General features: G+C 43.8%; 45 protein-coding genes. 16 read left to right on the plus strand and 29 right to left on the minus strand.

From position 1 onward, the window contains the following. Positions 1-795 precede the first annotated feature (795 nt). The 4 genes from ahcY (at position 796) to MiAbW_RS13170 (ending at position 4,519) form a co-directional block, all read left to right on the plus strand. Positions 796-2,073, plus strand: a complete 1,278-nt coding sequence (gene ahcY, locus MiAbW_RS13155; protein WP_151696473.1) for an adenosylhomocysteinase — start codon at positions 796-798, stop codon at positions 2,071-2,073. 119 nt (positions 2,074-2,192) lie between these two features. Further along, complete coding sequence (locus tag MiAbW_RS13160) at positions 2,193-2,798, plus strand: DedA family protein (RefSeq protein ID WP_151696474.1); 606 nt, start codon at positions 2,193-2,195, stop codon at positions 2,796-2,798. Between the two features lie 135 nt (positions 2,799-2,933). Further along, a protein-coding gene (locus tag MiAbW_RS13165) for an IS630-like element ISMae25 family transposase (RefSeq protein WP_151696475.1) occupies positions 2,934-4,111 on the plus strand; the annotation gives its coding sequence in 2 pieces (ribosomal slippage) (positions 2,934-3,375 and positions 3,375-4,111; 1,179 coding nt in all). Between the two features lie 30 nt (positions 4,112-4,141). Continuing rightward, positions 4,142-4,519 carry a type I restriction enzyme HsdR N-terminal domain-containing protein gene (locus MiAbW_RS13170; RefSeq protein WP_238707283.1) on the plus strand — a complete coding sequence of 126 codons (378 nt, stop codon included), beginning with the start codon at positions 4,142-4,144 and terminating at the stop codon, positions 4,517-4,519. A 306-nt stretch (positions 4,520-4,825) separates the two neighbouring features. Here the strand turns inward: MiAbW_RS13170 and MiAbW_RS13175 are convergent, their stop codons facing one another. From MiAbW_RS13175 to MiAbW_RS13200, 5 genes are all read right to left on the minus strand, one after another. Continuing rightward, positions 4,826-5,461 (minus strand): IS982 family transposase, encoded by a 636-nt coding sequence (locus MiAbW_RS13175; protein WP_202981357.1) that lies wholly within the window; start codon positions 5,459-5,461, stop codon positions 4,826-4,828. Between the two features lie 152 nt (positions 5,462-5,613). Then, a complete protein-coding gene (locus MiAbW_RS13180; RefSeq protein ID WP_151696477.1) occupies positions 5,614-6,285 on the minus strand; it encodes a riboflavin synthase in 672 nt (223 codons plus the stop codon). Positions 6,286-6,300: 15 nt separating this feature from the next. Next, positions 6,301-7,596: a glutamate-5-semialdehyde dehydrogenase gene (gene proA / locus MiAbW_RS13185; RefSeq protein ID WP_151696478.1), complete on the minus strand. Its 1,296-nt coding sequence runs from the start codon at positions 7,594-7,596 to the stop codon at positions 6,301-6,303. A 203-nt stretch (positions 7,597-7,799) separates the two neighbouring features. Next, positions 7,800-8,972 (minus strand): 1-deoxy-D-xylulose-5-phosphate reductoisomerase, encoded by a 1,173-nt coding sequence (dxr, locus tag MiAbW_RS13190; protein ID WP_151696479.1) that lies wholly within the window; start codon positions 8,970-8,972, stop codon positions 7,800-7,802. Positions 8,973-9,455: 483 nt separating this feature from the next. Further along, entirely contained in the window at positions 9,456-10,289 is an 834-nt protein-coding gene (locus MiAbW_RS13200; protein ID WP_002748596.1) for an acyl-CoA desaturase, read from the minus strand. A 119-nt stretch (positions 10,290-10,408) separates the two neighbouring features. Between MiAbW_RS13200 and MiAbW_RS13205 the strand changes: the two genes are divergently transcribed. The 4 genes from MiAbW_RS13205 to MiAbW_RS13220 all read left to right on the plus strand — a co-directional run bounded on the left by MiAbW_RS13205 (position 10,409) and on the right by MiAbW_RS13220 (position 14,990). Continuing rightward, a complete protein-coding gene (locus tag MiAbW_RS13205) occupies positions 10,409-11,632 on the plus strand; it encodes a methionine gamma-lyase family protein (RefSeq protein ID WP_151696481.1) in 1,224 nt (407 codons plus the stop codon). Between the two features lie 155 nt (positions 11,633-11,787). Next, positions 11,788-12,603 carry a prohibitin family protein gene (locus tag MiAbW_RS13210; RefSeq protein ID WP_151696482.1) on the plus strand — a complete coding sequence of 272 codons (816 nt, stop codon included), beginning with the start codon at positions 11,788-11,790 and terminating at the stop codon, positions 12,601-12,603. 318 nt (positions 12,604-12,921) lie between these two features. Further along, on the plus strand, positions 12,922-14,184 hold the full coding sequence (locus tag MiAbW_RS13215; RefSeq protein WP_151696483.1) for a vWA domain-containing protein: 1,263 nt from the start codon (positions 12,922-12,924) through the stop codon (positions 14,182-14,184). Between the two features lie 35 nt (positions 14,185-14,219). Beyond that, positions 14,220-14,990: a TPM domain-containing protein gene (locus MiAbW_RS13220; RefSeq protein ID WP_238707284.1), complete on the plus strand. Its 771-nt coding sequence runs from the start codon at positions 14,220-14,222 to the stop codon at positions 14,988-14,990. An 8-nt stretch (positions 14,991-14,998) separates the two neighbouring features. On the opposite strand, the gene MiAbW_RS13225 is transcribed toward MiAbW_RS13220, so the two are convergent. Beyond that, positions 14,999-15,901, minus strand: a complete 903-nt coding sequence (locus MiAbW_RS13225; RefSeq protein ID WP_151696513.1) for a DMT family transporter — start codon at positions 15,899-15,901, stop codon at positions 14,999-15,001. A gap of 351 nt (positions 15,902-16,252) precedes the next feature. Between MiAbW_RS13225 and MiAbW_RS13230 the strand changes: the two genes are divergently transcribed. Continuing rightward, positions 16,253-17,743 (plus strand): ATP-binding protein, encoded by a 1,491-nt coding sequence (locus MiAbW_RS13230; RefSeq protein ID WP_151696485.1) that lies wholly within the window; start codon positions 16,253-16,255, stop codon positions 17,741-17,743. Positions 17,744-18,044: 301 nt separating this feature from the next. Here MiAbW_RS13230 and MiAbW_RS13240 read toward each other — a convergent pair whose 3' ends face one another. The 5 genes from MiAbW_RS13240 to MiAbW_RS13260 form a co-directional block, all read right to left on the minus strand. Continuing rightward, a complete protein-coding gene (locus MiAbW_RS13240; protein ID WP_151696486.1) occupies positions 18,045-20,423 on the minus strand; it encodes a hypothetical protein in 2,379 nt (792 codons plus the stop codon). After that, entirely contained in the window at positions 20,416-22,098 is a 1,683-nt protein-coding gene (locus MiAbW_RS13245; protein WP_238707285.1) for a phospholipase D family protein, read from the minus strand. Before MiAbW_RS13245 ends, MiAbW_RS13240 begins: the two co-directional genes overlap by 8 nt. A 3-nt stretch (positions 22,099-22,101) precedes the next feature. Continuing rightward, positions 22,102-23,418, minus strand: coding sequence for a hypothetical protein (locus tag MiAbW_RS13250; protein WP_238707286.1), 1,317 nt, complete (start codon positions 23,416-23,418; stop codon positions 22,102-22,104). Between the two features lie 86 nt (positions 23,419-23,504). Beyond that, a complete protein-coding gene (locus tag MiAbW_RS13255; RefSeq protein WP_238707287.1) occupies positions 23,505-25,043 on the minus strand; it encodes a DUF2357 domain-containing protein in 1,539 nt (512 codons plus the stop codon). Positions 25,044-25,090: 47 nt separating this feature from the next. Next, complete coding sequence (locus MiAbW_RS13260; protein WP_202981358.1) at positions 25,091-27,166, minus strand: McrB family protein; 2,076 nt, start codon at positions 27,164-27,166, stop codon at positions 25,091-25,093. A 130-nt stretch (positions 27,167-27,296) separates the two neighbouring features. Here MiAbW_RS13260 and MiAbW_RS13265 point away from each other — a divergent pair, with 130 nt between their 5' ends. Next, complete coding sequence (locus MiAbW_RS13265) at positions 27,297-28,811, plus strand: NAD(P)H-hydrate dehydratase (protein ID WP_151696491.1); 1,515 nt, start codon at positions 27,297-27,299, stop codon at positions 28,809-28,811. A 244-nt stretch (positions 28,812-29,055) separates the two neighbouring features. Here MiAbW_RS13265 and tkt read toward each other — a convergent pair whose 3' ends face one another. The 4 genes from tkt to MiAbW_RS13290 all read right to left on the minus strand — a co-directional run bounded on the left by tkt (position 29,056) and on the right by MiAbW_RS13290 (position 33,819). Continuing rightward, entirely contained in the window at positions 29,056-31,062 is a 2,007-nt protein-coding gene (gene tkt, locus MiAbW_RS13270; protein WP_151696492.1) for a transketolase, read from the minus strand. 82 nt (positions 31,063-31,144) lie between these two features. Further along, positions 31,145-32,395 carry a beta-ketoacyl-ACP synthase II gene (gene fabF, locus MiAbW_RS13275; RefSeq protein ID WP_151696493.1) on the minus strand — a complete coding sequence of 417 codons (1,251 nt, stop codon included), beginning with the start codon at positions 32,393-32,395 and terminating at the stop codon, positions 31,145-31,147. Positions 32,396-32,464: 69 nt separating this feature from the next. Then, positions 32,465-32,713: an acyl carrier protein gene (locus tag MiAbW_RS13280; RefSeq protein ID WP_151696494.1), complete on the minus strand. Its 249-nt coding sequence runs from the start codon at positions 32,711-32,713 to the stop codon at positions 32,465-32,467. Between the two features lie 386 nt (positions 32,714-33,099). Further along, positions 33,100-33,819, minus strand: a complete 720-nt coding sequence (locus MiAbW_RS13290) for a biliverdin-producing heme oxygenase (RefSeq protein WP_151696496.1) — start codon at positions 33,817-33,819, stop codon at positions 33,100-33,102. 510 nt (positions 33,820-34,329) lie between these two features. Here MiAbW_RS13290 and MiAbW_RS13300 point away from each other — a divergent pair. Beyond that, a complete protein-coding gene (locus tag MiAbW_RS13300; RefSeq protein ID WP_151696497.1) occupies positions 34,330-35,070 on the plus strand; it encodes a response regulator transcription factor in 741 nt (246 codons plus the stop codon). 180 nt (positions 35,071-35,250) lie between these two features. On the opposite strand, the gene MiAbW_RS13305 is transcribed toward MiAbW_RS13300, so the two are convergent. Beyond that, positions 35,251-36,735 carry a glutamate synthase subunit beta gene (locus MiAbW_RS13305; RefSeq protein ID WP_151696498.1) on the minus strand — a complete coding sequence of 495 codons (1,485 nt, stop codon included), beginning with the start codon at positions 36,733-36,735 and terminating at the stop codon, positions 35,251-35,253. A gap of 161 nt (positions 36,736-36,896) precedes the next feature. Further along, entirely contained in the window at positions 36,897-37,736 is an 840-nt protein-coding gene (gene ylqF / locus MiAbW_RS13310) for a ribosome biogenesis GTPase YlqF (protein ID WP_151696499.1), read from the minus strand. A 232-nt stretch (positions 37,737-37,968) separates the two neighbouring features. Here ylqF and MiAbW_RS13315 point away from each other — a divergent pair, with 232 nt between their 5' ends. Then, entirely contained in the window at positions 37,969-38,511 is a 543-nt protein-coding gene (locus tag MiAbW_RS13315; RefSeq protein ID WP_151696500.1) for an NUDIX hydrolase, read from the plus strand. Between the two features lie 316 nt (positions 38,512-38,827). Beyond that, the gene (locus tag MiAbW_RS13320) at positions 38,828-39,769 is read left to right on the plus strand and encodes a hypothetical protein (RefSeq protein ID WP_151696514.1); all 942 of its coding nucleotides are present in this window, start codon (positions 38,828-38,830) and stop codon (positions 39,767-39,769) included. 25 nt (positions 39,770-39,794) lie between these two features. Here the strand turns inward: MiAbW_RS13320 and MiAbW_RS13325 are convergent, their stop codons facing one another. After that, a complete protein-coding gene (locus MiAbW_RS13325) occupies positions 39,795-40,736 on the minus strand; it encodes a TIGR04168 family protein (RefSeq protein ID WP_151696501.1) in 942 nt (313 codons plus the stop codon). 185 nt (positions 40,737-40,921) lie between these two features. On the opposite strand from MiAbW_RS13325, the gene MiAbW_RS13330 reads away from it, so the two are divergent. After that, positions 40,922-41,119: a hypothetical protein gene (locus MiAbW_RS13330; RefSeq protein ID WP_151696502.1), complete on the plus strand. Its 198-nt coding sequence runs from the start codon at positions 40,922-40,924 to the stop codon at positions 41,117-41,119. Between the two features lies 1 nt (position 41,120). On the opposite strand, the gene MiAbW_RS13335 is transcribed toward MiAbW_RS13330, so the two are convergent. The 4 genes from MiAbW_RS13335 to MiAbW_RS13350 all read right to left on the minus strand — a co-directional run bounded on the left by MiAbW_RS13335 (position 41,121) and on the right by MiAbW_RS13350 (position 43,671). Continuing rightward, positions 41,121-42,287 carry a cysteine desulfurase family protein gene (locus tag MiAbW_RS13335; protein ID WP_151696503.1) on the minus strand — a complete coding sequence of 389 codons (1,167 nt, stop codon included), beginning with the start codon at positions 42,285-42,287 and terminating at the stop codon, positions 41,121-41,123. 125 nt (positions 42,288-42,412) lie between these two features. Beyond that, on the minus strand, positions 42,413-42,640 hold the full coding sequence (locus tag MiAbW_RS13340; protein WP_238707288.1) for a hypothetical protein: 228 nt from the start codon (positions 42,638-42,640) through the stop codon (positions 42,413-42,415). 11 nt (positions 42,641-42,651) lie between these two features. Further along, positions 42,652-42,963: a type II toxin-antitoxin system TacA family antitoxin gene (locus MiAbW_RS13345; RefSeq protein ID WP_151696504.1), complete on the minus strand. Its 312-nt coding sequence runs from the start codon at positions 42,961-42,963 to the stop codon at positions 42,652-42,654. A 138-nt stretch (positions 42,964-43,101) separates the two neighbouring features. Next, the gene (locus MiAbW_RS13350; RefSeq protein WP_151696505.1) at positions 43,102-43,671 is read right to left on the minus strand and encodes an REP-associated tyrosine transposase; all 570 of its coding nucleotides are present in this window, start codon (positions 43,669-43,671) and stop codon (positions 43,102-43,104) included. Between the two features lie 444 nt (positions 43,672-44,115). Here MiAbW_RS13350 and MiAbW_RS13355 point away from each other — a divergent pair, with 444 nt between their 5' ends. Together MiAbW_RS13355 and MiAbW_RS13360 are read left to right on the plus strand one after the other, a co-directional pair. Next, positions 44,116-45,132 (plus strand): PEP-CTERM sorting domain-containing protein, encoded by a 1,017-nt coding sequence (locus MiAbW_RS13355; protein ID WP_151696506.1) that lies wholly within the window; start codon positions 44,116-44,118, stop codon positions 45,130-45,132. A 121-nt stretch (positions 45,133-45,253) separates the two neighbouring features. Further along, on the plus strand, positions 45,254-47,476 hold the full coding sequence (locus tag MiAbW_RS13360; RefSeq protein ID WP_151696507.1) for a tetratricopeptide repeat-containing sulfotransferase family protein: 2,223 nt from the start codon (positions 45,254-45,256) through the stop codon (positions 47,474-47,476). Positions 47,477-47,794: 318 nt separating this feature from the next. Here the strand turns inward: MiAbW_RS13360 and MiAbW_RS13365 are convergent, their stop codons facing one another. The 7 genes from MiAbW_RS13365 to MiAbW_RS19610 form a co-directional block, all read right to left on the minus strand. Continuing rightward, on the minus strand, positions 47,795-47,977 hold the full coding sequence (locus MiAbW_RS13365) for a type II toxin-antitoxin system RelE family toxin (protein WP_238707289.1): 183 nt from the start codon (positions 47,975-47,977) through the stop codon (positions 47,795-47,797). A gap of 1 nt (position 47,978) precedes the next feature. After that, on the minus strand, positions 47,979-48,260 hold the full coding sequence (locus MiAbW_RS13370; protein ID WP_151696508.1) for a hypothetical protein: 282 nt from the start codon (positions 48,258-48,260) through the stop codon (positions 47,979-47,981). 219 nt (positions 48,261-48,479) lie between these two features. Beyond that, positions 48,480-49,724 carry a M23 family metallopeptidase gene (locus tag MiAbW_RS13380; RefSeq protein ID WP_151696510.1) on the minus strand — a complete coding sequence of 415 codons (1,245 nt, stop codon included), beginning with the start codon at positions 49,722-49,724 and terminating at the stop codon, positions 48,480-48,482. 39 nt (positions 49,725-49,763) lie between these two features. Beyond that, positions 49,764-50,483 (minus strand): biotin--[acetyl-CoA-carboxylase] ligase, encoded by a 720-nt coding sequence (locus MiAbW_RS13385; RefSeq protein ID WP_151696511.1) that lies wholly within the window; start codon positions 50,481-50,483, stop codon positions 49,764-49,766. Positions 50,484-50,732: 249 nt separating this feature from the next. Then, positions 50,733-51,377: a histidine phosphatase family protein gene (locus MiAbW_RS13390; RefSeq protein ID WP_002759710.1), complete on the minus strand. Its 645-nt coding sequence runs from the start codon at positions 51,375-51,377 to the stop codon at positions 50,733-50,735. A 49-nt stretch (positions 51,378-51,426) separates the two neighbouring features. Beyond that, positions 51,427-52,065, minus strand: coding sequence for a histidine phosphatase family protein (locus MiAbW_RS13395; protein ID WP_151696512.1), 639 nt, complete (start codon positions 52,063-52,065; stop codon positions 51,427-51,429). A gap of 129 nt (positions 52,066-52,194) precedes the next feature. Next, entirely contained in the window at positions 52,195-52,356 is a 162-nt protein-coding gene (locus tag MiAbW_RS19610) for a hypothetical protein (protein WP_172967375.1), read from the minus strand. Positions 52,357-52,441: the final 85 nt, after the last annotated feature.

Here is a 52,441-nt window from a genome sequence, read left to right on the forward strand (position 1 = left end):
TTCTCTACATAATCAATTACTTTTTTTCTCAAGTCTAGGCTATAGGACATTTTTCTGTATGGGTTGCTTGTTTTTCCTTATTTTACCCTATTTTTTACTTGTATCATACTTATTTGAAATGACTATATCTCATTTAGTTGAACATTACCTTTAATTCGCGGGTATCCCCTAACCGGTTCCTTGATACTTTTCGAGTATTGCAGGGGGGAAACCGTCGGAAATTCACACAACAAAACCACGATAGCCCAATTACGGCTAACGTCTATTCCTAGTATTTTCATTGGTTTCTAGGGGAGGTTCTGGGAAAAAGAATAAAGCTAGAGGACGTTTATATATTTCTGCTAACTTTTCCGGCTCTCCTAGACTGGTTATAGCAAATTAGTAGTTTAAATGAGCCTAAACCTTTAAATAGCCTGGAATCCAATCATCACGATATAAAGATATCGGCTCTTCTCGACTTTGTGTGATAATTTTTGCTTATAGAACGCAAAATGCTTACCGGACAAGACTTTTAAGACTATTTTGCGGAAGAAACTATTAGTATAGATTTCGTTTCCACACAGAAACCAGAAGAGCCAGATATCTAGCTTAAATTGATATCCTGCAGTAGTTTCATTGTACTAAATAATCGCTCAAAGTAGAGATAATGTACTGATTTCTGGATAGGTCAGCAAGGGATTGATAACTTTTTCCTATATAAAAAACCAGTGGAAAGCTTGACATTAGCCAAAATACCCAGACAATGTTAAGTTAAATTAACCAATAGCCGAGGCTTGTATTTAAGGAAAACCCCTTATGGTAGCAACACCAGTTCAACAGAAATACGACATCAAAGATATTAGTTTAGCCCCCATCGGCAAACAGCGCATCGAATGGGCCGGTCGGGAAATGCCAGTTTTGCGTCAATTAGCCGAACGTTACGCCATCGAAAAACCCTTTGCTGGACTGCGTTTAGTTGCTTGCTGTCACGTTACCACCGAAACCGCTAATTTAGCCATCGCACTAAAAGCTGGTGGCGCTGATGCGTTACTAATTGCCAGTAATCCCCTTTCCACCCAAGATGATGTGGCCGCTTGTTTAGTCGCTGATTACGGTATCCCCGTTTATGCAATCAAAGGGGAAGATAACGACACCTATCACCGTCACGTTCAAATCGCCCTTGATCATAAACCCCAGATTATCATCGATGATGGTTGTGATGTAGTGGCCACCCTAGTTAAAGAAAGAAGTCACCAATTACCCGACATTATCGGTACCACCGAAGAAACTACCACCGGTATCGTCCGTTTGCAAGCCATGCTCAAAGCCGGGGTGTTATCCTTCCCCGCAATGAACGTTAACGACGCAGAAACCAAGCATTTCTTTGATAATCGCTACGGTACAGGTCAATCTACCCTTGATGGTATCATTCGCGCCACCAATATCCTCCTTGCCGGTAAAACCGTGGTTGTGGCTGGTTATGGTTGGTGTGGTAAAGGTGTGGCTATGCGGGCCAAAGGTTTAGGCTCTAATGTAATTGTCACCGAAATTAACGCCGTGCGCGCCATTGAAGCGGCGATGGACGGTTTCCGGGTTATGCCCATGGATGAAGCCGCTAAGGAAGGCGATATCTTCATCACCGTTACCGGCAACAAGCACGTTATCCGGTCCGAACATTTTGACCTGATGAAAGATGGGGCGATTGTTTCCAACTCTGGTCACTTTGATATTGAAATCGACCTGCAAGCTTTAGGCGCAAAAGCCGATAATGTTAAGGAAGTTCGCAACTTTACCCAACAATATAGGCTAAAAAGCGGTAAATCCGTCGTTGTTATCGGTGAAGGTCGCCTAGTTAACCTCGCAGCCGCCGAAGGTCATCCTAGCGCCGTTATGGATATGAGTTTCGCTAACCAGGCGCTCGGTGTAGAATACTTGGTTAAAAATCAAGGTAAATTGGCACCTGGCATCTATTCAATTCCCTACGAATCAGACCAAGAAATCGCCCGCTTGAAACTGCAAGCCATGGGGATTGAAATCGATACTCTCACCGAAGCCCAATTAGAATATATCAACTCCTGGACTTCCGGAACCTAATATCAGTTATCAGTTATCAGTTATCAGTTTTCAGTTTTCAGTTTTCAGATGTGAGTTATCATTTCACTGTTTGCTGAAAATACTTCACTTTAAAACTGTTTTCTAAATCCTAAAAAAACATGACTGAATGGATTACAGATACAATGACTTCTATGGGCTATTTAGGCATAGCCCTATTAATGTTTTTAGAGAATCTTTTTCCTCCCATTCCCTCGGAATTAATTATGCCCCTGGCGGGTTTTACCGTCCATGAGGGACAAATGGAATTTATTCCAGCAGTGGTAGCGGGGATTGTCGGAACCGTAGTCGGAGCGCTACCTTGGTATTATCTCGGTCGGGTTGTGGATGAGGAAAAAATCGAAAAACTAGCCGATAAATACGGTAAATGGATTACCGTTTCCGCTAAGGATATTCAAAAAGCTAATCAATGGTTTAACCGTCACGGTAGCAAAGCGGTTTTACTCTGTCGTTTAGTCCCTGGAGTACGAACTTTGATTTCCCTTCCTGCTGGGATGAATCACATGGCGATGATTCCCTTTTTAGTTTACTCCACCATCGGCACGACCCTCTGGGTCGTTTTTTTAACGGCAGCAGGTTACTTTTTAGGGAAAAATTACCCCCTTGTGGAAGAATATCTGGCTCCCGTGTCGAAAATAGCCCTACTTGTCCTAGTTATCTGGTTTATCCTCTGGATTATCCGCAAACGTAACCGCCGGTATGAGTAAATGTTGATGAGAGGTGGTGCGTTACGACGGATTGTCACTTTCCAGTCAAAGCAGCAATTTTTGCCGTCTAACGCACCCTACTGGACTGTTTCAGCTAAAATAGTGCAATAGCTCGAACAAGCAGAGGACATTTTAATGGGAAGAGGTCGGCGAGATAAAGTCAATCTAACAGGGGAACAAAGAGAAAACCTCGAACAAATCAGTCGTAATGGCTATGCACCAGCTAAAAAAATTCTCCACGCTCGGATTTTGCTGATGTGTGACGAGGGAGAACAGGCGAAAAGAAAATGGACAGATGAAGAAATAGCCGAAGCTTTAGAGGTCCATAGAAACACAGTGGGACGTATTCGTCAAAGATTTCTTCAAAAAGGCGAAAAACCAGCATTAGAACCGAAATCGAGAAAAACTCCCCCCACTCCGGCAAAAGTTGATGGAGCCGCCGCCGCCCAAATCATTGCCCTGTGCTGTTCGGAGCCACCATCTGGCCGAGCCGAGTGGACAATCCGACTATTAACCTCGGAACTCAAACAAAGACAAATTATCACCGAGATTTCCAGTCCAACGGTGTGGCGTACTCTAAAAAAAACCAATTACGCCCTTGGAAAACCCAAAGATACTGTATTCCGGAACAGGATTTAGCCCGATTTGTTGCCCAGATGGAAGTTGTCCTTGACCTGTATGGCACTCAGCCATCGGAAGAAGAACCGTTAATCGCGATGGATGAGGCATCAAAGCAACTACTTGGAGAAGTTTACCCCCCGATACCCATGCAACCTGGACAAGATAAAAAAGAAGACTATCACTATAGTCGTGAAGGGGTTCAAGCCTTGTTCCTGTTTTTTGACCCCCATCGAGGATGGAGACGGGTGAGTAACCGAGATAGTCGAACCCGAATAGATTGGGCAGAAGAAATTCGTCAATTATTGGATGTGGACTATCCAAAGGCTCGAAAAGTCAAGCTCGTCTGTGATAATCTGAACACTCATAACATAGCCTCGCTTTATGAAGCATTTCCAGCACCCGTTGCTCATCGTTTAGCTAGAAGACTGGAAATTTATCACACACCTCGTAATGGTAGCTGGTTAAATGTAGCCGAAACTGAACTAAGCGTCTTATCGAGGCAATGTTTAGATAGAAGGATTTCTAGCAAGGAAGAACTGAAAAGGGAGATAGAAACATGGCAAAAAGAACGTAATCAGACTGCATCTACAGTCATATGGACGTTTACGACCAGCGATGCTAGGGTCAAGCTGAAACATCTTTATCCTGTGTTTGAGGAGGAGGAATCGGGAGAATCTATTGCACCAAATTAGCTGAAACAGTCCACTACGTTTTACTTGACGGTGGGAGTATATCAATGTCTTGAGAGAACCATGGGATTAGGAGAAGCAGACAGCAGAGCCAAATTAATTGACCCCGTCCTGCATCAACGAGGATGGACAGAGGATTGTCTCAAGCGAGAAGAAACCCCGAGGGCAATTCAAATTATCGATGGGGAAGCCGAACGCGCCAGGGGAAGGATCGATTATACCCTGCGAGTTGCCGTCAGTAGCGACAGCCAACCCGTAGCCGTCGCCCTAATAGAAGCAAAAAAGGAAGATGCGCCCCCCACTGAAGGCTTAGAACAGGTCAAACGCTATGCCAAAGGGTTAAATGTACCGTTTGTGTACTCCTGTAACGGTCATCTTTTTGTCGAACATGATCGCACAACGGATATATAGTCATTTCAGATAAGTCTGATACAGTCTGGGCTGACAAAACCCTTATGAAATCTGGGATTGATATTCTCAATCTTAATTGAAATGACTATAACTTCACCCCCTCAACCCCTCAGCCAATTTCCCACCCCGGCCGAACTGAGGGGGAGATACGAGCATTATGTAACCTAAGTTGCCACCCATAGATTAACACTAAAAGCAAGAACAAAAAGCATTACTTTAAGCTCAAACCCTTTAGCAGTAACAGCATGAATAGATTTGGGTAAAAGCTGGGATAGCAAGCTACCACTCGTTTCAATTACCTTGCGTTTATAGTGCAACAAGAAATTGGACATAGCCAGCTACAGGTCTCTTAGAATTGTGCTTACGCATAGCCGAGAGTTGGATATGTTCCGCTTCAAGCAACAAGTCTTCAGTCTCATAGTCGTTGTCAGCTTTATCTGCATAAACAACGCTACCGACCGGTAAATCGAAGGAAAATACTCTCAAACCTCTAACATGAGCAAATGAACCAGTCGAGAGAAAAAATTCCACAGGCTCTCCTGTTTCTGTAACCATCAGATGAATTTTAATGCCATAGAAATACCGCTTCTTACTGGCTTGATAACCTCGATAAGCCTCGTCACCACCATAGATTTTTGACCTTGGGATACGGATATTGTCACAAACTGGGATGGGAAAGCTATCAATACTGTAAACAGACTCGCTGTTCAGATGCTTCCAAGCTTGTCCCAAGGCTTCAAATAAAACCAATAGCATCGGCTCAACTCTGTGTAATCGGCGATTGAAGCGACTACGACTAATCATATTCGGAATATACTGTGGTTGTGACATCGCTTTTCTCCCTTTCTCAAAATTGCCACTGTAATACAGGGGGGCAACTATAGCTGTGGTCATCACTTCCCCATCGCTGATCTGTTGCTGTGAATCCTCTTGATGATTCATGGCTTTGAGACACAAAGGCAATAAATCGCTATAATCTCGTCATTCATTTTTTTGGCTGCTACTCGTCTTTTATCTTTTGTAGCAGCTTTTTTTGCTTAATCCCATAGGTAGCAACTTAGGTTTCTATAGTTGAAAAGGCTTTTTCTGGAAAACTAATAACCATGTTCAGCCAGAAATTCTAGGCTAATCTCGCTAGGAGGGTGATAAGAGCGTATTCCTAGCAATTTTTCCACATATTTGCCTAAAATATCCCCTTCTAGATTCACCCAATCGCCTAATTTTAAATGGGAAAGATTGGTTTCAGCGTAGGTGTGGGGGATGACAGCCACTTTAAACCAGCTGCCGGATGCATCGCAATCGGCCACGGTTAAACTAATGCCATTAACAGCTATACTGCCCTTACCGACGATATAACGAGCTATGTAGTTATTCCAGTGGTCTTCTAGGGAACTAGGGGCAGCAAAGGTCATTTCCCAAGAATTAGCCACGATTATCGATTCGACTAAACAGCCAATTCCATCCACATGACCAGTGACAAAATGACCGCCGATTTTACTACCCACCCGCAAAGAGGTTTCTAGGTTAACGTTGGTTTCTTTGTGAATCCTTCGTCCTAAAGTAGTGCGCTGTAGGGTTTCCGTGGAAGCGGTGGCCAGAAAACCCTCTGGGAGAATTTCCTCGACTGTCAAACAAACCCCATCCACAGCCACACTATCACCAATCATTAAATCTCGGAGAATTGTATTAGAGGATACAGACAAATAAAGTCTATCGGTATCCACGACCCGAATCGTTGCCAAGGCCTGAATTAATCCTGTAAACATCGGCTTTTTTCTCGACTATAAGTCCTTGTGAATAAAAGATTGGGCATTTTCCCCAGAATAATCGGCGACAATATGACCATCTCCGGCTAATTGATATTTGTAGGTCACTAATCCCTCTAATCCCACCGGACCCCGGGGAGGCATTTTTTGGGTACTGATACCCACTTCGGCCCCAAAACCGTAACGGAAACCATCGGCAAATCGGGTGGAACAATTATGAAAAACTCCAGCGGCATCGACTCGATCGCTAAAGGTTTTGGCCGTGTTAAAATTTTCGCTGACAATGGCTTCCGTGTGTCGAGAACCGTAATAATTAATATGTTCGATTGCCGATTCTAGACTATCGACAATTTTAATTGACAGGATTAAATCACTATATTCGGTTTGCCAGTCTTCTTCTGTGGCCAATGGTACGTTAATAATCTGACGAGTTGCTTCATCTCCCAATAATTTAACCTTTTTTTCCTCTAATGCCTGGGCTACTGCAGGTAAAAATTGTCTAGCGATGTCTTGATGAACCAATAAAGTTTCAATGGCATTACAAGCGGCAGGATATTGGGTTTTGCCATCGACGGTAATCCTAATTGCTTTGCTTAAATCTGCTTCTTTGTCGATGTAAAGATGACAGATACCATCGGCATGACCGAGGACGGGAATGCGGGTATTATTTTGGATATAACGCACAAATTCGTTAGAACCTCTAGGAATTATTAAATCGATGTATTGATCAAGTTTTAATAGTTCCTGAATTTCTTCTCTTGTTGTTAACAATTGCACCGCCGCCGAATTAACTTTAGTTTCACTCAATGCCTGATGAATAATTGTTACTAAAGCTTGACAAGAACGGAGCGCCTCTTTTCCCCCTTTTAAAATAACGCCATTGCCGGATTTTATCGCTAAACTGGTAATTTGAATTAAAGCATCGGGACGAGCTTCAAAAATAACGCCTAAAACCCCTAAAGGACAGCTTATTCTCCGAAGAGTTAAACCTTGATCTAATTCCCGATTAATTTGTATAGTAGCTAAAGGATCTGCTAATTTAGCCAGATCTCGCACCCCAGCAATGGCGGCTTTTAATTTGCCAGGACTTAACTCTAATCGCGCACATAAAGCCGGAGATAATTCCATCGCCTTGGCTGTTTGAACATCGGCGATATTAGATGCTAGTATCTTATCAGAATTGGCAGTTAAAGCCTCAGCAATAGCCTCTAAAGCTTCATTCCTTTCTTCGTTAGTCAGAATAGCCAGTTGACGACTCGCTTGACGGGTTTCTCTGGCGATTTCGGGGAGGGATAGAGAAGTTGTAACCATAGAAAATTAAAAGTAATAACCGCTATCTTGTTTATTTTATTTTATCTTATTTTTGAGAAAGCTACAGGGTCATTTAATGTTATCAACTCTTGCCATGATCATTGTAAATCTGGTTAACTAGAAAAAATATCCGAAATTAGTGATTTTTCTATCCTAGACCTGTAGAGACATTATAGTTAACATCCCTACAGAATCTAGACTATCTAGACCAGATTGGCAATCAGACAGTTAGATACTTCTTGACGCGCCCAATTATCGGCGGCTAAAATATCATCTAGGCTAGGGGTAGAACTGTTATGAATGGCAAAGCGATCGCAAACTTTTTCGATCACCCGGGGAATATCTAAGAAGCTAATCTTTTCTTCTAAAAATAATGCTACCGCTTGTTCATTGGCCGCGTTTAATACTGCTGGCATTGCCCCACCCGCACGGCCAGCAGCGTAGGCTAATCCCATACAGGGATATTTTTGATGATCGGGTTCTTTGAAGGTTAAACTGCCGGCTTTAACTAAATTTAAAGGTTCCCAATCGGTATAAATTCTTTCAGGCCAAGACAAGGCATATAACAGGGGTAAACGCATATCAGGCCAGCCTAATTGAGCTAAAACCGAGGTATCCTGTAACTCAATTAAAGAGTGAATAATACTTTGGGGATGAATAACAATATCGATCGCATTATAATCTACACCAAACAGATAATGAGCTTCGATAACTTCTAGACCTTTATTCATTAAGGTAGCCGAATCGATGGTGATTTTTCTGCCCATGGACCAGTTAGGATGTTTCAGGGCATCAGCTACGGTTACTTGCGGCAATTTTTCCACCGGTAAATCGCGAAAAGCACCCCCAGAAGCGGTGAGAATAATCTTTTTTAATCCCCCAGTGGGAACTCCCTGTAAACATTGAAAAATAGCTGAATGTTCCGAATCGGCAGGTAATAATTTAACTCCGTGTTTTGCCACTAAAGGCAGCACCACCGGACCGCCAGCAATCAGGGTTTCCTTATTAGCGAGGGCGATATCTTTACCAGCAGTAATAGCGGCAATTGTCGGCAGCAATCCCGCACAACCGACAATTCCCGTGACGACGCTTTCGGAATCGCCATAACGGGCCACTTCGATTACTCCTTCCTTTCCTGCTAGGATAATCGGGGTATAGTCAAGGTCGGAAATTAGGCTTTTCAGGTCTTCTAGTTGACTTTCGTTATTAATCGCCACGATTTGCGGGCGAAATTGCCGAATTTGCTCCGATAGTAGTTGAATATTATTACCCGTGGCTAATCCCACCACTTGAAACTTATCGGGATGATCGGTGACAATATCGAGAGTTTGAGTACCGATCGAGCCTGTAGAGCCTAAAATCGAGATTCTTTTCATAGAAACTTACTATAATTTGGCTATTAGCTTTTAATATACGTTCTCTGGGGTCTCTCTGGCACATCGGCGTAAATATTAAACATTTGTTAAAAAAGTTGATAGTTTTACTTTTTTATGCTAAGGGTTAGAAAAAGTTAGCGATAGAGATGGTGACAGAGAAGAAATCGAATAGAACGGCCAATGAATTAGGCTGTCTAGCGGGGGGTCTGGTTTTTTGCCTCTTATTTCCCCTGTGTGTTTTCTTTTTTGGTTGGTTATCCTTCGCTCTTGGGATGAGTTGTGCTTTCCCCAGTCAATGTTCGACAGAGGGGGAAATAATCAAGTTTATCCTATCAATGATTTCGTTTTTTGGGGGAGGATTCGCATTACCTATATTCCTCAGTTGTGCCGTGGGAAAAGCCGTCAGATTTGGGTTAAGTCGGAGAAAAAATAACCGAACTTAAACATAAGTTCGGCTAGATTTAATTTAACAACTGGATAAAACTAACTTTCTGTCGCCGTTGCTGTGGTGGGAGGCAACTTAATATTAGTAGCTAATCCCAGAATTTGCAGCAGACGGATGGTCATCCAAGTCAGGTCAACTTCCCACCATTGTAGGCCATGACGGGCAGAATACTGATAGGCATGGTGATTATTGTGCCAACCTTCACCGAAAGTTAAGAGGGCAACCCACCAACAATTTTTAGAATTATCGTGGGATTCATGGCTAACATAACCAAATTTGTGGGTGGCACTGTTGACAAACCAAGTGGAGTGGAAAACTAAGACCAAGCGAACAAAAATTCCCCAAATTACAAACGGCCAACCACCCATAGCATAGAGAATTAAGCCTAAAACAATTTGGATAGGAACAAAATAATTTTGACAGAATTTATAGAAAGGATCGTCGGCGATATCCTGGGTAAAACGAGCGATTTCTTCATCAGCAGGAATTTCGTGCAGCATCCAACCCATGTGACTCCACCAGAAACCTTTATTAGAATCGTGGGGATCGGGAGCAGTATCAGAATATTTATGATGAATACGATGTAAACCTATCCATGCGATCGCACCCCCCTGACAAGCGAGGGTTCCGCACAAAACCAGAAAGTATTCTAACCATTTGGGAGTCTTAAAACTCCGATGGGAAACCAAACGATGGAAACCGAGGGTAATTCCTAAACCCCCGGTAATCCAATAAAGAATCAATGTCACTCCCACAGCACCCCAGCTAAAATTGCCAGGCAAGAAGGCTAAAAGAGCCACTAAGTGGATAAAAGCCATGTAGATGAGAGTCACCCAGTCAATGGGCAGTTTTTCGGAAGTCGCAACAGTCATTGAATAACCCAAAGGGAAACAACAGGAGACAGAGCATCATTGTCTTATCCGTCTCGATTTGACACAGGGGGAACTTTGACGCTTAATAAATAGTAACAAATATCACAGTCTATTGTTTGATGGATATCCCCTCTCTACTCCACAGGGCAGAAAAGGCCTTACTCCCCATCTTTTCGGAAATTGACGCACAGGTCAAGGACAATCTCCGTCAAGTCCTCGCTGCTTTCCGTGAAAACCGCGTCGGGGTGCATCATTTTGCTAGTGTTAGTGGTTATGGTCATGATGACTTGGGACGGGATACTTTAGATCAAGTGTTCGCCCAAGCTCTGGGGGCCGAAAAGGCAGCGGTGCGGGTACAATTTGTTTCAGGAACCCATGCGATCGCCTGTGCCTTGTATGGGGTTCTTCGACCGGGGGATGAGATGTTAGCGGTAGCGGGTGCGCCCTACGATACCCTAGAGGAAGTAATTGGGATTAGGGGCAGTGGTCAAGGCTCTTTAAAGGATTTTGGCGTTAGTTATCGGCAATTAGAGCTAGATTCTACTGGTGCGATCGATTGGTTGTCCTTGGCAACGGCAGTGAAACCCCAAACCCGTTTAGTACATATTCAAAGATCCTGTGGTTATTCCTGGCGATCGAGTTTGTCTATTGACGAAATCGAGAGAATTGTCCGTATAGTTAAACAACAAAACCCGAATACGGTCTGTTTTGTTGATAATTGCTATGGAGAATTTATCAACACCCAAGAACCCACCGACGTGGGGGCAGATCTGATGGCCGGTTCTCTCATTAAAAACCCCGGAGGTACAATCGTCACGGCCGGGGGATACATAGCAGGTAAAGCGGAATTAGTGGAAATGGCCTGCTATCGTCTGACAGCACCGGGGATCGGTAGCGAGGGAGGGGCAACTTTTGACCAAAATCGTCTTCTTTATCAGGGATTGTTTCTAGCGCCGCAAATGGTGGGAGAAGCAATGAAAGGCAGTCATTTAATTGCCTATGTGGGCGATAAGTTGGGTTATCCAGTTAATCCCGCTCCTTTTGTGCCTCGACGCGATATTATTCAAGCAATTAAACTCGGTTCCCCCGATAAGCTGATTGCCTTCTGTAAAGCCATTCAAGCCTATTCTCCCATCGGTTCCTACTTGGATCCCATTCCTGCCCAAATGCCAGGCTATGAGAGCAAAGTAGTGATGGCTGGTGGCACGTTTATCGATGGTAGCACCTCGGAATTCTCCGCCGATGGACCTCTACGGGAACCCTATATCGTTTTTTGTCAGGGGGGAACCCATTGGACTCATATTTCTTTAGCTTTAGAACAAGCGATCGCCGCTTTATCTTAAACGGGTCCTCTCACTTTCCTTCTCTCCTCTAGTTAATCCCAATCGAACTTTAAAAACTCAGTTATGGATTGTTTCTCCCCACTTTCCTATACTTTTTAAACAGGATTATAATAACAGTGCTACGATAAAACCGATCAAATATCTAAGGAGTTGTCATGAATTACAATCGCAATATAATACCATTAATGGCGGGGGGGATTTTAATATTAACCATTACTACCGTACTGCGCCCTTTTGCCGTTATTGATACTGGCGAACGGGGCATTGTCATGTACTTTGGCAAAGTGCAAAAACAAATCCTCGATGAAGGAATTCATCCTGTTATACCGATTGTCACCAAGATCAAGCGCCTCAACGTTCGAGTACAAACAACGGAAGTAAAGGCAAAAGGATCTTCCAAAGATTTGCAAGATGTAGAAACAACTATTATCGTTAACTGGCACATCGACCCCGACCAAGTTAATAAGATTTATCAACAAGTTGGGGATATCAATGTGATTGTCTCTGGTATTATAAACCCCGCAGTATCAGAAATTGTCAAAGCGGCAACAGCACAACGTCCCGTACAGAATATCTTGCAAGAGCGAGGAGAACTCAAGCGTGAAATTGACACTTCCCTCGCCGAAAGATTAAGACGTTATGGGATAATTATCAATGATGTATCTCTCGTTAATTTTGGTTTTTCTGAAGAGTTTAACGCAGCGATTGAAGCCAAACAAGTAGCGGAACAAAAGGCAGAAGAAGCCGCTTTTCGCGCACAACAAGCAGAACAGGAAGCGAAAGCGGAAATCAACCGCGCAAAGGGACAGGCAGAAGCTCAAAAACTATTGCGCCAAAACCTAACAGCAGAAATTTTACAACAACGAGCAATCGAAAAGTGGGATGGACGTTTTCCTGTCGTCATGGCTGGTTCAGGCTCCCTTCCCCTGATCAATATCGATTCCAATTTGTTATCATCTCAAAAAGAGTAAATAACTTTAGTTTGCGTTAAAGAGATTTTACCATGACTTCCACGAAAGAATAGGGCCGACTGGCTAAGGTAAAATTTCCAATCAAGAACTGCTGGGGCTGCATCTTAACTTTGTAGAAATATCGATAATCGAGAATTATCAGTGACTCTTAAATTATTCCCAATATATGAACAACCGCAGGTGAGTATCGTAGATTGACAAATATGAGATGCAGCCACTTCTCGAACTTGTTTAACTCGATGCCAGACGGGAAAATAAACACAAATCTAACTATACTCATTACAATATAAATATCAACGACCACGATAAAAAACTCTTATGCGGGTAACTCTAAAATCGGCCTTGAGTGATAGTCATATCGACGCTAATCAAAGCAGCAGTCAACGTCAACTGATGCTATCGATCGCCGCCACCAGTGAACAGATCAACACAAATTTACCAATTAATCTTTGTTTAGTTCTCGATCATAGCGGTTCTATGCAGGGAAAACCCCTAGAAACGGTCAAAAAAGCGGCTTTAAGTTTAATAGAATCCCTCGGAGTTAATGATCGTCTCTCGGTGATAGCTTTCGATCATCGCGCTAAAGTTATTCTTCCCTCCCAATCGCGACAGGATGATCTGACCTTAATTCGCTCAAAAATTCAACAATTACGAGCGGGAGGAGGCACGGCGATCGATGAAGGGATAAAATTAGGTATTCAAGAAAGTTCTAGCGGCAGCAAAGGTTATGTATCTCATATTTTTCTGCTTACCGATGGTGAAAATGAACACGGAGATAATCAACGCTGTTTAAAATTAGCCGCAGTAGCAGCTGAGTACGGTATAACCTTAAATACCTTCGGTTTTGGCGATCATTGGAATCAAGATATACTAGAAAAAATTGCCGATATCGCTGGCGGAAGTTTATCCTATATCGAAAGACCCGAACAGGCTTTAATTGAATTTACTCGTCTGTTTAACCGTCTGCAATCTGTGCGGTTAACTAACGCTTTCCTGCAATTAGAATTAGATGCCCGGACTCATTTAGCCGACTTAAAACCCATCGCCCAAGTTGCCCCGGAAACCATAGAAATGAGCCTACAAAAAGAGGGCAATTTTTACATCACCCGTTTGGGGGATTTAATGATAGATGAAGAAAAAATTCTCCTCCTCAATCTCTATATTGACCAAATTCCCCCCGGTACTCACACCATAGCTAAGGTGAAGATTCGCTACGATGATCCCGCTTCCGGTCAAAAAGGGCTAGAAACTGCAACTTTTAGCCTTGATATCACCTCCCAAGCTCTCTATCAATCCCAATTAAACGAGCAAGTTCAGAAATCAATTCTCACTTTAGCCAAATATCGTCAAACCCAAATCGCCGAAGAAAAATTAAAACAGGGCGATCGAGCAGCCGCCGCCACCATGCTACAAACTGCGGCCAAAACGGCCCTACAATTGGGAGAGAAAAATGCCGCCACTGTCCTTCAAACGAATGCCACCCGTTTACAGGTGGGAGAAGAATTGAGCGAGGGGGATTTAAAGAAAACCCGCATTATTGCTAAAACAAGACTACAAACCGACGGAGAAGCAGGAAAATAATTAAAATTCGTCCCTTGCCCCTAGGAATTTTTCTGATGACAATGTTCGCTCTTCCCCCTGTTATTTTGCCTTCCTTAGTCAACGCTATTCCCATCGAACAGATACCGAAACTAAATCCGCAAGGGGGATTATGGGTCAGCGATCGAGCTAATCTTTTAAGTCAGGCGGGTATTACGCAAATTTCCGGTGATATAGCCAAATTAGAGGCAGAAACCAGCGCCGAAATTGCTGTTGTCACCGTCCCCAATACCTTACCCTATCCTACCCCCAAAGCCTACGCCACAGCCCTATTTAATCGTTGGAAAATCGGCAAAAAATCCCTAGATAACGGGGTTTTAATCCTCGTTTCCCTCAAGGATAGACGGATAGAAATCGAGACCGGTTATGGAGTCCAAAGATTTTTACCCGATGCTCAGGTCAAGGATATTATCTACACCTACATGATTCCCAGCTTCAAAACGGGAAACTACGAAGAGGGTATTCGAGCAGGTGTAACAGTTGTAAGCGGGTTTCTCCGTAGTGCTTATGGGTTGCGACAAACTGAATTTAAGCCTCAAATCGCAATGTCCATTCTTCATCTTGTTTTGGCTATCCTGATGGTGGGAGTGTCTTTTCCCTTGATGTTAATTCTCTATTTTGTTTATTTTCGTTGTGCCGTTGGTGGCAATGGTCGAGGTGGCCGCAGTGGTGGCAGCAACGGCAATAGCGACTATTGCGGTTATGATGGTTATGGTGGTGGTGGTTATGATGGTGGTGATTTCGGCGGCGGCAGTAGCGATGGTGGTGGCGGCGGCGGTGGTTGGTAGAGATCCACTCATTGAAACAAAATCCCAATTCCTAGCAAAGCAATCATCACCCCGAAAATCGCCCGCAAGTTAATCCGATCCCCCATCATGGCAGCGATCGGTAAGACAAATAAAGGACTGGTGGCGGTGAGAGTTTGGGCAATACCCACAGGAGAGAATTTTAAAGCAGTTTGCTGTAACCAAATTCCTAAAAACGTACTGCCGAAAGCAGTGACAATAATAATAGCAATCAGACGCAATGACCAGTTAATTGGTGGTGATGATTCCTGACGGCGAAAAAACATCAGAATTAACACTATTACCGTCCCCGCTAACAGACGAAAAAGGGTACTCTGCAAAGAAGACATTCCCGACTGCACCAGTGCCTGACGAGATAAAACCGCCCCCACTGCTTGGGAAATCGCTGCAATTAAAGCCCAGGCAATTCCTCGCCGCCAAGGACGTTGACTATTGATTTCGAGAGTTTTTTCGGAAATAACCCAAGCAACCCCGAAGATGGTCAAAATAATACCAATATAAGCCGATATTTTCAGGGATTCCCCCAAAAAAGTCGCCGCCAGAATCGCCCCCAAGGCAGGCGAAAGGGTTTCTAACAGGAGGGTTTTTCGCGGTCCCAAATAATTAAGGGCGGTAAAATAGGCCGTGTCACCGATTCCTATACCAATTGCGCCACTTGTCAAGAGTATAAATACGGAACTTTGCTGATTAATATCGCGCCATTGTCCGGAAAGGGGCAGCGTCAGGGCAATTAAAGCGATCGCGACTACTCCTTTCAGAAAATTAAGCAATAAAGGCGGGATTTTCTGGCCTAATAGGCTATAAATCGCCGCAGAAATCGCCCAAAGCGCCGCCGCGCTCAAAGCCGCTATCTCTCCCGTTAAATTTTCACCGAGACTAAATCCGTTGAGCATTATAGCAGTTTTCATCAGAATGAGGCATGGGCAAGGGGCTTAAGTCCCTTGTTGGCAAAACTTGTCGATACCTTAGTAACGTCAAAAGCGCTATATATCTATCATCAATTGTTATGGTTTGAATTGAGAAAATCCTTCTTCCCTCTTGTCAAAATAACGGTGAAGTTGTGCGGCGACAGACAACCCTGGCACTTACCTACAACCGATATTCGGTCCGCACCAACGAAGGGTTAGGCTTTAGATACAGCAACGCTCATTGATGATTCCGTCTCAGATCTCAAAATAAGATTAACTGATTGACCTTAGTTTGACTCTCGACTAGACTAAGATTAGCTCTCTAACTTTAGTCTTATGCTCGAGATCGCAAAAGAAGACATCCTCTCCCGCCTTCAATTTGATAATCCTTGGTGGGAGACAGACCGTAAGGGAAAAATAATCTATGAAGATACGCCACGGCGCAAGTACTTTGAGGCTTTTTCTCAAAACATCTTGGACACAAGTGTGCGTCGAGCAACAGTCTTGATGGGACCCAGACGTGTTGGTAAAACTGTCATGGTTTATCACACTATTCGTCTGCTCCTAGATTCTGGCATTAGTGCGGTAAATATTTTATATGTCTCTCTTGAAACTCCAATTTATACAGGACTTCCATTAGAGCGGATACTTAAGTATTTTCAGGAACTATTCAATCATGATCGCAATTCGAGGCTATTTGTCTTTTTTGACGAAATTCAATACTTGCGTGAGTGGGAAATTCATCTAAAATCCCTGGTTGATTCATTTCCAATCTGTCGATTTGTCGCTACTGGCTCTGCTGCTGCTGCTCTAAGGCTTAAAAGCACTGAGTCTGGTGCTGGTCGATTCAGCGACTATATCCTGCCACCGCTAACCTTTGCTGAATATTTAATGTTTATAGGAAAAGAAAATGAATTAATAGAGACAAATGTCCATGACTCTGAAGATTCTAGTTATCCATCTAAGATCTATGAGTTTGTGTCTAAAGATATTGATCAGTTGAATAAGACTTTTATTAATTATTTGAACTTCGGTGGATATCCAGAAGCTGTCTTTTCTGAAACGATTCGACAGGATCCTGGGCAATATATTAAAAGCGATATCATTGACAAAGTTTTACTTCGAGATTTGCCAAGCCTTTATGGGATTAGTGATATTCAAGAACTGAATAGACTTTTCACAACCCTGGCGTATAATTCAGGCAACGAAGTAAGTATCGAGGGGTTATCGCAATCCTCTGGTGTAGCTAAAAACACTATCAAACGTTACCTCGAGTATCTTGAGGCGGCATTCCTAATCCGCCGAGTAGAGAGAATTGATCAAAACGCTAAAAAGTTTAAGAGAGCAGTTTGCTTTAAAGTCTATTTAACTAATCCGTCAATGCGCGCTGCGCTATTTGGTCAGCTTGAAACAGACTCTAAGGCGATGGGAGCCATGACTGAAACCGCTATTTTTAGTCAATGGCAGCACAGTAAAATGATTGAGCTTTATTACGCACGATGGAAAACTGGAGAAATTGATATTGTACATTTAGATGCTGCCCATCAATCACCTTCTTGGATAGTTGAGGTTAAGTGGAGCGATCGCACTCATAGTACACCTTCCGAACTGGACAACTGCATAGAATTTTTAAAAAAGAATCCAGGTATATCTCAACCGATCTTGGTGACAAGTAAAACTATTAGAGATGACAATTTTTTATACAAAGATATACGATTTCGCTTTGAACCCGCAAGTTTATATGCCTATGCTCTCGGTGCAAATATATTGCGAAATATTGACAACAAGGTTAAGGGATCTCGTGCCAGGTCACTACCTCTTGAATAAGAGTTGCTTGATATAGCCGTGATAGGTATGCCTAACAGTCTAGTTATGCCCGTCTTTGCTTGTGAGGTTAATGTAGGTTAGCAGTTCATTAAGCTTGTTTTTCAGATTTGGGGATGTCATAAGCGGGTTGTAAACTTCTCCTGCTTAGGGTTGCCAAACATAACTAGGACTAAAGGAGCGTAATACTGGCAATATTCTTAGTTCTCGTTCGCTTGGCTTTGCTAAAACCAATCCATAGGATAGATAAGTTAAATAATTCTTCGAGAAGCTCACTGTAAGATCGCTAAAGAAATTTTTTAAATTAATCGATTTCAATCATATTACTTATTTGCTCTTGGGTGGCAGAGCCGTCAAGTAACTGTTCAAAGAATTGATTTAGCGACACGTCAATATTAGCTTTTCTGGATCGAATTGGATTTGGCACTAATTGCTCGCATAGTTGTTTAGATTGAGCATACGCAGGAGAACCTTGCTCAACAAAGTGAGGATCAATTTCACGAAAAGTAAGTAGATAAATTAGAGAAATTAGTGCATCTCTTAGATAATTGTGATCTCTAGAAACATTTAATGTAAGGCAATGGGTTAGTATCTCTGTGAAGTGCTGACTAAAAACTTCGAGCGATAAGCAATCACTCTCAGGGTTTGCATACCACAATAGTATCCTTGCGTATCCCCAAATGTAATCATCTACTTTATAAAACTCTTTTTTATGATATTTAGATTTTATATTAAATAAATACCAAAAAGCTTTTCTTCTTTGATTAGTACATGACATTCTAGCAATATTGTGTAGGTGAATACTATAGATATTGCGAATATTTTTTAGTAGTAAATTTCCATAATAAATTTGATCTGGATAATACAGAAAATCTAGATTTAGACAATTTGAAAACGCAAAACTTTTTCCTAAAATCTGAAATATGTTTTTATAAATATCTCTATAATTAGATTTTATATTTTCCAGAAACTCGTTTATTCTCTTGTCAATTTTTTCATAATTTTTGGTAAAATTTTCTAGATTCTGATTTTTATCTTTGTCATCTATTACATACACCTCTAATCCATTGTTGCTTTCGTTCTCAATATTGCTATAGTTATTAATAAGATTTAGAAAAGAGCGAGTAACCGAAATTAGAGAATCAATATTATTTTGGCTTGCTGTATCTGTAATATATTCATTTATTGTTCGAGTAAAATCTGATAAAGTTATTGGAATTTGAATATCCTGTGTTTTAAGAATATTAATGAATCTTTGTGATTTGTTGTTGCGAAATGTCAGAATTGCTTGTATTGAAATAAAGCCTAATGTATCTGAGATTGCGAGTTCTTCACGGTCAATTAATTTAGAATCAAGTATCCGATCATAATTATCTAATATTTCTAACTTGGGCATAAGACCTGGCTTAAGACGAAAGCGAATTTTTATGTCTAGGTTAGGAGTCTGATCAAGGTATTGATTTTCAATTTTGTAAATCTGCTCTACACCTGTTTCGTTATCTAAAAACGGCTCGTCATTAATCCGAAATGGTAGAGTTACATCCTTAGTTCTTAGTGGGAAATTCTCTTCTAATTTTCCATCTTTTAGGTATTGACCATATATAGTAGCTTCTTGTTCTCCTTCATAACAAATTTTATCTGGCAAGCTGATTTCAATCTCTTTACCTTCTCTTTTCACAAAGAAGCTAATGCGATCTAATTGTTGTCCATATAATGCGAAGTTATTCCCTAGCTTTCGTTGCCAGATTTTGGAGAAATTATTTACACTAAGATCTAAAACCAGTAAGTTTTCGTGAAATTGTTGCTCTAATACTCTTTTAACGCTTGGCAGTTTCGCATAACTACTGAGTAAAACAATGTGATAGTTTTGGTTTTCACTGATAACTTTATTTAGATCGTCGATAGGACAGTGGCGATAAATTATACCCTCAAGATTTGTTCGAGATAAATTATAGGAATAGAAACGATGATTAATTTCTATAATCAAAGAAATATACTCGGAAGAACTAAATTCAATAACTTTATTTTGGAAAAGATTAATTTTTTTAATGTAATTACAAACTTCTAAAAGGTTATTTGGATCAAGTTTTAAGTCTTGGACAATTTTATTGGCGATCTCTAAACAAATCGAATTGTATATTTTCTCGTAAGACTGAGATAATTTGAGAGCATCATATTTTTTAAGCGATCGCGTATCAATAATCGGAATAGGATAGGGAGCGTTACCGTAATTTTGAAATGTGAGGGGAGTAATTTGGGATGGGGTAAAGCTATCGAGATCGTAAATAACTAATGGTTTATCTGAGTGAGTAAATTGCTGTAGTTGTTCTACATAACTCCAGTAGCGATAGACATTGGCATAGATATAACGGGATTGTAGCGATCGCAAAACCAGTGAATTTGCTTCTCTAACAATAAATATTTGCTCTGAGGAATTATCGGGCAATGTTAGACCGATATTTTGTTGTGGTAATTGACTCTTGCGCGGGGTGAGGGTTTTGGGTTGAGCGATCGTGATTGCAGGAATTGGTAAAAATGACTGAGATTGGTGACGGTTACAAAAATCTCGATATGCTAAAGGCAAACCGTTTGGATTGGGAATTAACTTTGCGGGATCTTCTACAAATAAATGAGCGTATTGGCAGCATTCAATATAGGATTCTAGATTGATTAATTTAGTCACGGTTTGAGCGTAGGTTTTGAGTTTGTTGAGTAATCAGTCTAATTTCTTGAGGATCGGTGGTTCTGTAGGTCAAATCCAGTAATGGATTGGGGCTAAAAGCAAAATCTTGAGAGCCAAGATAAGCCACTTGAGAGCCAATTATAATGATTTTGGCATGAAGATTAAGGATTCGTCGCCTAGTTTGTAAGTTTGTAGCATCGTAATTTCCGTAAAAAATGCGATTGCGAGGGTTAGTGAGCAAATTAAGTTGTGGTGGTAGCGGTTGAAAGTTTCTTGTGTATATCTGAATTTCTTGCCCAGCAAAATTCTGGAGTGAAAGTAATAGATCTTGTTTGAAAGCATGGTGATCGAGAAAGCGATCACTCTGAGGGGGCAATCCGCTAATTTTTTCAAGACTTTCGTTACAAAAGCCATTAGGTGAAGGTATAGATTGAGATGTGGTTTGGTGCGTCCATAGGTAGCGGAAATATTCAACGAGAAACTGATGTTCTGATGTATTCTGCCATAGCATTCCTGCTTCTCCGTTGCGTTCAAGACTACCTCCTGTAAGGTTACAGGAACCCAGATAAGCTGATTGTTCGCTAATGTAAGTTTTGATGTGGAAGTTACCACTTCTAAAACCTAAGCCAGCTTTTCTCAACATTGCTAAGCACTTACGCTTTTTGAGAGCGGAATTAGCGTAATCTAGATCGCTGACTCTTTGTCCATCCATATTACTATCGACTCGATCTTGCACTTCATTACTAAAATCTGTGAGAATCCAAATAGGGATTTGTTTTGATTTTTCGGCAATCATTTGTATGATCGCTTGATCTTCAAGGCGATAACTACAAATCAAGAGAAACTTTTGAGCGCTACTAATTAATTCTTCTAAAGTTTGACGATGAATACCTCTACCAATTTTTATATCTGTTTTAGCTGTGATATTCGCGATAGTTAGATCGCTAATAATTACTTGTTCAGGATATCTAGCACGATAAGCCATGACAAGCTTTTGAACAGTTTCTGTAAGTTCATCACTAGGAAAATTATTTTCAGACTCACTGCGGAGAATATGAATAGCTCTTTGTAAAGCCTGATGCAGCTCATTAGGTTGCAGCCAAGCCGTACAATTATTAGGCAATGGAATAGCAAATAGCTCAGGATTTTTACTGCGAAGTACCAGATTTAGAGCTTTTAGTGGATGATTTTGTATGAACTGACGCAAGTTATTAATGGCTTCAGTTTGGATATTTTGGATAGTTGGATTAGATACGTTTTTGAGTGGAATTTCATACTGATAAGTACCTTCATAACGATCACCAAAATTGCTAGGAATTTGTGGATCGTCATATTCTAGATTCTTAGCAAAATTTCTAGTTAGCTGAGTACTGACAAATCGGTATTTAAATTGCTGTGATGTCAACTCACTGGAATTTTGTATGAACGGACGTAAAGTTTGATCGGCAAGTAAAGGTACTCGCCCTGATGTTTGCTCCATCAGATGAGTAACAGCATTAACGGGTAAGAAATTGAGTCCAAAAGATTGGTGAACTGCGGGTAAGTGATAGCGTTTTTGGTCGGTAGCGATCGCCCGAAAATCTGTCAATAGATTGGCTAATGATGTTTGAGCAACTGTGCGCCCATCATCAGCGAGACGTTCGTAATAACCTGTAACTTCCCAAAAGATTTGCATCATTTAACCCTCCTCAATTGCAATATCTCGTACAAAGTGGAAATCAGAGCCTAGAGCATCAAAGGTATTTTGATAATATTCCCAATCACCAATTATGGTAATTTTATCCCTAGCTCTCGTTAAAGCTAAACGGATATCTGTTAAATTAGGCTGGCTCGATTCAGATTTATCACAAACAATCCATAAAGTTTGACATTCTTTTCCTGTCCAATCTTGAACAGTGCTAATAGTCGAGTTGGACAAATAGGGGATTTGTTGTAGGCGATCGCGTAGCTCTGATGAAAAAGTGAGAACACTAGACTGTTGATCAGGAAAGCTTTCTAGGGATTGCTGTAATAATTTAGGGATTTGTTCAGCAGTTTTGATATTGAGCCAATTTAAACGATGTTCTCCTTGAGATAGTGGACTGTGCTTGTGACTAGATGGTGTATAAGGCGTTGGTTGCATTGGATATAATGCGGGGAAAATCTTATGAGCTAAATCGGGATGAAGTCGATGATTTTCGGCCAGTTGTAACCGATAGGCGGGGGATAGATTTTGAAATAGTCTGCTGAATAGATTTATGGTTTCTGTTAATTCTCCAAGTAATAGAATTTTCTTAGCGCGGGTAGCGATCGCTTGCAATGTTGAGTCATTAAGATAGTGACTATCTTCAACAATGACTAAATCAAAAGTTCGCTCTCCTAAAATCGCTAATTGATTGCTCAGACATAATATCGGTGCTTTGATATGAGGTAAAGCCGCATCAAGGATTTGCTCAATGGCATGATCCGAAAGCGTTGTATAGTCTTGATGCAGACGCTCTCTTTGTTCCAATAAAGTTTCTGATTTGCTTAGTCGATAGACTAAAAGCTCTTGCCGTTTTGGATGAATATTAGGAAATATTTCGGCGACTGCTTGGGTTAGTTGTTGGATTTTTGCTAATGAATCTTCTTCACGAAGTAACCTTAGCCAAAATTGACGATTGCGCTTTATTTGTAATTCTTCAAAGAGCGAATCTTCTAGCCAATGGGGAGGTAAAAAATCTAGTTTTGGTTCAGCGACTTGTTGCCTGAGCCATGTCTTCACATTTTGCCGATAGTCGCGATCGCTGGTAATTTGTAAAGGTGGTAAAGGAAGGTTTTCGTAACGATTGAAAGTACTGGCAAAGGGAACAACAACTAAAGTAGATCGTTGATGGGCGATCGCAGTTTCCAGAGATGCTAATGCAATTTCCGTTTTGCCACTGGCGGGTGTACCTGCGATCGCTACTAGAGGAGCATTAGACAAGGCAAGTTCTACTGCTTCTCTTTGTTTTTTACGAAAGGGAAAAGAACTCATAGAATCAGGTAGATTTAATTCAGCGCGTTCTCGAATAAATCTACTTGGCTCACTCAGTACAGTTTCGATTACTTGAAGGACTAAACTCATGTTATCCATCCTCGAAAAGCTTCACAGAAATGATTAGTTAAAAATGTCATTCCTTCTTCAAGATTTTCATCAATAGGATTGGGTAATTTCCATATTTTTATCTGACTATTGCTTGCCGCTGTATCATTAATTACAGAAAGATTTTCATATAGATAAAGGCAAATTACCTCCTGTTGATCCTGTGCCATTGATTTTAAAATTGCATTGCTTGGCTTATACCAAAAAATCCAGATTGGCAATGGCAATTCATAGTGCTTTGGTCTTTCTAATAAATTTGTAGTAAAGAATTGCATCTTTACTTTTAGTTCTAAATCCCCTGACTTGGGGTTAGTCGGGTGAATAATTTCAAAAGTAAAAGCTGCCGTTTGTAATATGCAATCAATGATTAGTGGTAAATCCATCAATAAATAGCGACCATAGTTTGGCACACCTGAAACATTTACCGCTGCAGTAGGACGAATATAACTTCCCTCAATATTTAACAGCGCCGCAACTAATAGAACTGTTACCACATCTACTAACAGTCCTTGACGGAAGCCCCAAATATTTTCTTTTTCACTTCGCCGCTTTAAATAATCGAGATAGGCTTGATAGAAGCTGCGATAGATGGGATTTTGTTGTAAGACATAGTTAGGTTTGATCGCGAAAACATCGGTACGGGGAATAGTTTGTACGCTTGGCTCTTGACGAAAGCGATCAATAGCTCTTTCTAAACGTTCAGCCTCTCCTATTCCTTTATATTCTCCACATTCGCGATGTAATAGACTGCAAAAACCTTTAAGAAAGCGATTTTCGGGGGTATTAAAGTTTTGATAGCGCTGAATCCCCATTAGTTCCTGTCTTGCGCCTGCCTTTTCGATCGCATCATGTCCAGGACGACGGACATAATCTCTTAAACAGTAAGCATCCATTTCCTGAATGCGTCCGAGGGGGATCATTTCTGCTTTGCGATTGAGTTGCGATCGCAATTTTGGCGCAATTATTTCTAATTTATGACGTAGTTCATAGCGGCGGTTGAGAGCAAGCACTAACGGTAATTGTGCATCTTCTTGACTTAAATCAAGTAAAAGCTGAGGAATATTAATTAAAAAGCATGGGTATTGTGAACTATGTTTATCCTCTCCCAACAAAGCGTCAAATAGCCCGATAAATAGAGCGATCATATCGGCTGTTATGTGATCGTATCGTTGATCAAGCTCTTTTTTAAATTTCTCAACTTCGTTTTCATCATTACTAATTTGTGTCGCATCTAATACTTCGTCAGCTAAATTTAACTCAATTATTGCTCCTGTTTTTACCTCAATACTAAGCCTCTGAGCAATTGCCTTTTGTTGTTCCCAGTCTGTAATTTGCACCCAAGGAAAGCCAATTTCATAAATACTAGGTTGACGTTGCATCAAAAATGGATATTGTTTGGTAAGCTCTTCGTCATCTTCTAATACTAAAAAAGGACGATCTCTTCCGCGCAATTGAGGTAATCCATTTAAACAGGACTTATCTTGCAAATAGTCGGTGAGGTTAGCGTAGATTAACATTGGCTGATTACCTTGATTGTTGTAAATTGATGTTTGTAAATTCAACCTCAATCTTGGGGATACACCATACCTTTCCATTGGAATTGTCCATACTGCCCCTCACGCGCTTTCTTAAAAGCTTGATTGAGTGGCTCATCATTAAGTTGCGACAGTAGAGATTCCATCTTATCCAATGCTTCTTTCACATTTTTTTCTTCAACCATTACCCCGCGCAGTTTGGGTAAAAGCTTCTGACCAAATTGATCGGCGATCGCCTGATTACGAATCACCTCATCGCGATCGGGATTGGGATAATTACAAACATATTTGGTAAATGCCTGAAACACCCGATGGGCAAAAGGACGACCCAATGATTCCATAATGTCATTGGCTTCATCTACATAGTGTTTAACTTTTTTGGCTAAATCAGGGCTTGGCTCTTTTGTCCATCCCTGAAAAGCATCCCAAGATACATAGGTAGGTATTGGAGGACTTGTTTGCTTATGCCCACACAATTGCAAATCAGGTGGACGACCAAAGGTAAGAATATTGGCTCGATCTAGCACTTTATCGGAAAGCGATTGGGTAGTCTCATCTTCATTCATTGTGCCAACAAATAAAAATTCATTAGGAATAAGAACTTGCTTTTGTTCATCTTTTAGCTTTAAACTGCCTGCTTCCAAGTCTAGGTATGTTTTCTTACTTCTTCTAGTTTCCAACTTAGAAAGGAAATCACTGAAATAGTATTCCACTCTTGCAAGGTTCATTTCATCAAGCAAAACCATAACTATTCTTCCCTTAAGATTAGATTGATGCTGATGTTGATATAAATAACGCATCAAATCTGTAGGTTTATACTTTTTCTCAACGTAATTGTAAAAACCTTGTAAGTCTTGTGGAGAATCCCATCGAGGTTGTACAGGTAACATTACCAATGGCGCACCGATAAAATTAGCATAGGCTTGGGGAAGCTCGCTTTTACCTGTACCACTAATGCCAGCTAAAATTACTAAGGCTGAAATATCCTGTACTTTTAATGATGTATGGAAAGCTTTGACTGTACGTTCAGAGAAAATTAAACCCTTGCCATTCAAATATTGTCTAAAGAGTGTTAAAAATTCTGTCTCACTAGCAAAGAGTCTAGGCTGATTTGCAGCAAGTTCAATAGGCGTTTCTAGTGCTTGAAATGCCTGTTTAAAACCATTTTCAATTTCCTCAAGATCGCCTTTAGCTTCACGAATTTTCTTCTGAAATTCTTTTAACTCATTTTCTTTGGACAAGATCTGCCCATCTAACAAGCTTTTCTCAGAATTTAATTGCTCAAGCTGACGTTTTAAACTGCCTAATTCCGAACGTTTAGTACGCAAGTCTGCATCTAAATTTTCGATCTGTACCCGCAGTCCATCAACCTGCTGCGCCTTTGTCTCCATCGTGCCGATTTCTGACAAAATGCGATCGCGCTCTTGTTCAAGCCGAGGAATTTCTGCATGTAAATGCTGCTGTTTAGTTTCTAGATTTTGAGCATCTTTACGCAGAGCATCATAGGTGCTACGGAAAAGTTCTAACTCTGCCGCTTGCTGATTGAGTTCGTGTAATCGTTCAGTCAGTCCTCTGACCTCTTCTTGCTTCTGCGAAAACTGCGAAGTCACCTCTTGCAAACCATCCCGTTGCTTTTCCCGTTCCGCAATCTGATCAATGATCGCCTGTAAACGCCCTTTATTTTCATTGATCTGTGTTTTTAATTCACCAATTTTCTGCTGACGTTGTTCCAACTCTTCTAGATTAGGGGGATTTTGCTGAACTAGCCTCACCCTTTCTTGTAAATCTTCTTCCTGTTGTTGAAGTTCGCTGACGTTTTGTCGCAATAATTCTCGTTGCCGTTGCAAATATTCTAGCTCTGCCCCAAAAGGTAAAGCTCGTTTTTGTCTTTCAATATCTTGCTTTAGCCGATCGCGTTCCTGTTCAAGCTTACCTTGTTTACTAGACTGTGACTGTATCAGCAAAGCAGATGTCGCAAAACCACTTGCCCCAGTTGCGATCGCTGCCACACCAGACTGAAGCCCCGAACCCCCAGATGCAATCACGACACCGCCAACAACAACGCCCGCAGCGATCGAAGGAATATGAAATAACAATAAATTCACAGATATTACTGATATTTTTTCTGAAACTAATTGTACGATAGACTTGTTGCAAAATAAGAAAAAACGGCTAATTGGGAATTTTTCGGCAAAAAAGTTATCTAGACCTGTTAACAGGCAATTTATCCCTCGAATGAGCTACAATTATCGGTCAAATGTGGTTAATAGCGAGCAGATGCGTCGCATTGAAGGGGCGATTTTTGCCTCTGGTATGCCTGTGGCCGCTTTGATGGAAAAGGCGGCCCTGTTAACGGCACAACAGCTTAAAAAGTCTTATTCTTTGGCTGATTTCCCCAAAATCGGTGTTATCGTCGGTCCTGGTCACAATGGCGGCGATGCTCTCGTGATTGCTAGAGAATTACATCTCGCTGGTTATCAAGTATCTCTTTTTTGTCCGATCGCCAAACTCAAGGAGTTAACAGCACAACAGGCTAATTATGTCAAGCATTTAGGCTTAATTTTTCAGAAAACTTTAGAATCTTTGGAGGTTTGTCAGTTAATTATCGATGGTCTTTTCGGTTTTGGTTTAGAAAGGACTTTATCGGGAGATGTGGCCGAATTAGTCGATAAAATTAATAGTTGGCAAAAACCGATAATTAGTATCGATATTGCTTCGGGAATTCACACCGACACCGGAGAGGTTTTAGGCACAGCAATTAAAGCCACTCATACCTTTTGTTTGGGACTCTGGAAACGAGCTTTTTTACAAGATTTGGCCTTACCCTATCTGGGTAAAGTGGAGTTAATTGATATAGGAATTAGCCCCCTTGACCTAGAAACAATTCTACAAGATTCACCGCCAATTATGAGAGTTAATCCCGATCTAATTCGCCCTTATTTACCTTTACCCCGTCCTCTACTTACCCATAAATATCAGCAGGGACATTTATTAATTATCTGTGGTTCTCGTCGTTATGCAGGAGGGGCAATTCTCGCCGGATTAGGAGCGCGAGGTAGTGGTGTGGGAATGCTTTCCATCGCCGTTCCTGCTGCCCTTAAATCTTTATTAATTAGTCATTTACCAGAAGCATTAATTATCGATTGTCCCGAAACTGCCGTGGGAGCTATTGCTGAACTTCCCCTAGAATTAAATAATTATCATGCCCTCGCCTGTGGTCCTGGATTAACCACAGAAAATCCCGCTATTATCGAACAGGTTTTAGATAGTGATAAACCGATTATACTCGATGCCGATGCTTTAAATATTTTGGCTCGATCGGGCATGGAAAAATTATCATCTCGTCAGAATAAGACAATTTTAACGCCACATTGGGGAGAATTTAAACGCTTATTTCCTAACTTATCAGGTTCTCAAGATAGGATTAATATCACTCAAGAAGTATCTCAACAAAGTGGTGCAATTGTCTTATTAAAAGGAGCCAGAACTATAATCGCCTCCCCGGAAGGTAAAATGTATATAATCCCCGAAAGTACCTCCGCTCTAGCGCGAGGTGGTAGCGGTGATGTCCTAACGGGATTAATCGGCGGATTCTTAACCCAAATGCTGGATAATCCCCCAGAAGCAACCGCATTAGCGGCTTATTTACACGCTCAAGCTGGCATTTTAGCGGCCAAAGAAAGGACAGAATTAGGAGTAGATGGAGTGACTTTAGCTAATTATTTATTTGCTGCCCTTAAAGGTTTATAGTGTTTCCTGTTCGCAAGAGGTACATTATCAATGTTGAAAAGCTTAATTATCAACCTTTCTTGGGATAAACCCTTTTGAATACGAGCATTATGTAAACATCTGCCAAATTGAGCTAAATTGTCCTTTGCCATGCTTTGATTAAACTGCCTGACGTGACCCCTAGTCCACTGACTGACAGTCACAATAGAAAAACAAAAAAATGAGCCAGATTTTTCTGACTCATTACAGCTAAGATTTCAGGTAATTAACCTAACAACGCTTTTGCCTTCGCTACCACGTTATCCACAGTAAAACCAAACTTCTCTAGAATCACACCCCCTGGAGCAGAAGCACCGAAGGTATCAACCCCCAACACATCCCCCTCATCGGTGATGTAACGATGCCAACCCATGGTTGAACCAGCTTCCACCGCGAGACGTTTTTTCACTGCTTTCGGCAATACCGATTCTTTGTATTCTGCCGATTGTTCCTCGAATAGCTCCCAACAGGGCATAGAAACGACGCGAGCTTTAATTCCTGCCTCTTTTAACACCGCAGCCGCTTTATCGCAGAGATATAACTCGCCCCCCGTACCGATGAGAATGACATCGGGAGTACCTTCACAATCGGTGATAACATAAGCACCTTTAGCCACACCCGCAAGGGAAGTTCCCGCTAAATTGGGCAGATTTTGACGGGAGAGAGCCAATAAAGTTGGGCGTTTCTTTTCGCTCACCGCTACTTTATAAGCTCCAGAAGTTTCCGTACCATCTCCCGGACGCATGACTAACAGGTTAGGAATAGCGCGCAGAGAAGCAACGTGTTCCACGGGTTGGTGAGTCGGTCCATCTTCCCCTAGGGCAATGGAATCGTGAGTCATTACCCAGATGACGCGAGTTTCTGACAATGCCGATAAACGGATAGAATTCCGCATATAGTCGGTGAAAATCAGGAAAGTCGCCCCGTAGGGAATCAATCCCGTGTTATGGAGAGCAATACCGTTACAAATCGCCCCCATCGCGTGTTCCCTTACGCCAAAGTGAACGTTACGCTCCTGATAACTGCCTTTTTGGAAATTACCAAAATGCTCTAATTCGGTGTAGTTAGAGTGGGTTAAATCCGCCGAACCACCGATTAAACCGGGTAAAACCCCCGCAAGGGCATTTAAGCAGATTTCCGAGTGTTTACGACTAGCGAGAGCCTTATCTTCGGGTTTATAAACCGGTAAAGCTTGCTCCCAACCTTCTGGCAGTTGACCGGTGGTTAACTGTTCAAATAAAGCCGCTTCTGCGGGATATTGGGCCTGATATTCGTTAAATAACTTATTCCAGTCCGTTTCTGCCGTCGCTCCCTTGTCCACTGCTTGCCGGAAACGATTTAACACCTCATCGGGAACCACAAACGGCTCGTATTCCCAACCCAATGCTTTCCGGGTTAACTCGATTTCTGTTGCTCCTAAAGCTGCCCCGTGAACATCGGCGGTATTAGACTTATTGGGGGAACCATAACCGATGGTAGTGGTGATTTTAATCATCGAGGGTTTATCGGTGACAGCTTTGGCAGCTGCAATCGCATTGGCAATGGCATCTAAATCGGTGTTACCATTCTCGACGTGCTGAACGTGCCAACCGTAGGCTTCAAAACGCTTGCTCACGTCTTCGGTAAAAGCGATATCGGTGGAACCATCGATCGAGATATGGTTATCATCGTAGAGAGCGATTAACTTGCCTAAACCCCAGTGACCAGCTAAAGAACAAGCTTCCCCAGAAATCCCCTCCATATTGCAACCATCACCCAAAATCACATAGGTGTAATGGTCGATAATTTTGGCATCCGGTTTGTTGAAACGGGCCGCTAAATGGGCTTCTGCTAGGGCCAAACCCACACCATTGGCAATCCCTTGACCCAGAGGACCGGTGGTCACTTCCACCCCTTCCGTGACGAAATTTTCGGGGTGACCGGGGGTTTTCGATTTCCACTGCCGGAATTGTTTAATTTCCTCTAGGGGAACGCTATCGTATCCCGTCAGGTACATCAAAGCGTACTGCAGCATACAACCGTGACCGGCGGAGAGAACAAAACGATCGCGATTGACCCATTGGGGGTTTTTCGGGTTAAAACGCAGGAATTGATCCCAGAGGACAAAGGCCATGGGAGCGGCTCCCATCGGCAGTCCGGGATGTCCGGATTTAGCTTTTTCTACGGCATCTACCGCTAAAAAACGCACGGCATTAATACAAAGTTCTTCGAGGGATTGGGAGGCGACAACCATAATGTTTTTTAGAATGAACTACAAAAATAAGACCAGGTTAAAGAGGGAGCCACTCACAGATTACTCTTTCAGGGGCATCGACTCAAGCATATTTTCTAAAAGCTAGGGTGACGTTATGGCCGCCAAATCCAAAGGAGTTGGAGAGGGCAGCGTTAACTATCTGCTGACGACTTTCGTAGGGGACGTAATCGAGATCACAATCGGGGTCAGGATTGTCTAGGTTGAGAGTCGGGGGAATCCGATCATTAGCGATCGCCATCACCGTGGCCACGGCTTCAATGCCGCCAGAACCCCCTAAAAGGTGACCTGTCATCGATTTGGTGGAACTGACGGGGATTTGGTAGGCCGATTCTCCTAAAGCTTTTTTAATCGCCTTGGTTTCCGTAGGATCATTGGCCCCCGTACTGGTGCCGTGGGCGTTGATATAGCTAATTTCCGCCGGAGTCAAACCGGCATCTTTGATCGCTAATTCGATCGCTCTGGTGGCCCCACGACCATCGGGAACCGGTGCCGTCATGTGATAAGCATCGCAAGTCAGACCATAACCGATCATTTCGGCGTAAATCCGCGCCCCACGAGCTAAGGCCGTTTCTAATTCCTCTATAATCAAGATTCCTGCCCCTTCCCCCATGACAAAACCATCCCGATCCTTATCAAAGGGACGACTGGCCCGGGTGGGGTCATCGTTGCGGGTGGACAGGGCCTTAGCGGAGGCAAAACCAGCCAATCCTAGGGGGGTAACGGCGGCTTCCGTCCCACCGCAGATCATCCCTTTGGCCAAACCCCTTTGTACTAGACGAAAAGCATCGCCGATGGCATTGGAACCGGCAGCGCAAGCGGTCACGGTGCAGTTACTCGGTCCCTTGGCCCCCGTATGGATGGCGGTTAAACCGGCGGCCATATTGGCAATCATCATCGGGATCATGAAGGGACTACACCGGCTCGGACCTTTTGTCAAGTAAATTTCCTGTTGATCCTCCAGCACTTTTAGGCCACCCACGCCCGTACCGATTAGTACGCCTATATCATCGGCATTGAGAGCGTCGATAATTAATCGAGAATCTTGCAGTGCTTGCAAACTGGCGGCTACGGCAAATTGAGCGAAACGGTCCATGCGCTTTGCCTCTTTGCGATCCACATAGTCGTGGGGGTCAAAACCCCGCACTTCCCCAGCAATGCGACAAGCGTGACGGGAGGCATCAAAGTGGGTGATTAAACCAATGCCACTTTTGCCGTTGATTAAGCCTGTCCAATAGTCTGCTAGATTATTGCCGAGGGGAGTGATCGCACCCATCCCCGTGATGACAACCCTTTTTAATGGCAATTCTGTCATGTTTGTTCAAAAATAAGGGCAGATTTTGCCCCAGATATTTAATTCTAATTGTCAATTTTCCCGCAATAATTAGGCGGTTGCTCCTACCTTCTCGCTAATATGGGCGACAGCTTTGCCTACAGTGTCAATTTGTTCGGCCGCTTCGTCCGGAATTTCAATATCAAATTCTTCCTCTAAAGCCATCACTAACTCGACCACATCGAGGGAATCCGCTTCCAGATCATCAGCAAAGCTTGCTTCGGGGGTAACTTTTTCCGGCTCTACTTCTAATTGTTCCACAACAACTTTTTTAACTCGATCGAAAATGTCTGCACTCATGGATGTCAATTTTTATCCGCTGGTTTACCTGACTCTAGCCTCTAGGGTCTGGGGAAATGGGGCGGTGTTACCATTTCCGACAATAAATTTCGGTTAGCTTTTTCACTGACCATTTTTCATCTTACTGGAAGTTGTTCCCCTCTTGATGAAGTTTTTTCGCGATCATCGGGGAGATTGGGGTGTGGGGTGTAGGGTGTAGGGTGTGGGGAGAATAAATAAAAATAATCTCCTGACTCCTGACTCCTGACTACTGACTACTGACTCCTGACGCCTGCCGACCGAATAAAAAGCAAAAATATAACGGATAACTCTGAAATTAAGATAATAATCATGGCTAACCATTACCCTAATTCTAGAATTTCCGTTTTTTTAGGTTTTCTTGACTACTATTCGGCGGTAGCCAATCCGGTTTCGGTGCTGCCGGTGCTGCGACGACGGGTGAGAGTATTAAAGAGCATAATTCCGATCGCTTTGATCAGATTACCTTCCAACTCTTGGAACATTCTCATGTTCATGCCAAAAGCGGCGTTAGCTTCGGTGACAATGCGATCAGCCATAGCTTGATCTACCGGTAACTGGTCGAGGGTTTGACGGTAGTGGTTTTTATAGGCTTTTTCGTCGGGAATATCTTTAAAATCATAGAAAGCTGTGCCACCAGTTTCCAGATTCATCGCTTTTTCGGCGATTTTTTTCAAGATTTGCCCCCCGGACAGATCGCCGAGATAACGGGTATAGGAATGAGCGACTAATAATTCGGGTTCTGTTGTGGCGATTTCCCGAATCCGGTCAACGTAGGCCTGACCTGCGGGAGATAAAGCGATCTCGTTGCGCCAATTGGGACCAAAATAAAAATATAAATCCTGTTCCAGCGCATTTTTGCGATTGAGTTCAGGAAAACAGATTTTGGAAACGACGGGATGACTACGAAGTTTTTCCATCTCCTCTTCCATGGCCGAATAGACGAAGTAGAGGTTAGCCACCAGTTTGCGATAGGAAGTTTTTTCCACCACACCTTTGAGAAAACACTTGACAAAACCGACGTTTTCTGCCATGGTGTGGGATTTTTTCGTGCCTTCTCGCAGTTGAGTTGATAAATTAACGCTCATATTATGATCACCTGTTGGGATGAGTAGAATGGATCGGGTTCGTTACAGATGCTTACTAAAACCGCCTATTTTGGTAGATTAAACTGAATCGATCGGTAATTTTATTAAGAATTTTTACAGTGCCGCCGGGGGAGTTGAGGGGAGAAATTTGGCTCTAGAAGGACTTCCCAGCCAGTTGAAACCGGTATCGATCGAGATGGCGCAATTGTAAAGATTAGTGAAAAACTGCTCCCTAGTTGATCTTTGGATAAGAGAGGGTGCAGTCTAGCACCAATATCAATTTTTGCTTGACATTCTTCACACTTCTTAGAAACTCTTAACATTGAGGAGACTTAGATCAGCAAAATTTCACAAATTGAAACCGAATTTAGCAATCATGCTTATAATCAGTACAGGATTCTTTATGTTGTGCTAAACTCAAGCCCTTGAGAGACAAAGCCCTAGTTGCGATGTCAGCGAGAACACATTTAGCAACCCCCTACCCAAACCCTTAGTCATAACACTCTGGTAATGCCCCGAATACTTGTAATCGATGATGATCCTGCAATCGCGGAATTAGTCTCCATCAACCTGGAGATGGCGGGTTATGACGTTAATCCCGCAGAGGACGGGATTAAAGGCCAGGCCTTGGCCGTCCAGTTACAACCCGATTTAATCATGCTGGATTTAATGTTGCCCAAAGTCGATGGTTTTACCGTCTGTCAGCGTTTGCGACGAGATGAACGCACGGCCGACATCCCGATTTTGATGCTCACGGCCTTGGGACAAACCCAAGATAAAGTGGAAGGTTTTAACGCCGGTGCCGATGATTACCTGACAAAACCTTTCGAGGTGGAGGAAATGTTAGCTAGGGTGCGCGCTCTCCTGAGACGCACCGATCGCATTCCCCAAGCCGCTAAACACTCAGAAATACTCAGTTTTGGACCTTTAACCCTGGTCCCCGAACGTTTTGAGGCGGTCTGGTTTGAAGGTGTGGTCAAGTTAACCCATCTAGAATTCGAGTTACTGCACTGTCTTCTCCAACGTCACGGTCAAACCGTTTCCCCCAGTGATATTCTCAAGGAAGTCTGGGGATACGATCCCGATGATGATATCGAGACTATTCGCGTTCATATTCGCCATCTGAGAACGAAACTAGAACCCGATCCCCGTCATCCTCGTTATATTAAAACCGTTTACGGTGCGGGTTATTGTCTGGAGTTACCCACCAATGAACAGATGGTGCTTGATTCATCGGCGGCAACAGTTTAAACAGGGAGCGGATAGGCAATCGGGAAAATTGTTTCCTCGCTCCTCCTCCTGTTGAGATTGAGAAGGTTTGACCAGCAGTTGGGTTTTGATGACCATTTCTGAGGCCTCTTTTTGGCCCTGACGATAACAAGGAGAAAACACCCCCAGCAAGTCAGGACAATGGCGGGAGTAACTACTGGTTTAAGGTAAATCCGTCGCCCCCATCAAAAAGCGATCGCATTCTCTGGCGGCCCCGCGGCCTTCATTAATCGCCCAAACCACCAAACTTTGACCACGACGACAATCCCCCGCTGCAAAGACTTTCGGTAAGCTAGTGGCAAATTGACCGTGTTCGGCCTTGATATTGCTGCGGGCATCCTTTTCTAGTCCCAAATCATCGAGTAAAGGCTGTTCTGGTCCCAAAAATCCCATGGCCAATAGAACTAATTGTGTCGGGATGACTTTTTCCGTTCCTGCCACCGGTTGGGGGATAAACTGCCCTTTTTCGTTGCGTTGCCATTCCACCTGTACCGTGTGAATCCCCGTCACGTTGCCCTCGCTATCCCCCTGGAATTTAGTCGCTGTGGTGGTATAAACCCGGGGGTCATCGCCAAAGCGGGCGGCCGCTTCCTCTTGTCCATAGTCCAGACGGTAGATTTTTGGCCATTCGGGCCAGGGATTATCGGCAGCCCGTTCCCGGGGCGGTTGCGGCATAATTTCTAATTGGGTGACGCTACGGCAGTTATGACGCAGGGAAGTCCCCACACAGTCGGTTCCCGTGTCACCACCGCCGATAATTACTACGTCTTTAGCCGCGGCCGAGATAAAATCCTCCCCGGGCTGTCCGTCTAGTAGTGCTTTTGTATTAGCAGTGAGAAACTCCATAGCGAAGTGAATGCCCTTTAATTGGCGACCTTCGATGTTTAAATCCCGGGGTTTGGTAGCCCCGGTACAGATAACCACGGCATCGTATTCGTTTAATAGGTCTTGGCTGCTGATATCCTTGCCCACTTCCGTGTTACAGACCATTTTTACCCCTTCCTGTTCGAGCATCTGGAGACGACGCAGAACGACTTCTTCCTTATCTAACTTCATGTTGGGGATACCGTACATTAATAGTCCCCCGGGGCGATCGGCCCGTTCGTAAACTGTCACCCAGTGACCAGCTTTATTTAACTGGTCGGCGGCGGCTAATCCAGCAGGTCCAGAACCGATCACGGCCACTTTTTTGCCGGTACGGATGGCGGGGGGATTGGCAGTAATCCAACCGGATTCCCAACCTTTGTCGATAATCGAACATTCAATATTTTTGATCGTAACGGGGGGATTATGAATACCGAGAACGCAGGAACCCTCACAGGGGGCGGGGCAGACTCTACCGGTAAATTCGGGGAAATTATTGGTTTTATGGAGGCGATCGAGGGCTTCTCGCCACAATCCTCGATAGATTAAATCATTCCATTCGGGAATCAGGTTATTAATCGGGCAACCACTGGCCATGCCACTAATTAGGGTTCCCGTGTGACAAAATGGTGTACCACAATCCATACAACGGGCGGCCTGATTGCGGAGTTTATCTTCTGGCATGGGAAGATGAAACTCATCCCAATTATGAAGGCGATCGAGGGGGGTAAGTTCGGAAGGAAGTTCACGCAGGAATTCGATAAAGCCAGTCGGTTTGCCCATAGTCTTTGTTATCTCTGTCGTTTATTCCCTATCTTCCTTCAGGGTTCGATCGATCCTCGCAACTTTACCGATTTCTTTAATCTTATCGGCAACTCAGTGGACTAACAGACGGTAATTTTGACAAATTGCGGAATTAACTATTGAGGTAAAAACAGGCGATTTTAAGAGGAAGGGGGCAATTCTAAGGGAATAGCCCCGATTATTCCCTTACGAAAATCATTGAGTAACTGCATGGCTGCCCTTTCTTTATCTTCTTGATATTTGAGAGTGGCCAATTTTTCGATAAAATCCTCCCCAGTCATGTCTAGGGTATTCAACCCGTAACGAGATTGTAAGAGTCCTTCATAGTGTAATTCTATTAATAAATCGACAAAAGCCGCCGCTATCCTTTGGTTATCATAACCAGCGTCCCCAATATCCTCACAGATAGCTAATTTCACCGCATCCCTTTGATTTTCTAAACGGGAAGGAATCACCCCCGGCGCGTCTAATAGTTCTAAGGTGTCGGAAATTCGTACCCATTGTAATTGTCGCGTTACTCCGGCCCTGCGGGCGCTGGCGACGACTTTTCGCCCTAATAAACGGTTAATCAGGGCAGATTTGCCCACATTGGGAAACCCGATCACCACGGCGCGCACTGGACGCGGTAACATTCCTCTTGTTTGACGTTTTTGGTTAATTTCATCGCCAATTTTTTCCGCCGCTTTGATAATTGCTTTAACTCTTTCTCCCTGTTTAGCGTTAGTAAAATAGACGGTTTCTCCTTGACTTTTAAACCATGTTACCCATTGTTGCTGGGCAGATTCGGGAATCATATCGAGACGATTTAAGATTAATAAGCGCGGTTTATTGCCAATCCAATCGTCCACCTGGGGATGATGGGAAGCTAAAGGAATGCGAGCATCGCGCACTTCTAGGACCACATCCACGAGTTTAAGATGTTCCTTGAGTTTTCTTTCTGCTTTGGCAATATGACCGGGATACCATTGAATTAACGCCATGGGAGATGAGAGTATAAAATTTAATTTTATCAGGAATAGTCCCTAGATCAGCTGTTAAGTATTGAAATTGCTTGTTGAGATGAGGCAATAGGCAATAGGCAATAGGCAAGAGTAAAGGGATTGGGGGAGATTCGGCTAATCTAAGAATAAGCAGTTAAAATGCGTCTTAGCTTAGTTATAATTATCTGAGAAAGAGTTTAGTAATTTTACGACAATTATAACAGGATTATCGATGACTAATTTAAAAAAATGGCAAATTATTAAATCCGAGCTAGTTTTTCAGAATCGTTGGTGTCAAGTCCGTCAAGACGCGGTGAGGTTATCCTCTGGACAAGTTATCGATGATTATTTCGTTAATATTCGTCCTGAAATTGTTTTAGTTGTTCCAGTTACTGGGGATAATCAATTAGTTTTTGTTCGTCAATATCGTCACGGAGTTAAGGAAATTTTATTGGAATTTCCCGCTGGGGCAGTAGATGCGGGTGAAGATGATATTACTGCGGCAGCGCGTCGGGAATTCGAGGAGGAAACTGGTTATCAAAGTGATTCTCTAATACCTCTGGCTGTTTTGTACGATAATCCTGTTAAAGATACTAACAGAATTCATATTTTTTTGGCTCTTAATGCTACCCCCACCGGTCAACAAAAGTTAGATGTTACCGAGGAAATTGAGGTTATTATTCGACCTTTACAGGAAATTAATCCGCGGGAAATTACCGTCTCCGGTAGTTTGGCTGCTTTCTATTTAGCGAGAGATTTTTTAAAGCAAAATTGAGTAATTCTATCGATTATCTTAATAAGAAAGTAGGAAGTTTCCTTTTTGGGGAGCCAGTTGTTAGGAGATTATTTTTATTTATTCTCCCCAATTCATAATTTATAATTTATAATTCTGCTCTCTTGGGTTTGGTGGGTAAAATGTATTCTAAGATACAGTCCTGCTGGCGGTCGCAACGCGCTCGCTACGCGAGACCGAGTGGAAAGAACCACAGAGACACAGAGGACACAAAGATTGATCGCTTCTATAGTAAGTTAAACTGATCACACAAAGAATAAGAGAGTCATAATTCCCACTGTCTATGAGTAATTTTTTTATGATTGCTGGCTTTATTCTATCAGCTTATGCGATTGTTGCTAACGATTCCCTACAAACTTTAGGTACTTTTTTAAGTGCCAATGAAAAACGTCCTTGGTGGATTTTGTGGCTGTATTCCAGCATAATCTTAGCTTCGATTTTTATCGCTGGTTGGTACATTAATCAGGGAGATGTGGCTTATAATCGACTAGAAATGATTCCCTTCCCAGAAAATTTTACTTGGATTTATATCGTTCCTCCCTTAGCAATTTTAATTCTCACCACTTGGGGAATACCAGTGAGTACAACCTTTTTGGTTTTAACAGTTTTTGCTCCCCAATCTCTAGATGAAATGTTAGTTAAATCCGCTTGGGGTTATGCCATTGCTGTTATAGTGGGGTTAGTCATCTATCGAATTATTTATCGATTAGAAAAATTTTTCCTAGAAACAGTTAATAAAGAACCTCAAAAAATCTGGGTAGTTTTACAATGGTTATCCACTGGGTTTCTCTGGAGTCAATGGTTAATGCAAGATTTTGCTAATATTTTCGCCTATCTTCCCAGAAACTTGGCGGCAACATGGTTAGTTTTATCTCTAACAGTTATGCTACTCCTGCAAACTATCATTTTTATTAATCAAGGTGGTCAAATCGAAAAAATTGTCACTAGCAAAACTAACGCCCATGATCCGCGTTCTGCAACAATTATTAACTTAATTTATGGCTTAATTTTACTGTTTTTTGTTGGCTATAATCATATTCCCATGAGTACCACTTGGGTATTTTTAGGTTTATTAGGAGGTCGAGAAATTTCTCTGACTTTAACCAGAGAAACCCCTAATTTAGCCGCCACGGGTAAACTGGTTTTAGGGGATGCCTTGAAAGCTTTTATCGGTATGATTGTTAGTGTTACTATCGCTCTTGCTTTACCTCTAATTGCTCAAAAAATTAACTATCCATAGGAAGTGGGGTATGGGGAGAGGTAAATTAAGAATAACAAGATTGGGGAGATAGGCGATCGATTGACGACCCGGAGTGATAAAGTTTTCTATTACTGATAATCTCGAAATTATCGTTCAACCAGATTAAAGATGCTTCTGTGACTAGACCTTCTTCAAGAGTGACTAGGGAAAAATTGCGAGATTTACCCGTATCAGAGTGGAGAATGCGAGGGACACTAGCAGCATTCAGATAAACGGTTCCCATCTCGGAAGTGACCACGGGATTGCGTAAACGGGAAGTAGTATGACGGAGACGGTGGTGCATATGACCGAAACTGACGAGAGAAACCTGTTTTCCTAATAGCTGTGCTTGTTCGATGGCCGCCGCTAAATCCGGATCCCCGTGGTCCCCTCCCAAGGGTTGCCAATCGCGACCACAGATAGCTTCCGCTTCCTCTCCCAGTCCGGCTGGACCATTGTGACCCAAAAAAATCAGGTTATTATAGGCAGTATCTTGAATATTAGCGATAATTTTGGCAGTAGATTCGGCAAAACTGCTGATATTATAGCGTTCTTGCAAAAATTCTCCATTTTTCCACTCGGATCCTCCCCAAGTAAAGGGACGACCCCCAACAATCGAAAGCTGTAAACTGGGTAGGTCTAGTTTTGAGTAACCCACATGAGCAACCCCCAATAATTCTAACTGGGCGGTGACACGATCTTCTTGATTGCGATCATAGGGACATTGTTTTCGTCCCCAGGGGGTGGCGCTATACCAAGCGTCATGATTACCGAGAATAACGGCTTTTGGTAAGGACAAACTAGCAATCCGACCGACAATTTCTAGGGATTCATTGCCAAAATCGCCGACAAATAGGGCTAAATCCACTTGTAAAGCTTCTAGTGCTAAATTATCTTCTATTTCCCATTGGTCGTGAACGTCACCGATGACGGCGATTTTATAGCTGTGAGGGAAAGAACTTACCATTACCAGTTATTAACTATCATTTACCAGTAAAGATCATAACTAGGATTGGTAGTCGAAAACCGTGGGTAAGAGAGAGAGATTTTTTCTCAAATTACCAATGAAAAGGTAAAGATTTAAAACAAAGTTACCCACAGTCATCGGTTTGTTTGTAAATTTAGATACAGAATTATCAGGGTGATCTGTGTATGTCCTTGCTACAATCCCGCACTACTGCCGTTGTTACTTGTCCCCAAGCGAGTACATGGGTACAACTAAGAATGCTTCCCTCTCCCTACAGCTTTGATGAAGCGCTACTACTCTGTGAACAGGATCAGGGACGTTGGGTGGCATGGATTCCCGATTTTGGCGAAATTATCTTGATTGAAGGACAATTTGAGGCATAAACTAACTCTTGCTTACAATTAAAGCAGATAAACAGCGATCGATCACTTGTTTTAATACTAGAGCAGTCCAATCAATATCGGCGGCGCTGGTGTCCCTTCCCAGGGTTAAACGAATTCCCGCTAGTGCCTCTCGATCGCTGTAGCCCATAGCTTTTAAAATTGGACTAGGGGAAAGTTTGCCACTATGACAGGCGGATCCGGAACTAATGCCGATTCCTGCTAAATTAAGCTGACGAACTAGCTGTTTTCCCGTGATCTGACTGTCATCGTCGGGACGGACAATAAAGCTGACGTGGTGGGGTAAACGATAGAATCGGTCCCCTGTGGGCAGCAGATAAGGATAATCGGCTAAGAGGTCAAATAATCGATCTCGTAGGGCTATTAAACGCATTTTTTCGCTAATTAAGTCTTTTTGGGCTAATTCGGCCGCTAAACCCAAAGATGCGATCACTGGTACGGCTTGGGTTCCCGATCGCAGGCCTTTTTCCTGACCACCGCCCCGCAGTAATGGTAAAATATCGACACCTGCTCTGATGTATAAAGCCCCCGCTCCTTGCATTCCATAAATTTTATGGCTAGAAAGAGATAATAAATCTATGGGCAGTTTCCGCACATCAATATCGCATCTTGCCGCCACCTGCACCGCATCGGTGTGAAAAAGAACACCCCTTTCCCTGGCAATGCTGCCCAATTCTTCAATCGGTTGTAGGGTTCCCACCTCGCTTTGTCCGTAAATAATAGAAATTAAGACCGTATCGCTTTGAATTGCGGCTTTTAGGTCTAAAGGATTCACCCTACCTTGACGATTGACAGGAAGACGAGTAATTTGCCAACCTTGCTGCTCTAATTGTTTACAGGGTTCAGCGATCGCCGAATGTTCCACACTAGAAATAATTATATGACGGGGGCGGTTATACTGTTGAGCAACCCCGATAATTGCTAAATTATCGGCTTCCGTGCCGCCAGAAGTGAAGATAATCTGGTCTGGATTGGCATTAATTAACCCTGCTACCTGTTCTCTGGCCATTTCGATGACTGTCGCCGTATCCTGTCCCCAACTGTGTAAACTGGAGGGATTGCCCCAATGATGCCGGAGAATAGTGGCAACCCGCTCGATCACTTGGGGATGAGTGGGGGTAGTGGCGCTATAGTCAAGATAAATTTGCATTATTTTACAATCTGAGAAATGAGAGTCAAGACAGGCAGCTATTCTCAGTTTAGCGGCTTAAGAGATTAGAAAGCGGGTTTCTTGAAGAAACCCGCTTTCTTAAAGAAAGCGGGTTTCTGGGTTTCTTAAAACTGCTTTCTAGCATCTTTTCTGATCTCAGGATAGTAGCCCATGATTTTTTCGCGTTCTCGGTCAACGAGAACGTAGGGAATGGCAATGTTTCGCTTCTTATCTTGGGTAGCGAGGTCGTGCAAGTAGCGATCCAGTTGTTCGTTACCACAGCTAAAAGCCGCCCGATTGTGATGGCTTTCGAGAGTTTCTAGACAAAAATCAACAGATTCCGAATTTAACACAAATCTAGCAACTATTTATTCATCATTTGCTCGTACCATTGAGCGTCTGCTTGAGCTTGCTCGGAGGGAGCGGGGGGATTTAACAGGGCCTCGACAAAAACGAATTGATCGCGTTCGGTTAATTCTACCAATTGGCTATCTTTGATCGTTTGCATAGCTGCCTCAGCCAAAACTGACACCATAAATTCAGTCAAGTTCTGTCCCCGTAAAAAGGCAGCCATCTCCATCAGTTGCTTTTGCTCTGCTGTTATGGAAGCCTCTAACTGCGCATTGTTGCCGATTTTAGTCCCTTGGGGTAAATCTTTATCTGGTTTCGTTCTCATGGCTTAGAAATTATCTAATTTAAGCACATTATATTCTCAGAAAACGGGTTTCTGAGTTGATAAGAAAGCGGGTTTCTGGGTTGTTGACGAGAAAACGGGTTTCTCTAAGAAACCCGTTTTCTGGATCTCTTTGAAGCCTTACTCATCTAACAGCAGCCCCTTTAACTCTGGAGAGATGACATCTATATCCATCATCATAAATGAACGACAAGCAGCCATCGAGCCTAAAATCGCGACAATAATTTCCAGATTGGGTAGTGTTCCTTCTCTCCATCCCACATATTCGCGAAAACTGGAGAATTCCCATTCCTGTGGCTGACTCACCAAACCCGCTTTCACTGGATTACAGTGAATATACCTCGACAAATTTAATAAATACTCTGTATCATTTACTAGAATTGCCTGAAACCGCCCTTGAAACAATGAGCCAACTCGCCCATATCGCCGATTTATGGCTTTGGTATAAGACAGGGAAAAGGCTTGCATTACCGCAGAAAGCTCGGCTTTTTTCAGCTGTATTAGCAGGTGATAGTGGTTGGGCATCAAGCAATAGGCAATAACATCTAGCGTTTTTACCAGATATTTACGCACCAATCGCAGAAAAAAAAGATAATTTTCTCGCTCAAAGAAGATATCTTCACGGTTATTGCCGCGATTATAGATATGGTAGTATTGTCCTGCTTGAAAGATATTCTGACGATAGGGCATATTTATCTTATCTCTAGAAAACAGCTTTCTCTGGCTTACTATTCTAAGCTAAGAGAAACCCGCTTTCTTGAAGAAAGCGGGTTTCTTGATGAGAAAGCGGGTTTCTGAGTTGATGATGAGAAAGCGGGTTTCTGAGTTGATGATGAGAAAGCGGGTTTCTGAGTTGATGATGAGAAAGCGGGTTTCTGAGTTGATGATGAGAAACCCGCTTTCTGAGTTGATGATGAGAAAGCGGAGAAAGCGGGTTTCTTGATGAGAAAGCGGGTTTCTTAAAGAAACCCGCTTTCTAAAGATTTTATTAAAACCGTATCTTATGATACAGTTCGGGGGGGGGGAGATGGTAGTTTCGGAAGCGAGCTTTACGCTTAGATGGCGCAGTGACTTGACCCGACTGGAAAAATCTGCGATCGCAAATAAATTTATCGTTATCTTAATAAAGCAATCATGAATACAAAACTAAAAAATAGCGCCTTCGACAAGCTGAAACTGGCACCCATCGCCCTAGCGGCGGGTGCGGGCATGATGCTGGCTGCGGCTGCCCCCGCACAAGCGGCAGTGGTCAGTCTGAGTCAGACAGTGACTCAGGGGGGGGTTGTATATTCTAGTATCGACAACAGCATTGTCAACACTCCCCTTACCAAGCTTCCCGGTGCAACGGGAAGCAGTGCCTATGGCATAAGTTCTGCGGCGATTGTCAACGGGCGAACCGATGCCTTTGACGGTTTCGGTGGCATCACCGTCAACGGAGCAGCCTTCAACCAGCCCAATGACGAGGTGGATCTGACCACCACTGGGGCGGGAACCTTCCTCAACACCATCAGCCCCGTCAGCATCGGCGGCATCAACACCAGCCTGGACTACTTCATGAGTGCTGACAGCCCCACTCTGCGCGTGTTTGGTACCTTCACCAACACCACCGCCAATCTCCTCTCAGCCGAGATCGCCTATGGCGGTGACTTGGGTTGTGATGGTGATTGTACGATTGAGGACAGCAGCACGGGAGACAACGCCTTCCAGTCGGCCCTCGACCGTTGGTTCATTACCTCTGATGGTCCAGCTGATGACGATCCCTTTCTAACTTTCGTGCGCTTCGGGCCGGGGGGGCAACTTGCCTCTTCCACTCCGGCGGTACCGAGTGAGGACTTTAATAATTCCGTCGATATCTTTGCGGATATCTGGACTTTGAGCCTTGCCCCTGGAGAGACTAAGAGCCTGATGTGGTTCGTTAACTTTAACGATAGTTTAGCCGCTGCCCAGGCAGGTACTCCGGTTTTCAATGACTTGAGTACTTTGGGAGCCGCTGGCTTGCTGGCGGGTTTGTCGCCCACCCAGATTGAGGAGACTGCCAACTGGGTGCAACAACAGCCACCCGTTGCTACTCCTGAACCTTCTAGCCTCATAGGATTGGGAAGTTTACTAGGTTTTGGGTTGTTGTCTAAGATCAAACGAAGAAACCCTTAAAGAAAACGGGTTTCTTAAAGAAACCCGTTTTCTTCCCAGAAACCCGCTTTCTTTAAGAAAGCGGGTTTCTGGGTTGTTGATGAGAAACCCGTTTTCTGGCTTATGCTATAACCATACTACTATGCGCTCTAAATCTACAAAAACAACCGGTATAACCATTGAAACTGGATTCGATCGCCTGCGGACAGGTCGCCTTCAGGAAGCGGCGGCGATCGCAGATCAACTCCTCAGCAGTAATCCTAATCATCACGGTGCGCTCAATCTATCGGGGTTAATTGCCCTCAACCAAGGAGAAAAAGAACAAGCCGTCCGACTATTACAGAGAGCAGTAAAATTAAAACCCAGCGAACCGATTTACCAGTGCAACTTAGGCGCAGCTTACCGCCAGAGTCACCGCTATAACGAAGCAATTTCCGCCTGTCAAAAAGCCTTAAAACTGCGTCCCAACTACCCCAATGCCCTAACTACCCTCGCCAGTACCTACTTTGCCTCGGAGCAGTACGAGAAAGCGCTGACAACCTACGAACAGGCGCTCGCGATCGCCCCAGAACAGGCTCTACTGCACGCCTACCGAGCCGATGCCTTGCGGGAATTAGGGCGGGTTCGTGCGGCGATCGAGGCTTACGAACAAGCTCTCCATCTTTCTCCCGACTTGCCCCACGCCATGGGCAATTTTGGACTAACTTTATTGGCAGTCGGGCAACCGGAACGCGCCCTAGAATATTGCCGCCTGGCAGCGGAATCCGAAGGGAAAAATGGTCAAGCTTGGATGAATTTGGGAACCGTCTTCCGCACCTTGGGACAGTTGGAAGCGGCCATGGATGCCTATGGCAAAGCTTACGATCTCAATCCCGATTCTGCCATGCTCTGCACCCTAATCGGTCAGATTTGGCAGGAAGTCAGCGAATTGCCACAGGCTCTCACTTGGTACGATAAGGCCCTGGCAATTGAACCAGAGCGCCTTGACAGCCGTTGTGCCTTCGCCGGGGCGATTCTCGATTTAGGGGATAGTGCCACCGCCATCACTCGCTACCAAGAAATTATCGAGCAGCATTCCGACTATGGCGAGGCCTATTCAGGACTCAGCCAAGCTCTCTGGGAAGATGGCGACGCAGAAGAGGCAGTCGCGGTGGCCTATCGAGCAGTAGAACTCAAGCCCGAAAATGCCGGCTTGCGGGCGCATCTAGCCAGCATTCTCGCCTCTGCTGGGGATGTGGAGAGCGCCAACGCCGCCAACCGCGAGGCCCTGGCCGTCAATCCTAACTGCATTCCCGCCCTGGTCAATTTAGCCCAGAATTTGCGGGGGAAACTGCCGCCAGAGGATGCTCAACAGATGGAAAATTTACTCGAGGCCAAGTGGGCCAGAGAAGGCACACAGTCGGCGCTTCATTTTGGCCTCGCCCACTACTACGACGGTTGTAAGAACTACGCCCAGGCCGCCACCCATGCGATCGCTGCCAACAAACTACACACCGCCTACAAGCAGGAGCGAGGTTGGGATTACAATCCCGATGATTATGCCCAATATATCGACCAATTAATCGCCCACTTCACCCCCGAATTTTTCCAGCGCACTCAGGGGATGGGCAATCCCTCTACTGCCCCCGTTTTCATCGTCGGGATGCCCCGCAGCGGCACTACTCTGACGGAGCAGATTCTCGCCAGCCATCCCCAAGTATTTGGGGCCGGTGAGCGCAACTTTGCCGGTAATTGCTTTAACAGCCTACCGGCACTGATGGGGCATCCCGGCAGTACAACCGTCTGGAACTGCCTCCAGCAGCTTGGTCAACCTCAGATTCTTCACCTGGCCGATTGGCATCTGGCACAGTTAGAACAACTGCTTACCAAAGCAGGGACAGAGAGGGAGAATATCCAGAGAATTGTCGATAAAATGCCCGACAATTACAGTCTTTTGGGCTGGATTGTCACTGCTTTTCCCAATGCCAAGATTATCCATTGTCGCCGCGATGTGCGGGATGTGGCGGTTTCCTGTTGGATGACTCAGTTTAAGTCTATTCGCTGGGCGTTCGACTTAACTCATATTGCCGAACGCATTCAGCAATATTGGCGGATTATGGAACATTGGCGGCGCGTTTTGCCGGTTCCCATGTTGGAAATTGACTATGAGGAAACGGTTGACCAGCAAACGGCGCAAACGGTTCGGCTCCTGGATTTTATCGGATTAGAATGGGATGATGCTTGTATGCAGTTCCATAAAACCGATCGCTTAGTGCGTACTGCCAGTGTTACTCAAGTAAGGCAACCGATATATAAGCGCTCGGTTGAGCGGTGGCGGAGTTATGAAGAGGCCCTACAACCTCTGCTCGAAAGGTTAACCATCTAAGTTACAGCGTTTCCCATAACTGCGAAATGTTTAGGCATCAAATAGGGTTGAAATACCCGAAATAACCGCCTGGTAGGGTTCTCAGTCCAAAATTGGCAGCTTCAAAAACCTTGCATTACCACTCTTGTAGGACAAAAATTAGTACAAAAAAAGAGGACAGCAAAGCCTGAAACTCCCGCCTCCTGACTGATACTAAATCCAGTTATTAAAAACTGATTATTTATTCTCCGTTTTGCCGTTCGGCAAAAGCTCACGGCCGAAGCCTTTTGCATGAGTAGAAAACGGGTTTCTCGGAGAAACCCGTTTTCTGTGCGTTACTCAGTCTCCAACGCGGAAGCGATACTTCCCAGCAAATTCTCCCTTTAATGCTTTAGTTTGAGGATAATTATTCGGTGTTTCTTGAAGGAGTTTTAAACACTTAGCAATCTTCTTTTTTAAGATTGGATCCGCTTCAGAATAAACTTTATTTGCTTTAGCTGTCAAACGGACTTTATGAGTCACCTCAGCTTTCCCAATCAATAAGGCAACCTGATTGTAAATCCATTTCAGCTTCTTTCAAATGTTCCATAATATTCGGGATTGCTCTAATTTCTTGCGTTGCCTTTTCACTTTCTTTATCTGACAAATAAGCGGCAAATTCTAGAATCATCTTTAAATTTTCTACTGATAGGGTTTGTAAATATTGTTGAATCTTTTGCTGCATTAAATCGACCCGTACTAATGTTTCAGAATCTAAAAAATCTTCTGGAGTCGAGGGATTTACTTCAACGTCAGTTAGAGTCATATTTAATCAAGTGCTTCTCTCAAGTTTATTATTTTTATCTTAGCGTGTATCCCGTCTCCCGTCTCCTGTCTCCTGACGACCGACTCCTTACCCCACAGTTAACTTTACTTTTTTCCAACTACTTAAGACTGCGAATGTATGGAAACGCATCAATTGGGCAAAAGCTCAACGATGCGTTTTTAAGCTCCAAAAAACGCTATAGTTGTAACCCAAAACAAATCAATTCTGATTAGGGTCAGTGGCCGCGGCCATTTGCATTCTCTGCACCAGATTATCGAGGGCTAATTCTAGATGTAAACCGGCATCTACGGCGGTCCAACCCTGTTCGGTTAGGTGTCGCCATTCAAAGTGTAGGTGAGGACCGGTAGAAAGTCCCGTACTACCCACGCGACCGATAACCGCACCCTGTTCCACCCATTCTCCCGGTTTGACGGTGATTTCCGAAAGGTGGGCATAACGAGATTCTTGACTACCATCGAGGTGACGTAAAATCACCGTTAATCCGTAACCTCCCAACCAGTCGGCGGTGGCCACTTCCCCCGCGTAGGCGGCTAATACAGGTGTTCCCATCGGTGCGCCTAAATCAGTACCCGCGTGCATGGCCCGATTCCCTCTGACTGGATGATTTCGCCACCCGAAAACCGAGGTAATTTGGGCGGGAAGAGCGAGGGGAAAGAGTAAATCGGTGCGTTGAGTTGGGTTAGAATCCGTGGGACTTAAACGGGTGGCCCGCTCATAGGTGGTCGCTTCGCTGATGGCCTCCACTTCTGCGCGAGTCACTGGGGCTAAAGCCAATTTTACGCCATTCCATTCCGGGGGATTGAGGGCTACCACCTGACTGGGAATCACCGTGGGGGCAGCCAGACGTACCGGGGCGCTAGAGGCCACGAGAGTGGGGGCATAACGACCCAGGGAATTATTAGCGATAACCGGCTGATTTCGGGGCTGCCGTCCTACTCGCACGGCCGGATTAGGATTGAGACGTACCCGGGCCAGATTAACCGGGGGTAAGGGTTTGGCCACAGTGCTGACCGGCTGACGACGGGAGGCCCGGGCCGCCAGATTACAGCTACCTCCTACCAGTTGACCATTTTGGGCGATCGTTTGGCAACCACTGCGGCGCTCGGTGACAACAACGGAACTGGGGGGGTTAAAGTTTCTAGTATCGATAAAATTATTTTTACCGCCAGCCCGGGGGGCAAGGGTGGGCATATCGGTTTGATGGTTTTCGGGGATAGCCAGACGGGGGGCGGGATTAGTATTTTCTTTGATAACGGGGGCTTTTAGGGTGGGGGCGGCATTTTCCACTACTGGGGTTTCGCTGCCAGTTTCGGAATTAGCGATCGCATTGGGAGCAAGAGTGATCAGACCGCTGACCACTAAACCGAGACCACTGCATAAACTCAGCTTCTTTTTTAAGGATTTTCCTAGAAAAAGTTTCAATATCACCGATGAAGGATACATAGGGCGGCCTCACTTCTCACAGTTTAGTCAAAAAAATATTTAGACTTGATTATAGCCGAGACTGACCCTACCGGCCGGTATATAGATTTCGCTACTGGCATTGTCCGAGGTTAATTTAACTTTTAATTCCCCTCGATCGCTTACCCCCGTTATTATGCCCTGATAGCCATCGAAAACTATTTTTTGACCAAAATTATCAAAAAGTTCTAAATAGGAGGCTAGTAGAGCTTTTATACCGTGATTACAGTAATATTCATAGCCGTGTAGGATAGCATCACTGGTGAGAGAGGTTAATTGAGCGATCGAGGTGATTTTATTGCCAGTAAAAGCTTGTAAATTAATACCCGTGGGGGGGACAGGATTGGCCCAATTGAGGCCCACTCCGATGACTGCTTGGGGGATGTTTTGACCCTGAATACGGGTTTCTAGGTTAATTCCCCCTAGTTTGCGCCCCAATAGGACTAAATCATTCGGCCATTTGATTTTAACAGGTATTTCTTGACAATTGAGATGATGAGCGATGCCCCAAACTGTAGCGAGGACGAGATGGGCAGATTTATCCACCTCTAAATCCAGATTTAACGCCAAAGATAAATATAATCCTCCCGGTTCAGAAATCCACTCCCGTCCCCATTGTCCCCTCCCGGCACTTTGTTGACTAGCAGTCACCACAAAAGGCGGATTTTCCCCCGATTCTAATAATTGCCACGCTTTAGTATTAGTGGAAGGTAATAGCTCAAAGTGATGGATTTTGGTCATAAATGGGGAGTGGGGAGTATTTTCAGTGTTGCCAAAGGCACGGCGTAGCCGTCCAGTAAACAGTAAACAGTAATCAGTGACCTGATACTAAATCCGTTGAGTATAGGCTACATATCAGGACAGGCAAAAGGCAAGAGGCAAAAGGCAAAAGGCAAAAGAGGGAATAGATAATCAGTTTTTAATAACCGGATTGAGTATGAAAACTGACATCTGATCAGTGATCACTGATAACTGATAACTGATAACTGATTAGGTGCAAGGAAGAGAACGCAGGTACTCACTGAGGTGGGAACGTAAACCAATACCATGGAAAAGCGGGCCACGACTGCCTAATTCGACGATACTGACAGCGGCCACGGGCATTTCAAACCGATCGCGATAACGGCCCACATCGATACCCATCAGACTACAGAGCATGATTCGGATGGTGGCCTTGTGGGAAACGATCAGGATATTGCCATCACTGTGGGTGTGTTCGATTTCCTCCAAAACGGCTGCAGAACGACGGGCGATATCGATACCCCTTTCCCCGTTGGGGGGAGCATTCCAAGCCGGATCCGTCAACCAACGCACATAGAGATCATGATATTGACGGTCGATATCGTTGGGGTGCATACCTTCCCAAAGACCATAACCGATCTCTTGTAATCCCTGGCGGATTTCTAATTTCAGTCCCACCGCTTCACAGAGAGGTTTAGCGGTTTGAATAGCTCTTTGGAGGGGACTGACGTAGGCCGCGCGCCAAGGTAAGGAACGATAGACATCGGCAAATTCCTCCGCCATTTCGATGCCTTCGGCAGTCAAACCGGGGTCATTTTCTGGAGTACCACAGTATCCTCCCGTTTTGCTATAGGCCGTTTGTCCGTGTCGTAGAAAATATAACATCAAGCACATAGTTTTTCAGGAGACCAAATCCGGGGCTTCCCTGGTTACTGTTGACTGGTTAGGTTCCCGCTCGCGAGCGCAGGTCATTGCGGAGGTGAGAGCGATCGCCGATGACTTGAAAGAGGGGACCGTGTTCGGCTAATTCGACGATCGTCAGCGAGGCCACGGGCATGGCAATTCGATCGCGATAACGGCCGATATCAATGCCTAAAAGAGAACATAACACGATTCGGATCGTTGCTTTATGGGAAACGATCAAAATATGGCCATCATCGTGATTATGGTCGATTTCCTCTAACACTTCCGAACTGCGACGAGCGATATCGATGCCTTTTTCGCCTCCCGTGGGAGAATTCCAGCCCGGATCTGCTAACCAGCGCACATAATCATCATGAAACTCCTGATTAACCTCAGCTGCGGTTTTTCCCTCCCATTGGCCGTAGGCAATCTCTTTTAATCCTTCCCGTTTGTGGATGGGAATACCTAAGAGATCACTTACAGGGGTGGCGGTGGCCATGGTGCGCTTGAGGGGACTAGAATAGATCCCTGTCCAAGGCACATCTCGATAGGCAAGAGCGAAATCCTTGGCCATTTCATAGCCGGCCGGGGTTAGTTCCAAGTCTAATCGACCGCAAAAACTACCAGTTTGACTGGCTGTGGTTTCACCATGACGCAAAAAGTAAAGTTTTAGACTCATTTTTTAGGTGCATCTCAATATGTGTGACCCTCTCCCACTTATGGTGATAAGCAGAAGTTATGAAAAGAGGGCGAAGCCAATTCACCGCTACAATCATATTATTTTCCCAATAGTAGAAGCGCATCGTGGTCAGTGAGTTGAGCGAACTGTCCGCACCCATTCACTACGAAGGACACTAAGGGGATTAACCACAAAGGCACGAAGGACACTAAGGGAATTAACCACAAAGGCACGAAGGACACTAAGGGAATTAACCACAAAGGCACGAAGGACACTAAGGGGATTAACCACAAAGGCACGAAGGACACTAAGGTTATGGATGAGAGGGCTAATGATTTATCTAAGGAGATTATTGGGGCAGCGATCGCTGTTCATC

Origin of the sequence: Microcystis aeruginosa NIES-4325 (genome assembly GCF_008974145.1) — a bacterium.
Lineage (GTDB): Bacteria > Cyanobacteriota > Cyanobacteriia > Cyanobacteriales > Microcystaceae > Microcystis > Microcystis aeruginosa_G.

Excerpts from the sequence above, each read along its gene's own strand:
- ahcY (WP_151696473.1), top strand. The coding sequence starts at position 796 with ATGGTAGCAACACCAGTTCAACAGAAATACGACATCAAAGATATTAGT.
- MiAbW_RS13160 (WP_151696474.1), top strand. The coding sequence starts at position 2,193 with ATGACTGAATGGATTACAGATACAATGACTTCTATGGGCTATTTAGGC.
- MiAbW_RS13175 (WP_202981357.1), bottom strand. The coding sequence starts at position 5,461 with ATGAATCATCAAGAGGATTCACAGCAACAGATCAGCGATGGGGAAGTG.
- MiAbW_RS13180 (WP_151696477.1), bottom strand. The coding sequence starts at position 6,285 with ATGTTTACAGGATTAATTCAGGCCTTGGCAACGATTCGGGTCGTGGAT.
- proA (WP_151696478.1), bottom strand. The coding sequence starts at position 7,596 with ATGGTTACAACTTCTCTATCCCTCCCCGAAATCGCCAGAGAAACCCGT.
- dxr (WP_151696479.1), bottom strand. The coding sequence starts at position 8,972 with ATGAAAAGAATCTCGATTTTAGGCTCTACAGGCTCGATCGGTACTCAA.
- MiAbW_RS13200 (WP_002748596.1), bottom strand. The coding sequence starts at position 10,289 with ATGACTGTTGCGACTTCCGAAAAACTGCCCATTGACTGGGTGACTCTC.
- MiAbW_RS13205 (WP_151696481.1), top strand. The coding sequence starts at position 10,409 with ATGGATATCCCCTCTCTACTCCACAGGGCAGAAAAGGCCTTACTCCCC.
- MiAbW_RS13210 (WP_151696482.1), top strand. The coding sequence starts at position 11,788 with ATGAATTACAATCGCAATATAATACCATTAATGGCGGGGGGGATTTTA.
- MiAbW_RS13215 (WP_151696483.1), top strand. The coding sequence starts at position 12,922 with ATGCGGGTAACTCTAAAATCGGCCTTGAGTGATAGTCATATCGACGCT.
- MiAbW_RS13220 (WP_238707284.1), top strand. The coding sequence starts at position 14,220 with ATGACAATGTTCGCTCTTCCCCCTGTTATTTTGCCTTCCTTAGTCAAC.
- MiAbW_RS13225 (WP_151696513.1), bottom strand. The coding sequence starts at position 15,901 with ATGCTCAACGGATTTAGTCTCGGTGAAAATTTAACGGGAGAGATAGCG.
- MiAbW_RS13230 (WP_151696485.1), top strand. The coding sequence starts at position 16,253 with ATGCTCGAGATCGCAAAAGAAGACATCCTCTCCCGCCTTCAATTTGAT.
- MiAbW_RS13245 (WP_238707285.1), bottom strand. The coding sequence starts at position 22,098 with ATGCAAATCTTTTGGGAAGTTACAGGTTATTACGAACGTCTCGCTGAT.
- MiAbW_RS13250 (WP_238707286.1), bottom strand. The coding sequence starts at position 23,418 with ATGAGTTCTTTTCCCTTTCGTAAAAAACAAAGAGAAGCAGTAGAACTT.
- MiAbW_RS13255 (WP_238707287.1), bottom strand. The coding sequence starts at position 25,043 with ATGTTAATCTACGCTAACCTCACCGACTATTTGCAAGATAAGTCCTGT.
- MiAbW_RS13265 (WP_151696491.1), top strand. The coding sequence starts at position 27,297 with ATGAGCTACAATTATCGGTCAAATGTGGTTAATAGCGAGCAGATGCGT.
- tkt (WP_151696492.1), bottom strand. The coding sequence starts at position 31,062 with ATGGTTGTCGCCTCCCAATCCCTCGAAGAACTTTGTATTAATGCCGTG.
- fabF (WP_151696493.1), bottom strand. The coding sequence starts at position 32,395 with ATGACAGAATTGCCATTAAAAAGGGTTGTCATCACGGGGATGGGTGCG.
- MiAbW_RS13280 (WP_151696494.1), bottom strand. The coding sequence starts at position 32,713 with ATGAGTGCAGACATTTTCGATCGAGTTAAAAAAGTTGTTGTGGAACAA.
- MiAbW_RS13290 (WP_151696496.1), bottom strand. The coding sequence starts at position 33,819 with ATGAGCGTTAATTTATCAACTCAACTGCGAGAAGGCACGAAAAAATCC.
- MiAbW_RS13300 (WP_151696497.1), top strand. The coding sequence starts at position 34,330 with ATGCCCCGAATACTTGTAATCGATGATGATCCTGCAATCGCGGAATTA.
- MiAbW_RS13305 (WP_151696498.1), bottom strand. The coding sequence starts at position 36,735 with ATGGGCAAACCGACTGGCTTTATCGAATTCCTGCGTGAACTTCCTTCC.
- ylqF (WP_151696499.1), bottom strand. The coding sequence starts at position 37,736 with ATGGCGTTAATTCAATGGTATCCCGGTCATATTGCCAAAGCAGAAAGA.
- MiAbW_RS13315 (WP_151696500.1), top strand. The coding sequence starts at position 37,969 with ATGACTAATTTAAAAAAATGGCAAATTATTAAATCCGAGCTAGTTTTT.
- MiAbW_RS13320 (WP_151696514.1), top strand. The coding sequence starts at position 38,828 with ATGATTGCTGGCTTTATTCTATCAGCTTATGCGATTGTTGCTAACGAT.
- MiAbW_RS13325 (WP_151696501.1), bottom strand. The coding sequence starts at position 40,736 with ATGGTAAGTTCTTTCCCTCACAGCTATAAAATCGCCGTCATCGGTGAC.
- MiAbW_RS13330 (WP_151696502.1), top strand. The coding sequence starts at position 40,922 with ATGTCCTTGCTACAATCCCGCACTACTGCCGTTGTTACTTGTCCCCAA.
- MiAbW_RS13335 (WP_151696503.1), bottom strand. The coding sequence starts at position 42,287 with ATGCAAATTTATCTTGACTATAGCGCCACTACCCCCACTCATCCCCAA.
- MiAbW_RS13345 (WP_151696504.1), bottom strand. The coding sequence starts at position 42,963 with ATGAGAACGAAACCAGATAAAGATTTACCCCAAGGGACTAAAATCGGC.
- MiAbW_RS13350 (WP_151696505.1), bottom strand. The coding sequence starts at position 43,671 with ATGCCCTATCGTCAGAATATCTTTCAAGCAGGACAATACTACCATATC.
- MiAbW_RS13355 (WP_151696506.1), top strand. The coding sequence starts at position 44,116 with ATGAATACAAAACTAAAAAATAGCGCCTTCGACAAGCTGAAACTGGCA.
- MiAbW_RS13360 (WP_151696507.1), top strand. The coding sequence starts at position 45,254 with ATGCGCTCTAAATCTACAAAAACAACCGGTATAACCATTGAAACTGGA.
- MiAbW_RS13370 (WP_151696508.1), bottom strand. The coding sequence starts at position 48,260 with ATGACTCTAACTGACGTTGAAGTAAATCCCTCGACTCCAGAAGATTTT.
- MiAbW_RS13380 (WP_151696510.1), bottom strand. The coding sequence starts at position 49,724 with ATGTATCCTTCATCGGTGATATTGAAACTTTTTCTAGGAAAATCCTTA.
- MiAbW_RS13385 (WP_151696511.1), bottom strand. The coding sequence starts at position 50,483 with ATGACCAAAATCCATCACTTTGAGCTATTACCTTCCACTAATACTAAA.
- MiAbW_RS13390 (WP_002759710.1), bottom strand. The coding sequence starts at position 51,377 with ATGTGCTTGATGTTATATTTTCTACGACACGGACAAACGGCCTATAGC.
- MiAbW_RS13395 (WP_151696512.1), bottom strand. The coding sequence starts at position 52,065 with ATGAGTCTAAAACTTTACTTTTTGCGTCATGGTGAAACCACAGCCAGT.